General features: G+C 61.6%; 53 protein-coding genes, 1 tRNA gene and 1 pseudogene (2 of these 55 only partly in view). 27 read left to right on the top strand and 28 right to left on the bottom strand.

The window, feature by feature from the left end:
• Positions 1-265, top strand: the 3' portion of a protein-coding gene (gene phnN, locus A9971_RS21635) for a phosphonate metabolism protein/1,5-bisphosphokinase (PRPP-forming) PhnN (protein ID WP_015636675.1). It extends 317 nt beyond the left edge of the window; the window shows 265 of its 582 coding nt (coding positions 318-582); the start codon falls outside the window, past its left edge; its stop codon occupies positions 263-265.
• Here the strand turns inward: phnN and A9971_RS21630 are convergent.
• Both A9971_RS21630 and A9971_RS21625 read right to left on the bottom strand, forming a co-directional pair.
• On the bottom strand, positions 240-419 hold the full coding sequence (locus A9971_RS21630; RefSeq protein ID WP_041119533.1) for a PA3371 family protein: 180 nt from the start codon (positions 417-419) through the stop codon (positions 240-242). The genes phnN and A9971_RS21630 overlap by 26 nt on opposite strands.
• A 23-nt stretch (positions 420-442) precedes the next feature.
• Complete coding sequence (locus A9971_RS21625; RefSeq protein WP_065365406.1) at positions 443-682, bottom strand: hypothetical protein; 240 nt, start codon at positions 680-682, stop codon at positions 443-445.
• A 293-nt stretch (positions 683-975) separates the two neighbouring features.
• Here A9971_RS21625 and A9971_RS21620 point away from each other — a divergent pair.
• A tRNA-Arg gene (locus tag A9971_RS21620) sits at positions 976-1,052 on the top strand.
• A gap of 317 nt (positions 1,053-1,369) precedes the next feature.
• A complete protein-coding gene (locus tag A9971_RS21615; RefSeq protein WP_172682023.1) occupies positions 1,370-1,930 on the top strand; it encodes a hypothetical protein in 561 nt (186 codons plus the stop codon).
• 98 nt (positions 1,931-2,028) lie between these two features.
• Here A9971_RS21615 and A9971_RS21610 read toward each other — a convergent pair.
• From A9971_RS21610 to A9971_RS21595, 4 genes and pseudogenes are all read right to left on the bottom strand, one after another.
• Positions 2,029-2,556, bottom strand: a pseudogene (locus A9971_RS21610) (integrase arm-type DNA-binding domain-containing protein); the annotation flags it as partial.
• 456 nt (positions 2,557-3,012) lie between these two features.
• A complete protein-coding gene (locus A9971_RS21605) occupies positions 3,013-3,546 on the bottom strand; it encodes a DUF1266 domain-containing protein (protein ID WP_253278804.1) in 534 nt (177 codons plus the stop codon).
• Between the two features lie 133 nt (positions 3,547-3,679).
• The gene (locus tag A9971_RS21600; RefSeq protein WP_182999982.1) at positions 3,680-4,921 is read right to left on the bottom strand and encodes a hypothetical protein; all 1,242 of its coding nucleotides are present in this window, start codon (positions 4,919-4,921) and stop codon (positions 3,680-3,682) included.
• Entirely contained in the window at positions 4,912-7,236 is a 2,325-nt protein-coding gene (locus A9971_RS21595) for a hypothetical protein (protein ID WP_015636671.1), read from the bottom strand. The genes A9971_RS21600 and A9971_RS21595 overlap by 10 nt, the downstream gene beginning before the upstream one ends.
• Before the next feature lie 538 nt (positions 7,237-7,774).
• Here A9971_RS21595 and A9971_RS21590 point away from each other — a divergent pair.
• Together A9971_RS21590 and A9971_RS21585 are read left to right on the top strand one after the other, a co-directional pair.
• Positions 7,775-9,379, top strand: coding sequence for a tetratricopeptide repeat-containing response regulator (locus A9971_RS21590; protein ID WP_015636670.1), 1,605 nt, complete (start codon positions 7,775-7,777; stop codon positions 9,377-9,379).
• Positions 9,376-10,065 carry a sensor histidine kinase KdpD gene (locus A9971_RS21585; RefSeq protein WP_011062753.1) on the top strand — a complete coding sequence of 230 codons (690 nt, stop codon included), beginning with the start codon at positions 9,376-9,378 and terminating at the stop codon, positions 10,063-10,065. Before A9971_RS21590 ends, A9971_RS21585 begins: the two co-directional genes overlap by 4 nt.
• Here the strand turns inward: A9971_RS21585 and A9971_RS21580 are convergent.
• The gene (locus A9971_RS21580; RefSeq protein ID WP_015636669.1) at positions 10,053-10,997 is read right to left on the bottom strand and encodes a LysR family transcriptional regulator; all 945 of its coding nucleotides are present in this window, start codon (positions 10,995-10,997) and stop codon (positions 10,053-10,055) included. The two genes, A9971_RS21585 and A9971_RS21580, sit on opposite strands and share 13 nt — an antisense overlap.
• 319 nt (positions 10,998-11,316) lie before the next feature.
• Between A9971_RS21580 and A9971_RS21575 the strand changes: the two genes are divergently transcribed.
• Together A9971_RS21575 and A9971_RS21570 are read left to right on the top strand one after the other, a co-directional pair.
• Positions 11,317-12,558, top strand: a complete 1,242-nt coding sequence (locus A9971_RS21575) for a glutamine synthetase family protein (protein ID WP_169892267.1) — start codon at positions 11,317-11,319, stop codon at positions 12,556-12,558.
• Positions 12,559-12,630: 72 nt separating this feature from the next.
• Positions 12,631-14,004: an MFS transporter gene (locus A9971_RS21570; RefSeq protein WP_019092800.1), complete on the top strand. Its 1,374-nt coding sequence runs from the start codon at positions 12,631-12,633 to the stop codon at positions 14,002-14,004.
• Between the two features lie 59 nt (positions 14,005-14,063).
• Here A9971_RS21570 and A9971_RS21565 read toward each other — a convergent pair whose 3' ends face one another.
• From A9971_RS21565 to flgA, 4 genes are all read right to left on the bottom strand, one after another.
• Positions 14,064-14,810: a flagellar brake protein gene (locus A9971_RS21565; RefSeq protein ID WP_011062749.1), complete on the bottom strand. Its 747-nt coding sequence runs from the start codon at positions 14,808-14,810 to the stop codon at positions 14,064-14,066.
• A 96-nt stretch (positions 14,811-14,906) separates the two neighbouring features.
• The gene (locus A9971_RS21560; RefSeq protein ID WP_011062748.1) at positions 14,907-15,374 is read right to left on the bottom strand and encodes a flagella synthesis protein FlgN; all 468 of its coding nucleotides are present in this window, start codon (positions 15,372-15,374) and stop codon (positions 14,907-14,909) included.
• Positions 15,375-15,422: 48 nt separating this feature from the next.
• Positions 15,423-15,740, bottom strand: coding sequence for a flagellar biosynthesis anti-sigma factor FlgM (flgM, locus tag A9971_RS21555; protein WP_011062747.1), 318 nt, complete (start codon positions 15,738-15,740; stop codon positions 15,423-15,425).
• 151 nt (positions 15,741-15,891) lie between these two features.
• A complete protein-coding gene (gene flgA / locus A9971_RS21550) occupies positions 15,892-16,653 on the bottom strand; it encodes a flagellar basal body P-ring formation chaperone FlgA (protein WP_011062746.1) in 762 nt (253 codons plus the stop codon).
• Positions 16,654-16,728: 75 nt separating this feature from the next.
• Here flgA and A9971_RS21545 point away from each other — a divergent pair, with 75 nt between their 5' ends.
• The 6 genes from A9971_RS21545 to flgE all read left to right on the top strand — a co-directional run bounded on the left by A9971_RS21545 (position 16,729) and on the right by flgE (position 21,755).
• Positions 16,729-17,661, top strand: a complete 933-nt coding sequence (locus A9971_RS21545; RefSeq protein ID WP_011062745.1) for a chemotaxis protein CheV — start codon at positions 16,729-16,731, stop codon at positions 17,659-17,661.
• 43 nt (positions 17,662-17,704) lie between these two features.
• Positions 17,705-18,532, top strand: a complete 828-nt coding sequence (gene cheR / locus A9971_RS21540) for a protein-glutamate O-methyltransferase CheR (protein WP_182999981.1) — start codon at positions 17,705-17,707, stop codon at positions 18,530-18,532.
• Between the two features lie 251 nt (positions 18,533-18,783).
• Entirely contained in the window at positions 18,784-19,191 is a 408-nt protein-coding gene (gene flgB, locus A9971_RS21535) for a flagellar basal body rod protein FlgB (protein ID WP_011062743.1), read from the top strand.
• Positions 19,192-19,194: 3 nt separating this feature from the next.
• On the top strand, positions 19,195-19,638 hold the full coding sequence (flgC, locus tag A9971_RS21530) for a flagellar basal body rod protein FlgC (RefSeq protein ID WP_011062742.1): 444 nt from the start codon (positions 19,195-19,197) through the stop codon (positions 19,636-19,638).
• 15 nt (positions 19,639-19,653) lie between these two features.
• Positions 19,654-20,382, top strand: a complete 729-nt coding sequence (gene flgD / locus A9971_RS21525) for a flagellar hook assembly protein FlgD (protein WP_011062741.1) — start codon at positions 19,654-19,656, stop codon at positions 20,380-20,382.
• 29 nt (positions 20,383-20,411) lie between these two features.
• On the top strand, positions 20,412-21,755 hold the full coding sequence (gene flgE / locus A9971_RS21520; protein ID WP_077934636.1) for a flagellar hook protein FlgE: 1,344 nt from the start codon (positions 20,412-20,414) through the stop codon (positions 21,753-21,755).
• Between the two features lie 264 nt (positions 21,756-22,019).
• Here flgE and A9971_RS21515 read toward each other — a convergent pair whose 3' ends face one another.
• Positions 22,020-24,911 (bottom strand): ribonucleoside-diphosphate reductase subunit alpha, encoded by a 2,892-nt coding sequence (locus A9971_RS21515; RefSeq protein WP_011062739.1) that lies wholly within the window; start codon positions 24,909-24,911, stop codon positions 22,020-22,022.
• A gap of 786 nt (positions 24,912-25,697) precedes the next feature.
• Between A9971_RS21515 and A9971_RS21510 the strand changes: the two genes are divergently transcribed.
• Positions 25,698-26,420, top strand: a complete 723-nt coding sequence (locus tag A9971_RS21510) for a response regulator (RefSeq protein ID WP_011062738.1) — start codon at positions 25,698-25,700, stop codon at positions 26,418-26,420.
• Positions 26,417-28,027 (top strand): ATP-binding protein, encoded by a 1,611-nt coding sequence (locus A9971_RS21505; RefSeq protein ID WP_011062737.1) that lies wholly within the window; start codon positions 26,417-26,419, stop codon positions 28,025-28,027. The genes A9971_RS21510 and A9971_RS21505 overlap by 4 nt, the downstream gene beginning before the upstream one ends.
• A gap of 13 nt (positions 28,028-28,040) precedes the next feature.
• On the opposite strand, the gene A9971_RS21500 is transcribed toward A9971_RS21505, so the two are convergent.
• Positions 28,041-28,766, bottom strand: coding sequence for a 4'-phosphopantetheinyl transferase (locus A9971_RS21500; protein ID WP_182999980.1), 726 nt, complete (start codon positions 28,764-28,766; stop codon positions 28,041-28,043).
• A 93-nt stretch (positions 28,767-28,859) separates the two neighbouring features.
• Positions 28,860-29,651 carry a dienelactone hydrolase family protein gene (locus A9971_RS21495; RefSeq protein WP_125063077.1) on the bottom strand — a complete coding sequence of 264 codons (792 nt, stop codon included), beginning with the start codon at positions 29,649-29,651 and terminating at the stop codon, positions 28,860-28,862.
• 145 nt (positions 29,652-29,796) lie between these two features.
• Here A9971_RS21495 and A9971_RS21490 point away from each other — a divergent pair, with 145 nt between their 5' ends.
• From A9971_RS21490 to A9971_RS21480, 3 genes are all read left to right on the top strand, one after another.
• Positions 29,797-30,399, top strand: coding sequence for an outer membrane beta-barrel protein (locus A9971_RS21490; protein ID WP_011062734.1), 603 nt, complete (start codon positions 29,797-29,799; stop codon positions 30,397-30,399).
• Between the two features lie 119 nt (positions 30,400-30,518).
• A complete protein-coding gene (locus tag A9971_RS21485; protein WP_011062733.1) occupies positions 30,519-31,196 on the top strand; it encodes a response regulator in 678 nt (225 codons plus the stop codon).
• A complete protein-coding gene (locus tag A9971_RS21480; RefSeq protein WP_011062732.1) occupies positions 31,193-32,539 on the top strand; it encodes an ATP-binding protein in 1,347 nt (448 codons plus the stop codon). The genes A9971_RS21485 and A9971_RS21480 overlap by 4 nt, the downstream gene beginning before the upstream one ends.
• Before the next feature lie 4 nt (positions 32,540-32,543).
• On the opposite strand, the gene A9971_RS21475 is transcribed toward A9971_RS21480, so the two are convergent.
• Complete coding sequence (locus A9971_RS21475; RefSeq protein ID WP_041752486.1) at positions 32,544-33,542, bottom strand: AraC family transcriptional regulator; 999 nt, start codon at positions 33,540-33,542, stop codon at positions 32,544-32,546.
• Positions 33,543-33,875: 333 nt separating this feature from the next.
• Here A9971_RS21475 and A9971_RS21470 point away from each other — a divergent pair, with 333 nt between their 5' ends.
• Both A9971_RS21470 and A9971_RS21465 read left to right on the top strand, forming a co-directional pair.
• The gene (locus tag A9971_RS21470; RefSeq protein ID WP_011062730.1) at positions 33,876-35,207 is read left to right on the top strand and encodes a dicarboxylate/amino acid:cation symporter; all 1,332 of its coding nucleotides are present in this window, start codon (positions 33,876-33,878) and stop codon (positions 35,205-35,207) included.
• 147 nt (positions 35,208-35,354) lie between these two features.
• A complete protein-coding gene (locus tag A9971_RS21465; RefSeq protein ID WP_019094596.1) occupies positions 35,355-36,536 on the top strand; it encodes a CaiB/BaiF CoA-transferase family protein in 1,182 nt (393 codons plus the stop codon).
• Positions 36,537-36,569: 33 nt separating this feature from the next.
• Here A9971_RS21465 and A9971_RS21460 read toward each other — a convergent pair whose 3' ends face one another.
• A complete protein-coding gene (locus A9971_RS21460; protein WP_011062728.1) occupies positions 36,570-37,064 on the bottom strand; it encodes a SprT family zinc-dependent metalloprotease in 495 nt (164 codons plus the stop codon).
• A gap of 151 nt (positions 37,065-37,215) precedes the next feature.
• Positions 37,216-37,818, bottom strand: coding sequence for a Yip1 family protein (locus A9971_RS21455; RefSeq protein WP_011062727.1), 603 nt, complete (start codon positions 37,816-37,818; stop codon positions 37,216-37,218).
• Between the two features lie 291 nt (positions 37,819-38,109).
• Here A9971_RS21455 and ttcA point away from each other — a divergent pair, with 291 nt between their 5' ends.
• Positions 38,110-38,934 (top strand): tRNA 2-thiocytidine(32) synthetase TtcA, encoded by an 825-nt coding sequence (gene ttcA / locus A9971_RS21450; protein ID WP_011062726.1) that lies wholly within the window; start codon positions 38,110-38,112, stop codon positions 38,932-38,934.
• Positions 38,935-38,978: 44 nt separating this feature from the next.
• On the opposite strand, the gene A9971_RS21445 is transcribed toward ttcA, so the two are convergent.
• From A9971_RS21445 to arsC, 7 genes are all read right to left on the bottom strand, one after another.
• Entirely contained in the window at positions 38,979-40,514 is a 1,536-nt protein-coding gene (locus A9971_RS21445) for a glycosyltransferase family 39 protein (protein WP_182999979.1), read from the bottom strand.
• A gap of 113 nt (positions 40,515-40,627) precedes the next feature.
• A complete protein-coding gene (arnT, locus tag A9971_RS21440; RefSeq protein WP_065365413.1) occupies positions 40,628-42,379 on the bottom strand; it encodes a lipid IV(A) 4-amino-4-deoxy-L-arabinosyltransferase in 1,752 nt (583 codons plus the stop codon).
• A 244-nt stretch (positions 42,380-42,623) separates the two neighbouring features.
• Positions 42,624-43,289 (bottom strand): histidine phosphatase family protein, encoded by a 666-nt coding sequence (locus A9971_RS21435; protein WP_310889332.1) that lies wholly within the window; start codon positions 43,287-43,289, stop codon positions 42,624-42,626.
• A gap of 453 nt (positions 43,290-43,742) precedes the next feature.
• Positions 43,743-44,414, bottom strand: coding sequence for a DNA-3-methyladenine glycosylase I (locus A9971_RS21430; RefSeq protein WP_011062722.1), 672 nt, complete (start codon positions 44,412-44,414; stop codon positions 43,743-43,745).
• A gap of 103 nt (positions 44,415-44,517) precedes the next feature.
• Positions 44,518-44,940 carry a DUF2069 domain-containing protein gene (locus A9971_RS21425; protein ID WP_077934632.1) on the bottom strand — a complete coding sequence of 141 codons (423 nt, stop codon included), beginning with the start codon at positions 44,938-44,940 and terminating at the stop codon, positions 44,518-44,520.
• Positions 44,933-45,538 (bottom strand): NAD(P)H:quinone oxidoreductase, encoded by a 606-nt coding sequence (wrbA, locus tag A9971_RS21420; protein ID WP_041752480.1) that lies wholly within the window; start codon positions 45,536-45,538, stop codon positions 44,933-44,935. The genes A9971_RS21425 and wrbA overlap by 8 nt, the downstream gene beginning before the upstream one ends.
• The gene (gene arsC / locus A9971_RS21415; protein ID WP_182999977.1) at positions 45,535-45,888 is read right to left on the bottom strand and encodes an arsenate reductase (glutaredoxin); all 354 of its coding nucleotides are present in this window, start codon (positions 45,886-45,888) and stop codon (positions 45,535-45,537) included. The genes wrbA and arsC overlap by 4 nt, the downstream gene beginning before the upstream one ends.
• Before the next feature lie 139 nt (positions 45,889-46,027).
• Here arsC and A9971_RS21410 point away from each other — a divergent pair, with 139 nt between their 5' ends.
• Positions 46,028-46,492, top strand: a complete 465-nt coding sequence (locus A9971_RS21410) for a TlpA disulfide reductase family protein (protein ID WP_011062718.1) — start codon at positions 46,028-46,030, stop codon at positions 46,490-46,492.
• Between the two features lie 143 nt (positions 46,493-46,635).
• Here A9971_RS21410 and A9971_RS21405 read toward each other — a convergent pair whose 3' ends face one another.
• The 4 genes from A9971_RS21405 to A9971_RS21390 form a co-directional block, all read right to left on the bottom strand.
• Positions 46,636-47,040 carry an META domain-containing protein gene (locus A9971_RS21405; RefSeq protein ID WP_011062717.1) on the bottom strand — a complete coding sequence of 135 codons (405 nt, stop codon included), beginning with the start codon at positions 47,038-47,040 and terminating at the stop codon, positions 46,636-46,638.
• A complete protein-coding gene (locus A9971_RS21400) occupies positions 47,037-47,474 on the bottom strand; it encodes a hypothetical protein (protein ID WP_182999976.1) in 438 nt (145 codons plus the stop codon). The genes A9971_RS21405 and A9971_RS21400 overlap by 4 nt, the downstream gene beginning before the upstream one ends.
• Before the next feature lie 90 nt (positions 47,475-47,564).
• Positions 47,565-48,554 carry a 2-hydroxyacid dehydrogenase gene (locus tag A9971_RS21395; protein ID WP_103289443.1) on the bottom strand — a complete coding sequence of 330 codons (990 nt, stop codon included), beginning with the start codon at positions 48,552-48,554 and terminating at the stop codon, positions 47,565-47,567.
• 63 nt (positions 48,555-48,617) lie between these two features.
• Positions 48,618-51,371, bottom strand: a complete 2,754-nt coding sequence (locus tag A9971_RS21390) for a response regulator (protein WP_011062714.1) — start codon at positions 51,369-51,371, stop codon at positions 48,618-48,620.
• A 219-nt stretch (positions 51,372-51,590) separates the two neighbouring features.
• On the opposite strand from A9971_RS21390, the gene A9971_RS21385 reads away from it, so the two are divergent.
• From A9971_RS21385 to relA, 5 genes are all read left to right on the top strand, one after another.
• Complete coding sequence (locus A9971_RS21385) at positions 51,591-52,313, top strand: response regulator transcription factor (RefSeq protein WP_011062713.1); 723 nt, start codon at positions 51,591-51,593, stop codon at positions 52,311-52,313.
• Positions 52,300-53,655 (top strand): sensor histidine kinase, encoded by a 1,356-nt coding sequence (locus A9971_RS21380; RefSeq protein ID WP_011062712.1) that lies wholly within the window; start codon positions 52,300-52,302, stop codon positions 53,653-53,655. Before A9971_RS21385 ends, A9971_RS21380 begins: the two co-directional genes overlap by 14 nt.
• A gap of 117 nt (positions 53,656-53,772) precedes the next feature.
• Positions 53,773-54,675: a cysteine synthase CysM gene (gene cysM, locus A9971_RS21375; protein WP_011062711.1), complete on the top strand. Its 903-nt coding sequence runs from the start codon at positions 53,773-53,775 to the stop codon at positions 54,673-54,675.
• Positions 54,675-56,027: a 23S rRNA (uracil(1939)-C(5))-methyltransferase RlmD gene (gene rlmD, locus A9971_RS21370; RefSeq protein WP_182999974.1), complete on the top strand. Its 1,353-nt coding sequence runs from the start codon at positions 54,675-54,677 to the stop codon at positions 56,025-56,027. Before cysM ends, rlmD begins: the two co-directional genes overlap by 1 nt.
• A 122-nt stretch (positions 56,028-56,149) precedes the next feature.
• Positions 56,150-56,265 carry the start of a GTP diphosphokinase gene (gene relA, locus A9971_RS21365; RefSeq protein ID WP_065365418.1) on the top strand. The gene runs 2,128 nt beyond the window's last position, so the window shows 116 of its 2,244 coding nt (coding positions 1-116); its start codon is at positions 56,150-56,152; its stop codon lies off the right edge, out of view.

Raw genomic sequence — 56,265 nt, 5'->3', positions numbered from 1 at the left:
GCGAGCTCGGTATCCCGATCTGATTCCGATAGTTCTGACGGTTGATAACGAAGTATTACGCCGTCGCTTGCTGCGTCGGGCCAGGGAAAGCCTGCCGGAGATAGAAGAGCGCCTGCAGCGTAATGAACAGTTTGCCCATGCCGGCTGGCTGGATGAGGAGGGAGTGGTTCGCCTGGATAATTCTGCCGAATTACAGGTTACCTTGAGGCGCCTCTTAGGCATATTGCAAGAGCACGGTATCAGCGCAATACAGGGTCGAACTTGATCTTGCGGCCAGCCAGCAGTGCCAGCAGGAACAGGCCGAACAGTGAGCCGCTGATGATCAGTGGCGCGCTGCCCAGAGGTTCTTCAGGCAGGAACACAGCGGCAATGGCGCTGAGTAGCGTCAGAACAAGCAGGCTTTTGGCAGCGGTGGACATAAATGGCTCCTGTAGTCTCGGTCTCAAAATACCCAGCGTTCAGTGGGTGCGGCGCCTGGCTGTTGCGAGGCTTTTCCCTGGGTAACCCGGGTCACTGAGCCAGGCTCAATCTGGGTGTTCATGACTGCCAGCTGGGGTGCCAGGCGTTGCTGGTAATGGGCGAAGGATGACCCGCCAGGGGCAGCGTCATCTGCAGGTTGAAAGTGAAAGGCCGCCAATACGGCAATGGCAATCGCATTCAAGAGCAACAGAGCGCTATTCATGGGCGGCATCTCCTCAGTGTTTATCCACTAATTAAGCAGCCTGCGTGCCAAGAGTTTACCTGGCGATAAAGTCTTTAAAAACAATATGTTGAGCTGATTTTTAAAGTCTCTTGAATTGCATTTTGCAATGATGGCTTTTTGCAGTGATGCAATTTGCACGACGCGGCATCGAAGCTGCGGTGCGAGCTTGATGCTTCCTGCAAAAAGCCCTATGGATCACATGACAAATGCAGCCTTGGCCGTTAACATGCACGCCGTCCTCCGCGCCGTGCCGCAATGGCGCTCGCTGTTTTGTCTCAGTAGCTCAATTGGATAGAGCATCCCCCTCCTAAGGGGAAGGTTGGCAGTTCGAACCTGCCCTGGGACACCATACAAATCAATACTTTCAGCGACTTTCCTCTCTACTCAAAAGTCACCATGGGTGCAGGGTGGGTGCAATGGCACTCAGTCCTTTGCGAAATTACGAGCAACGCCAGCCTCGGAAATTGCAAGGTGATCTGACGCAGGAAGCCCGTGTAGCTCTCCCACATAACGCATAAACTCCCGAAACTGCTCTTTTGCTTTGTATGCCCAAGCCTTGTTCAGCTGGGCATACTCAAAAAAGCCGTTTAGCCCCGGACATTTTCGATATAGTGGCTCATAGCTACCAATTGGCTTGGGGGCTCAGGTTTTATTGAGGTTTAGGATTTGTTAAAGCGCAATTTGTTAGTTCCAGCCGTCTCCTTGATCGTTACTGCCTTTCTCGCTGGATGCTCTTCACATCAGGGTGCGACTCCAGCAAAGCCGGTTAAAAAGCCTGTTGTTCTGATTGCGGACGAACACAATTCAAAGGTCATTTTCAAAGCGGTCAGTATTGAATCGCCTGTGACGTTTCAGATTGGGAAGCCGGGAAGTCTGAGCAGCGTAGGTGCTGTATACAACGATGCTCAAGAACGGCAGATGCCGGCGTTTGCTAGGGGGCTATATAAAGGGCTCGCTCGGGGGATGCATGGTGCTAGGCCGAGCCGAGAGATTTTGGTGCCAGCAGGTCAGGTGACGGAGGTTGAAGGTGAAGCAACTTGGCGAAACAACATTGGAACGACTTATCGGATAGAAAAATGCGGCCCTTTGTCTCGCACCTTTCTCGCGCAGCCGAATAAGACATATCTGGTTGAGTTCGATTTGCAGAATTTCTCGGTCTGCACCCAGAAGATTTTCGATATCTCCCAGAAAGGGCAGAAAGATCTGATCTCACCTGCCGCTCATTAGTCGCTGGAGTTGCTTTACCGCGTACCGGTGTTAGTGCTTGGTAGGTGTTTTCATCTTGCGTCTCTCACATTGCTGCTACATCTGATCTTCGGCGTAGATTCAACGGCTCTGCTGAAGACGCCACTGATGGAGCCCATTTTGCGATTGACCGTCGACGGCTTGTTGCCTGACTGCATCCATCCTGTACGGATCTGGTCCAGGTCACGGCCGGTGATTGCGTCGAGGCGCTGTGACATGATCGTGTCGAAGTTGCAGCTCAGGGTGTGCTGGGTCTTCTCGTGGCCTTTGTGGTGAGTCTTGAACCACGGCATATAGGTGTCTTCGATGAACTCCCGTAGAGAGGGTAGGGCGGTTCCTCTGCGCTTTTGGGTAACGGCAAGTGGTTCGCCAAGCGCTCGAGCTTCTGCGAGATACTGAGTTGCCTCGGTCCTGGCTTGGTCTAGGGTGAGAATGCCTACTCGCCCCAGTGTCTTCTTGCGGCCGCGGGCCCAGGACACAACGTACGATTTCGCGCCGGCCGCAGTCACCCGAACGAATAGGCCCGTGACGGTGGTGTCGTGAACCTCATATTCGCTGCCAGTGACCTGCAGCGAGGTAAGCAGTTTTGCCGTTAGCTTCTCTTTCAATTTGTTCCCATGGGTGCATGGTGGGTGCAAAAAGAACTATACGGCGTCGTTTTTACGGACACAACCGGACGCGAAGCCCAATAAACACTGGGTTTGGCCAAGCGGGCTGGCAGCTCTAATGACCCTCCTAAGGGGAAGGTTGGCAGTTCGAACCTGCCCTGGGACACCATATAATTCGTATCTTTCTGGGCTGATCCCTGCGCGGTTGATCTGTTCTTGGACCCCGGAGCGAAAGAATAAAGAAAAGCCCCACCGGGCGATCCTCGGGCGGGGCTTTTTTGATTTCGTCTATCCGAGGGGCACGTTAAACAACGGGCTCTTTTTCTTGTATTGGTGACAGCCTGACCAGCGTGGGGCTACGTGCTTGTGCACAGGGCCACAGTGAGTGTTTTTGATGGCCTGCAAGGATTCACGTTGTTTTGCTGATCTGGCTGCTTGTCACCAGGGCCAGAAATGTCAATCCGCTACCGGACAGAGCGCCGGCAATCCCTTCCAGTCAACGCTTGCCCACACTCCGCTGCCGGGTGCAAGCAACTGGCTCAGCTTCGCTTCATTGAATGAAGTTCCCAGCGAATCGGCCCTGAATGCGGCTATCCATTGCTGGCGGCCCAGCATGAAGGCCTTGCCGAAGTCTTCCCAATCGTTGAAGCAGTCCTGGGCCCGCTGGGCGTTGAGCAGCATGATGCGCCACCCTGTTTCAGGTTCGAGCCAGCTCATCAACATGGCGCAACGGACAAAAAATGCGCTGCGCACGCAGGCGAAGGCCATGGCTGCTCGCGGGTCGTCGCTGGGATTCAGGCCATGCAGGTCAATACGAAACCACTGGCGCTCCAGGGTGCCATTGAGGTGGGCGCAGACTTCGTCGTCGGTGGCGTTGCTGCGAAAACCGATCTGGTGCAGCAACGAGGCCCGCAGGGTGCTTTTCGCCTGATCCATGAAGTGGGTGGTATCGGGGTCGTAGAAACCGGTCATTCCGGTGGCATCGACCATGGGTTGTGCCAGTGTTAGTGCCCAACGCTTACGTGGTGTGAATACCACTAGGGATGTTCCCGACGGGCGGCGAAAGTGACGCCAGCCCAGCCAGGCGCCGAATAGCACGACAATTACCGTCATCATCTGCGTATTACCTGCTTCTGTTTTGCCATGTGCTGATTTCTTCGGCCAGGGATGGGGACATATCTGACCAGGGCACGCCTTCGGTCCGATACTGCGGGTCCTCGGCCTGACGTGGTGGCAAGGGGGTTTTCTTGAAGATGTGACGGGTGGCGTACTTGACGGTCGGCGCCTGGGGCGCGACCTCCAGCAGCAGGTCGGACTGGCGTGCCGCGACCAGCCACTCGACCATGGCCGAAGGGGCTTCCAGCCGTCGGAACAACTGTGGGTAACGGGCCACCAGACGGGTCTGGGTTTGAGGATCACTGACTTCTTCGATACGCAGCCAACCCGCCTCGGTACGCACTATGCCGATGGCAATGCAGTCGGCCGGGGTCTGTTGGTCGGTACCCAGGGTGTTGAGAAAGCGCAGCAGGTCGTGGAAATAACGTTCGACGGGCGGGCGGTTCTGCTTGCCTTTGACCTGCTCCACCGTCAGTGCACCGTCGTCCTGGATGATCAGGCTGACGGTGATGTGGGGTTGGCCTTGAGCATCGCGCAGGCTGACCACGCGCATGCTCTGCTGTTCCACCGCTTCGGCGTAACGCTCTCCGTAGCCGCCGGTCAGGGCCCGACGGTCGGCGAACTGCCCGAGGCAATGGCGCATCACGTAGCTTTCAAAAGCCATCTCGGCCCGCAACAGCGGGCTTTGCGGGCGCAGTTCGACCCAGGTGTGCTCGGCACAGGTAAGGGTCACGGTCAGGGCTTGGGCAGAGCTCTGGCGCCATCCCTGATCGACCCGGGCCGCCATTTGTGCATGCTCCCTTTCCCACAATGCCAGCGCTTGCGGGCAAGTGATGCGATCCAGCTTGCCCTCAAGAGCCGTGCCTTTGCGTGAGGTCAGGAACTCCACCAGTTGGGCTTCCTGGTGCAGCAGCTGCGGCTCCTGCGGGTCGATCCAGACCAGGGGCGCCAGGGCTTTGGCGGGGTCTTCGGATTGCGCCTTGGCAGCGCGCTCGAAATAGCCGTTCACCCAGGCCGGCACCGAGTCGCTACCCAGGGCCGTACAGGCGTCATCCAGGGACTGGATGCGTCGTGCCGGTTCGAAGTTGCCTACCAGATGGCGATAGAAGTGGTTCAACAGCCAACCCTGCACTGCTTGCTCGTCCCTGCGCTGCTGGCTGCGCTGGGTGATACCGCGTTTCTGTTCATCGGCATTGAGCAGGTTGCGCGGGGCGTAGCTGGGGCTGCGCTTGTCGGCGCTTACTTCCATATCTGCCACCAGTTTTTCTTGCCAGCCGGTTGAGCCGGGGCTTGCAGCTCGCTCAGAATTTGCTCGATCCGGGCACGGCACCGGATGTCGTAGTCATCGTCCGGGGCACACAGGGCCAGGGTGCGTGCGCAGTAGTCAATGGCTTCGGCGGCGCGCCCCCGGGCCTTGAGGAAGTCCACCGAGGCGGACATGACCGAGACCTCGTTCAGGGACAGTACCGCCGGCTGGTAACGCTGCCAGAGGCTGTCGGCGTTGTCCGGATGGGCATGGGCCAGGTAGCGTGCGACCTGGATCCGGGCAAACAGCGCCGAGCTGTCCAGTTGCTGATCGCTGACGCCTTGCTCTTCCTGCCACTTGAGCAGGCGTTCGAGCCAGATGAGGATCTCATTGTCGCGATCGAGCTTGTACAGGGCGTACGCCACCGAGGCTACGTATTCATCCGGGTTGTGGCGGCTGTAGCCGAACTCGGCCGAATAATGCCAAAGCTGTTCCGCAGCATCGATAATGCCGGGCAGATCCTCCAGGCTGATACGCGCACTGAGCAGCCCATTGTAGTGTTCGGCGAACGGGCTGGCGGCGATGCCCCGTGTATGCAGTTCGATGGCGTCTTCGTAGCGAATCGGGTTGTAGTAGCGGTAGTTGATCGCCAGGTTGTTGCAGAGCATGGAATACAGGTGCGCGCAGGCATCGTACGGGTGGCCGCTGCCGCTGGCGAAATAGCGCTCCATATGGGCCTGGCCCTGCTCGTAGGCATCTCTCTGGGCTTCGCGCAGCAACGAATAGGCCTGGTCCCGGGCGTCCGGGGGCAGTTTGTCGGCTTCTGCTTCGGCCAGGTCTTCAATGCCCAGTGCGTAGTTGTAGGCGTGCTTGCCGCAGGACAGGACGGGCTTGGGCGCTTTGAGTGCCTCGATAATCCCTTGGCTGTTGATCCGAGCGGCAAACAGCGAAAACGCACTGCGGTTGTCTTGCATGCGGCCTGCCTGGATGGCGTTTTGCAGCAGGCTGGCTTCAGTGGCCGCATCGATCAGGCCGTGCTCAGCGTCGTGCACGGCTGCCAGGCGGGTGATCCAGGGGTGATCGGGCGCCCGACGCACCGCTTCTGCACGAGCTTCGGTATACAGCGCGTCGCCAGCTTGCAGGTCCTCCATGGCCAGGGAGAGGGCGGCCAGCAGTGGCGTGGCAGGCTTGCTGGTTTCGAGGCTGGGCAGCGCTTGCAGGAAGCTCTGCAGCACTTCCTCGGTGATACAGGCACGCATCACGCAAATCGGCCACCAGGCACTGTGCTCATCAGGGTCTTGCAGGCGATCGAGTACCAGGCGGGCGGTGGCAGGCCATAGCTCGGTTTGCCGGTCATAGACATCGATGAATGCGCGAAATCCGGCTTCGTCGATGCGGCCAGCTTCCATCAGCCAGGGCAATTCGTATTCGATGAAGTTGTTGCCTCCGTCGGAATCCAGGCTCAGGGCCGCGGCATTGCAGATCTTCAGGGCGCCGGCCAGGTCGCCCTGGGCGTGCAGGGCGCGGGCCGCCAAGCGTGCAGTGCGCACTTCCCATTCGCGGCGCTGGGGCTGGGAGCGGCCAGCGGTCAGTTGCGCGATGGGTTGCTCGAACAGTGCCAGGCGCAGCGGAATGATCTCGATCAGCGAGTTGCCCAACCACAGCCAGTCGCCTTCATCGATATCCTGGTCCGGGCCGGCGGTACGTACGGCGTTGACCGCCTCCAGGGCTGCACTGCGGGCCTCTTCATTGCGGTCGTGGTAGGCCAGGACTCGGGCGCGGCGCTGATACTGATCGGCGGCATCCCAGGCACGCAGGGCCGCGCGGGCAGGGTTGCCCAAGGTCAGGGCGTAGCGCACTTCGATGGTTTTCAGTGCTATTTCACAACTAGCGCGTTCCAGATCGTCGAAGATCCGATAGCGGCGGTAATGCTCGACATTGAAATCCAGGGTTTGCGTGGCCATCTGTTCGAGCTGTCCGAGCACTTCGATCAGGGTTGGCTCGTCATCGAGGTAGTTGGCGACCCGCAGGCGCAGGATAGCCAGGTTCATCATCAGCTCGGCGCGGGCCGGCTCTGGGGCGGCTTGTACAAGAGCGTCGCCATCCTGATCGATGACGGCCCGGGCTGCCGCTGAATTACCGGCCTGCATCCACAGGGTGTGCAGGCGATCGATGGACGCCAGGGAGTCGGCCTGCAGCGGTTGTGCCTGCAACTGAGCCAGCAGGGCATCGGTTTCCTGTTCTTGCTGTTGCGCCTCCAGGCGGTCCATGAACTGTTCCAGTTCAATGCCGGTTATCGCACTGCTGTTATGCGCCATCGTTAACTCCATTTGATAATGACCTGCGCATCACGTGATGCACTGCCTGGCAGACCGGCATTTCCTCGTCGTTGGTGCCGCCGTGGGGTGTCATGCCGATCCTTCGACACCCGGGTCGCAAGCCTGCGACGCTTGCGACTGATGGACCCTTTATTGCGCGGCAGACCCTCTGCAATGCAGGGGCATTTCCGGCCAGAAACGATCGAGGCTGTGAGGCGCAGCACGCTATCAGGTGATGTTTCAGAATCCAAGGTTTGAGCGTGCAAACAGGCCTCTTTTACGGCTGAGTACACGGGCTGGTCGAGACTTGTGTAATCCGCGGTGAAATGCCGCCCGTCGGCTATAAGGGAATGCGTAATCCGGCCGATAACCTCAGTGGACAATTGTGTTCCCAAGTGGCGGCCTGGATCACAGGCCGACCGGAAAGTGCTTGATAGCCCGTGGCCAGCAGCTATTATCTGCGCGCCAAAAACAGGCTGCGAAGCCGGGTGGGTCCTGCTGTCTTTGGATTGATCTTCTTACTTGCCTGGAATCTTCGATGCTGGCGTACCACCAAAAGAGCTTTTTGATCGTCGATGATTTCTCGGACTTCCGCAGTTCGGTGCGTTCGATGCTGCGTGAGCTGGGCGTCAAGGATGTAGACACCGCCGACACTGGCGAGCAGGCCCTGCGCATGTGCGCGCAGAAGCGCTACGACTTCATCCTCCAGGACTATCACCTGGGCGACGGCAAGAAAAACGGCCAGCAGGTGCTCGAAGACCTGATGCTGGAAAAGCTCATCAGCCATGAGAGCGTGTTCCTCATGGTCACCGCCGAGAGCAGCCAGGCCATGGTGCTCAGTGCCCTGGAGCATGAGCCCGATGCCTACCTGACCAAGCCTTTCAACCGCTCCGGTCTGGCCCAGCGCCTGGAGCGCCTGCAGCAGCGCAAGACGTTGCTCAAACCCATTCTCCAGGCCCTTGACCGGGGCAAGCCGGTGGAGGTGCTCAACGCCTGCATCGCCCTGTGCAAGCAGGACCCGCGTTACGCGCCGTTATGCTTGCGCTACCGCGCCGATGCCCTGCGCGACATGCATCAGAACGAGGCCCTGGAGCGCCTGTACAACAGCATCCTGGCGGACCGGCCGCTGCCCTGGGCTTACGTCGGGCTGGGGCGCCTGCTGTTCAAGCGCGGGCAGGTTGGCGAGGCCAAGGCGGTTTATGAAAAGGCCTTGAAGGCCTTTCCGATGATGCCGGGCCTCTACGACGGGCTGGCAGAGGTGCTGGTAGCCGAAGGCGATACCCAGCGGGCCCAGAACGTGCTGGAAGAGGCGGTGCGCCTTTCTCCCCTGGCCGTGCGGCGCCAGGCATTGCTGGGCAAGCTGGCCATGGCCAACGAAGACTTTGACAGCGCCTCCCGGGCTTATCGCCAGGCGGTGTCCCAGGGCGCGCAGTCGCGTTTCAAGGACCCGGAAAGCAACCTCGGGCTGGCCCATGCCCTGATCAGCAAGGGCAGCGAGAGGGGCCTGGACACGCGCACCCGGCTGGAAATCAACCAGACCCTGAGTGCCGTGGCCAAGGAGAATCCCACTGACCCGGGCCTGCAGATTCGCGCGCGGCTGATGAAGGCCACGAGTCTGTTGCTCAATGATGCCGAGACCGCGGAAAAACTCACCGAGCAGGCGCTGCTGCGCCTGGACGGCATGGAGCAGTTCATGAGCCCTGAAGCGGCGCTGCTGGTGGCCAAGCAACTGCAGATGCTGGGGCAGGCCAGTGCCGGTGCTTCGATGCTCAAGAACTGTGCGGAGATCTATGGTGACGATCCGAAGGTCATGCAGAACATCGCCAAGCTGACCGACGACCCGACTATCCTCAGTTCTTCCAATGCCGCCGCCGATATCAACCGTCAGGGCGTGCGCAGCTACAAGGGCGGCAACCTCGCGGAAGCGCGGGAGTTGTTCCGCAAGGCCCTGGCCATGCAACCGAAGAACATCAGTATTGCCCTGAACATGGCCCAGTCGCTGCTGCACGGCGCCGACGCCAATCCGGACGCGGCACTCCTGGAAGAATGCCGGGCGTGCCTTAAATTGGTGGGCATGATGCCCGATACCGACGCGCGTTATCCGCGCTATCAGAAGCTGCGAAGCAAGGCGTTTGGCCAATGATCGAAAAGCAACAGGCGCTCGACTTTTCCACGGTGATCGCCTCCACCGTACATGACATGAAGAACTCCCTGGCCATGCTGATGCAGGCTCACGCCCAGTGGCTGGCGCGCTTGCCCGAGCAGCAGAATGCGCCAGAGCAGGGGGTGATCGACTATCAGTTCGCCCACCTCAACGGCATGCTGGTGCAACTGCTGGGGCTGTACAAGCTGGGGATCAACCAGCTGCCGTTGCAGCCGGCCTACCACGAACTGGATGACTTCATCGAAGCGCAACTGGTGAGCCACCAGGACGTGTTCAAGAGCCGTGGCATTTCCGCCGCCTATGAAGTCGATCCGCTGAGCCCCCTGGGGTTCTTCGATCGTGAGCTGATCGCCTCGGTATTGGCCAATTGCATCAACAATTCCATTCGCCATGCACGTCATGCCCTGCTGATCAGCGTCAGTGATGAGGAAGGGCAGGTGGTGCTGTCCATCAACGACGATGGCGAAGGCTATCCCCAAGGGATGATCGAGCGTCAGGCCGACTATGTGCAGGGCATCAATCAAAGCAGCGGCAGCACCGGGCTGGGCCTGTACTTTGCCGGGCGCATTGCCGAATTGCATCAGCGCAATGGCGTGTGCGGCCACACTCGGATCAGCAACGGCGGCCCATTGGGCGGCGGGTTGTTCAAGCTCTACTTGCCCTGAGCCGCGAGTGGTTGAAGGTGTGCCTCGCCCAGTTGCCGCCCGGCCAGGGCCAGGCATTCCAGAAAGGTTGCCAGTGCGACCTTGGGTTCCTGGCCCTGGCGGGTGATGCAGTGAAAGTGCGAGCGGTAGGCCAGGCGCTCGGGTAGCAAGGCGCGCAGTTGGCCCTTGGCCACCCAGGCCGCCGCATAGTGGCTGGGCAGGTAACCCAGGTAGGTGCCGGAGAAAATCAGCGTGGCGATGGCCTCCATGGCGTAGGCGCTGACGCTCTGGTTGAAGTGCAGGTCATGGGGGCGCTGGTGCTCCGCCATGTAGCCCCGGCTCACATAATCGGCGGCGCAGATCTCTTCCAGGGTCAGTGTTTCGTCGGTGCGCGGGAACAGTGGATGGCCATTGGCGCAGTAGAGGTTCTGTTCCTCCTCGAACAGGTGCTGATAGTGCAACCCCGACAGTTGATGGTGGAAAGCGCCGATGGCCAGGTGCAGGCGTTCGTCGAGCACGGCCTGTTCCAGTTCGTCGGGGCGCATCAGGTGCAGGTTCGGCCGTACCTGGGGCAGGCGCCGGCGCAGATGGCCCAGGGCCAGGGACAGGGGGGCATAGGGCAGGCTGATCAGGCTGTCGACACTGCCGATCTGCAACTGCTCGCGGGTGATGGGGCCGAGGCGGTTGGCGTGCTGGCGAAAGCGCTCGATGTCGGCGAACAGCAACTGTGCTGCCTCGAACAGCTCCTGGCCCTGATCGGTCAGCTGAAATCCGCTGCTGCCGCGCCTGCACAGGGAGTAGCCCAGGCGCTCCTCAAGGTCCCGGACCACCACGCTCAGTCGCGACAGGCTGGTGTTGAGCCGTGCCTGGGCTGCGGTGAACCCGCCGGCATCAACGATGGCGCAGAACACCCGCAGCATCCGCAAATCAATATCGGCAAGGCTTCCCAGCATGGGCGCTCCCTCAAGTTGGCGTAGGCGACGTGCCGAGCCTACTCCCTTGTCCTGATTGATGGACACCATGGACCTGTAACAAGGCTGGCGGCCTGCTTGCCCCGCCAGTGGGGGCAGGGCCGGGGATTTTACTCGCGCCTGCTTGAAATCCTGAACGGGTGGTGCGTATTTTGTACGGGTCGCCGTTCGCGGCTCGTATAACAACAAGGATTGAGTCATGACAACCGATGGCCACAGTTCACTCGCCGAGCGATTGACGGGCATTGATGAGATCGAATGTGTCACCGCGGATCTGAATGGCGTGCCGCGGGGCAAGGTAATGACCGCCGAGGGGTTCCTCGAAGGGCGGCGCTTGCAGATGGCGCGGGGGGTGCTGCTGCAATGCATCATGGGCGGTTATCCGCCAGCACGTTTCTACGGCAGCGACGACGGCGACCTGGCGCTCAATGCCGACCCCCGGCAGATCCACCGCCTGCCCTGGAGCGAAACGCCCAGAGCGCTGGCTATCTGTGACGCCGATGAGCTCAGCGGCGAGAGTTCGCGGCTCTCCACTCGTGGGCAGCTCAAGCAGGTAATCGCCCGTTATGCCGCCCTGGGCCTGGCGCCGGTGGTGGCCACCGAGCTCGAGTTCTTCGTGTTCGCGGCCAATGACGATCCAGCGCAGCCCTTCCGGCCGCCGGTCGGCCTGGATGGGCGCCGGGAGGAAGGCTATTCGGCGTTCAGCGTGAGTTCCAACAATGGTCTGCGGCCATTCTTCAAGGAGGTCTACGAAGGCATGGCCGCCCTGGGCCTGCCCCGCGATACCTTCATGCACGAGATGGGCGTCAGCCAGTTCGAAATCAACCTGTTGCACGGTGACCCGCTGTTGTTGGCGGACCAGACCTTCCTGTTCAAGCACCTGCTCAAGGAGGTGGCGCTCAAGCACGGCCTGATCGTGGTCTGCATGGCCAAGCCCTTGGCTCACACGCCGGGCAGCTCGATGCATATACACCAGAGCCTGGTGGAGATGGGTAACGGCCGTAACGTTTTCAGTGACGACGCCGGGCAACCTACGGCGATGTTCCGGCATTTCATTGGCGGCCTGCAGGCCGGCCTCGCCGACTTCACCGCCTTGTTCGCCCCCAATGTGAACTCCTATCAGCGCTTGTGTCATCCTTACGCTTCGCCGAACAATGCGTGCTGGTCCCACGACAACCGGGCCGCTGGCCTGCGGATTCCGGCCAGTTCACCGGTGGCGCGACGGGTGGAAAACCGTCTGCCGGGGGCGGACGCCAATCCTTATCTGGCGATCGCCGCGAGCCTGGCAGCAGGTTTGCATGGCATCGAGAATGAGTTGGAGCCAACCGCTGCCATCCAGGGTGAGTTCGAAGTGCCGGACAATCTTTCGTTGCCCTGTACCTTGCATGCGGCCTTGGAGCGTCTGAAACGTAGCCAGTTGGCCAGGGAACTGTTCGGCAACGAGTTCATCGAAGGCTACATCGCTTCGAAGACCATGGAGTTGACCAGTTTCTTTGATGAAATTACTCCCTGGGAACGGCGTGTGTTAGCGGCCCAGGCATAACCGAACCGTCGCTGGTCGGGCCCTGGTTTGCCGGGGCTCGGTACCTCATTCAAGGAGCCGCTCGGAACGCCGATGCGCCAAATCTGGAAATCCTTTCGAGCGCTTTATTTCGCGTCGCTGATGATGCTGATCGGCTCTGGCCTGCTCAGCACTTATCTGGCCCTGCGCCTGGCCGCCGATCATGTCGACGGGCTGTGGGTGGGGGCCTTGATGGCGGCCAACTATTTCGGCCTGGTTTTGGGGGGCAAGCTGGGGCACCGACTGATTGCCCGGGTCGGGCATATCCGTGCCTACGCCACCTGTGCCGGGATTGTCGGCGCGGCGGTGCTGGGCCACGGCCTGGTGGACTGGTTGCCGGCCTGGCTGGTGCTGCGGATGATCGTGGGCCTGGGGATGATGTGCCAGTACATGGTCATCGAAAGCTGGCTCAATGAGCAGGCCGACGCCAAACAGCGCGGGCTGGTGTTCAGCGGCTACATGATTGCCTCTTACCTGGGCCTGGTGCTGGGGCAGTTGATACTGGTCATGCACCCGGCCCTGGGCCTGGAGCTGCTGATGCTGGTGGCGCTGTGCTTTGCCCTGTGCCTGGTGCCGGTGGCCATGACCCGGCGCATTCACCCGGCACCCTTGCGCCCTGCACCCATGGAGCCGCGCTTCTTTATCAAGCGTGTACCGCAATCGCTGAGCACGGTACTGGGTTCGGGGCTGATCGTCGGTTCGTTCTACGGCCTGGCGCCGCTCTATGCCTCGCAACAGGGCTTGAGCACCGAGCAGGTGGGTCTGTTCATGGGTAGCTGCATTTTTGCCGGGCTGGTGGTGCAGTGGCCGCTGGGCTGGCTGTCCGACCGCTATGACCGGGCGCTGCTGATCCGCTGTTTTGCCTTGTTCTTGGCGGTGGTGGCCTTGCCCCTGGCGATCCTGCCTTCGGTGCCGCTGGAGGTCCTGTTTGTTCTGGGCTTCCTGTGCTCCCTGGTGCAGTTCTGTCTCTATCCACTGGCGGTGGCGTTCTCCAATGACCATGTGGAAGGGGATCGACGGGTCTCGCTGACGGCGATGCTGCTGGTGACCTATGGCGTGGGTGCGAGTATTGGTCCTTTGGCGGCAGGGGTGCTGATGAAGTTGTTCGGTAGCCAAATGCTCTACGCCTTCTTCAGTTTCTTTGCCCTGGTGCTGGTCTGGCGGATTCGGCCGAAGGCCGTGACCAATCTGCATCAGGTCGACGATGCGCCACTGCATCACGTGGCGATGCCGGACAGCATGTCCAGTTCACCGTTGGTGGCGGCTCTGGACCCGCGGGTTGACGAACAGGTGGTTCAGGACCAGATGCAGAGCGCGCCCGCGCCGGAAGCTGCGCCTGATGAACCTGCAGCGGATACCCCGCAGGCTGCGGATGAACCGCCTGCCGAGGAATGCGCCCGGGAACACCTCAGCGGGGCCAGGCCTTAGGCGCAAAAAAAACGGGCAGTTGCCGCAAGGCACTGCCCGTTTTCATTGATGCCTTTGAATCAGAGGTCGTCTTTATCGAAGCGCCGCGCTTCACGCTGCAGTTGATAGACGAAGCGTTCGACCTGGCGCTGTACCAGGCCGCTCATGTTGTGGAAGCGTACGCCGGCAAAGGTGGTGTCGATACGTTCTTCGTGGTGCAGGTAACGCAGTTCCACCGGGGCCGTCATGCTGCCGAAGGGCAGGGCGGCGATAAAGCGCTCGTAAACCTGGCCCAGTTGCAGGCGTGAGGAAATATCGCCGTCGAAACGTAATTTGCAGCCGGTGGCGGAAATGTCCAGCAGCTTGCCGCTGAGGGGTGATTTGAGTTTTTCGCCGCTCAGTTCGATGTCTACCAGTTGTGCCAGCTTCAGGGCGGCACGAAAGGCGTTGCGGCGCTGGTGGTAGACCACTTCGTCCGGCAGGGTGGTGCGGTAGCAGCGGCCGCCGTTGGATTCGTCGAGGGTGGGCAAGCCGTTGCTTTCCCAGGCGATACGTACGCCTTCATGAAAGCCTTCAACGCGAAACGGTTCGCCTGCGAGCAGGAAGCGTTCACCGTCGCGGGGGATCATTTCGTCGAGGGCGATCATGTTGCTATCGCGGTCCACTTCCACCAGATAGCTTTGGAAGCGCTGGCTACGCTCGTGGAAAGTGATGATCAGCGGGTCATGGCTCTCTTGCAGCAACCGCAGGTTGGAAGAGATCTCCAACGCAGTGGTGAGCACCTTGGGTGGCTGCGGAGTATCTTCCGCATTTGAGGCGTTGAACACGGTTCATCAATCTCCAGACAAAATACAACTACACGCAGGAGCCAGCATTTTGCCAGCATGTTTCACGGCTTGGTAGCGCGCGCTCATTTTTTGGGTTTAAGCCTGACTGAGTGGGCGTGGCTTCGCAAGCATTGAGGTAGAGCCGCGGGCGTCGTATAGGGCAGGAGGTTCGCCACCATTGAGGATTTTCAGCTGGTTGGCGGTGGTGGCCTGTTGGATCTGGATCGAGCGACCATTGAGCTCGTTGGCAGCTTGGCACTCGGCAAGCAATTGGGTCAGGACATTGCTCTGTTCGAGCAATTGCGCGCCCAGGCTGGAGTGGCTGGCCAGTTGCTCGAGCCCCTCGCGGTTGGTCGGCAGGTTCAGGCTGGCAAGAATTTGCGTGCGCTTACGGCCATGCTGTTCCAGCAAGATGACCAAGGCTTGCTTCTGCGCCAGGATATCTTCCAGCAGCGGCATGTCGCGGCCGTGGAGGGCGATAGACTCGGCGCGTAGCAGCTCCAGCAAGTGTTGCGCTGGAGCAAGGTCATCGTTGATCAATTGCAGTAGGTTGGTGTCGTGCATGGCTGGCCTTGGGGATTAAGCGTCCAAAAGCCTGGCGCAAGCCTGGGGCTAGCGCTGGGCTTCGAAGTTAAGCAGTTTGCTGGCTACGCGGTTGCTGTCGACCTTATAGCTGCCATCGGCAATCGCTTGCTTCAACTCGGCCACCCGGGCTTTGTCGACGGCAGGCTGATCACGCAGCTTGTCAGTGACTTTCTGCAACTGTTGAGCCTCATTGCTCAGGTGTACCGATTCCCCGCTTTTGCTGGTCTCGGCGGCGGTTGTCAGCGGCGTGGATTTGCCGGCATCACCGGTTTCCTTGCTGGTGCTGGTACGCGTACTGCCTGTCAGTGAAGGGGAGCTGTTTAAACGGCTGAAGTCGATGACCATGATGAAGTAAACCTCTGGGTATTTGGACGCTTGCCATGTTTTCGGCCATACCCTGAAAAACTTTAGGCTTGATTGTCGACAAACCAGGTCAGGTATCTGCGACCCTTTATCGGCCACAGTTTAGGGAACGCACGGCTTGAGCGCCAGCTATCTACATGGCCACTTCCACTTGCCCTGGCGCCGTGATGCGGGCCTTGATCACTCGTTGCGAATTGAGATTCTTGACCCGGATCTGTTCGCTCATGCCGCCGTTGGACAGCGCCTCGCCCGGCATCCGTACATTCAACGTGCCGCTGCGTGCCGATATCACCACTTGATCGCCCTTGCGCACGACTTCCGCCTGCTCCAGATGGGCCAGGGTAACGAGCTGGTCGGCGACCATTGGTCGGACAAGTTTCTGACCAATGGCTTGGTCCACTGAGGTGAGGTAGCCCTGATTGTTCTGGCTGATGTCCCGTTCGCGCAGCACCACGTCTTCCGGTTCGATGATGCCGGCGCGCTTGAGCGGGCGTGCAGTGGTGACCACCTCACGAAACAGCTTGACCTGCGCCGGCACGAATACCGTCCATGGCGAGGCGCCTTCGCAGCGCACTTTGACGGTGACCCGCCCCAGCGGTTGGGCCGGGCTTTCCAGGTTGGCTGTCAATTCCTTGTCGCAATTGGGCATGCGCATGCGCGGGTCCAGCTGGTTGACCTGGATTTCATAGCGACCTTCCGTTTGACTGGTGGCCAGGTAGTCTTCTACCGTGAATTCAAGAAACCCTTGAGTGACGCCGATAAGAAGATCAGGCAGGGTGACCGAATCAGCAACGGCAGGGTTGCCGGGGTTTAAAATGCACAAAGCCGACAGCCCGCACAGCAAAGTGCGGTAGCGGGATGTCAGGCGTCGGAAAAATGTCGTTTTGGCGTTCATAACAGTTAAAAAGCAAGCGCCGTGCCGTTTAGCAATGAGCGTGCGTCGGATCTTAAAGCTTTGGGGAGTCTGGGCATGGCTGGTGTAATGGATTCGGTGAACCAGCGCACGCAATTGGTTGGGCAGAATCGACTAGAGTTGTTGCTGTTCCGTCTGGACGGTGGGCAGCTCTACGGGATCAACGTATTCAAGGTTCGCGAGGTGCTGCAATGCCCTAAGCTGACCCTGATGCCCAAATCCAGTCCTGTGGTGTGCGGTGTCGCGAATATACGAGGGGCAACCATTCCGATCCTGGATCTGGCAATGGCTACGGGTTCTGGTGGCCTGCAGGACCAGAGCAATCCGTTCGTCATCATCACTGAGTACAACACCAAGACCCAGGGTTTCCTGGTGCGCTCGGTGGAGCGCATCGTCAACATGAACTGGGAAGAGATCCATCCGCCGCCCAAGGGGACCGGACGCGATCACTACCTGACGGCGGTCACTCGGGTGGACAACCAGTTGGTGGAAATCATCGACGTGGAGAAGATCCTGGCGGAAGTCGCGCCGACCTCGGAGGCGATCTCGGCAGGAGTGGTGGATGTCGAAACCCAGCACAAGGCTGTTTCCCTGCGGGTGCTGACCGTCGATGACTCGTCGGTGGCACGCAAGCAGGTCACCCGTTGCCTGCAAACCGTAGGTGTCGAGGTAGTGGCATTGAATGATGGCCGGCAAGCGCTGGATTACTTGCGCAAACTGGTGGACGAGGGCAAGAAGCCGGAAGAGGAATTCCTCATGATGATTTCCGACATCGAGATGCCCGAAATGGACGGTTACACCCTCACGGCCGAGATACGTAATGATCCACGCATGCAAAAGCTGCATATCATCCTGCATACTTCGTTGTCAGGGGTGTTCAATCAGGCGATGGTGAAGAAGGTCGGTGCCGATGACTTCCTTGCCAAGTTCCGCCCTGATGACCTGGCATCCCGGGTAGTCGACCGGATCAAAGCAGCAGATCACAGCTAAGGGCACTCGCCCTGGCGGACATAAGATTTAAGAGGCGGCAGCATTGTCTACGGGTAATTTGGATTTTGAACAGTTCCGGGTCTTCCTGGAAAAAGCCTGTGGTATTTTGCTCGGGGAAAATAAGCAATATCTAGTCTCGAGCCGTCTCAACAAACTGATGGAGCAGCAAGGGATAAAAACCTTGGGTGAGCTGGTCCAGCGGATTCAGACCCAGCCCCGCAGTGGTTTGCGCGAGATGGTCGTGGATGCCATGACGACCAACGAAACCTTGTGGTTTCGCGACACCTACCCATTCGAGGTGTTGAAGAACAAGGTGCTTCCCGAAGCCATCAAGGCCAGTCCCAACCAGCGCTTGCGCATCTGGTCTGCGGCCTGTTCGTCGGGGCAGGAGCCCTACTCGCTGTCGATGTCCATCGATGAGTTCGAGCGTAGCAACATGGGGCAGTTGAAGATGGGGGTGCAGATCGTTGCCACTGATCTGTCCGGGACCATGCTCAACAACTGCAAGACCGGTGAATATGACAGCCTGGCAATTGGGCGTGGCCTGTCGGCCGAGCGCCTGCAGCGTTACTTCGACCCCAAGGGGTCGGGGCGCTGGGTGGTCAAGGCGCCGATCAAGAGCCGCGTGGAGTTCCGCTCGTTCAACCTGCTGGACAGCTACGCCAGTCTCGGCAAGTTCGACATCGTGTTTTGTCGCAATGTGTTGATCTACTTCTCGGCGGAGGTCAAGAAGGACATCCTGATGCGCATTCACAGCACCCTGAAGCCTGGCGGCTACCTGTTCCTGGGGGCTTCCGAAGCCCTCAATGGGCTGCCGGATCATTACCAGATGGTGCAATGCAGTCCGGGCATCATCTACCAGGCCAAGTAGCCAGCAGATCGTCGTACCGAAAAAGGAGGCCATTGGGCCTCCTTTTTTGTGCCTGCAATTATCTGGCGCGCCGGCTGAAAGCGGCAGGGTGGTTGCCGCTTTGCCGGTGTTTCGCGGAAATCCGTTGCCGCTTTTCTGGCATTGCCGCCTTGCCGTCGCCGGCAAACCCTTGAAATACGGGGTTTGATGACTTGGCACGCAGCTTGCTATATCCGAGTTACGAAAAATCAGGTCACCCAAAGGTTTCCGCCATGAGCATCAGCTTCGATAAAGCGCTCGGTATCCACGAACAGGCCCTTGGCTTTCGCGCCAAGCGTGCCGAAGTTCTGGCCAACAACATCGCCAACGCCGATACCCCGAACTACAAGGCTCGGGACCTGGACTTCTCTGCCGTGCTTGCCGAGCAGAATCAGAAGGCCCAGAACGGTACCTTCGCGTTGAACATGACCAACAACCGGCATATCGAAGCCCAGGGCTTGAGCAGTGGTGATGAATCGCTGCTGTATCGCACCCCGATGCAACCTTCGATCGACCAGAACACCGTGGACGCCCAGCTGGAGCAATCGAGCTACGCGCAGAACTCGGTGGATTTCCAGGCCAGCTTCACGCTGCTCAACAGCAAATTCAAAGGGCTGGTAGCAGCCCTGCGCGGAGAGTAATCCATGTCCCTCGCCAGTGTTTTCAATATTGCCGGTAGTGGCATGAGCGCCCAGACCACCCGTCTGAACACCGTCGCCAGTAACATCGCCAACGCCGAGAGCGTCTCGTCGAGCATCGACCAGACCTACCGCGCTCGTCACCCGGTGTTTGCCACCATGTTCCAGGGTGCGCAAAGCGGCGGCAGCGACTCGCTGTTCCAGAACCAGGACGCTGCCGGCCAGGGCGTGCAGGTACTGGGTGTGGTCGAAGACCAGAGCAACCTCGAAGCTCGTTACGAGCCGAACCATCCCGCCGCTGATGCCAAGGGTTATGTCTACTACCCCAACGTCAACGTGGTGGAAGAAATGGCCGACATGATTTCTGCCAGTCGTTCGTTCCAGACCAACGCTGAAATGATGAACACCGCCAAAACCATGATGCAGAAGGTCCTGACCCTGGGTCAGTGATAAGGGGCGAAGACCATGAGCGTTACTGATACCACCAACGCCCCATCCCTCAAGGATATCCTGGCGAATTCGTCGAAAACGACGAGCAATACCAGCGCCGACGGCCTGGCCGCGGCGACCAACAGCGCCACCGGCAAACAGAGCCTGGGCAAGGACGCATTCCTCAAGCTGCTGGTAACCCAGCTGAACAACCAGAACCCGCTGGATCCGCAGGACAACAGTGCTTTCGTTGCCCAGTTGGCGCAGTTCTCCACCCTGGAAGGCATCACCACCCTCAACTCCTCGGTGAATGCGATCACGGGTAACTACAAGTCTTCCCAGGCCTTGCAGGCTTCGTCCCTGGTGGGGCGCTCGGTCATCGTGCAGACCGGCACTACCCAGGTCGACACCAGCAAGAGCATGACCGGCTCGGTCACCGTGCCATCCAGCGTGAACTCGGTCACCGTGACCGTCACCGACAAGGACGGCAATACCGTCAAGACCATCGACATGGGCAGCCAGAAGGCCGGCAACGCCAGCTTTGTCTGGGATGGCACCAAGACTGACGGCACCAAGGCGGATCCGGGCAACTACACCTTCAAGGCCAGCACCACCATCGATGGCAAGGGCACTGATCTGATCACCTACCTGCCGGCCACGGTCAATAGCGTGACCATCAGCCAGACCGGCGGCGAGTTGATGTTGAACCTCGCCGGCATGAGCAGCCCGATTGCCCTGTCCAAAGTACAAACCATTGGTATCTAGAGCCGACTAACCGGCACAAGGAGTGGAATATGTCTTTCAATATCGGCCTTAGCGGTCTCTACGCTGCCAACAAACAGCTGGACGTTACCGGCAACAACATCGCCAACGTCGCTACCACCGGCTTCAAATCCTCCCGTGCGGAGTTCGCCGACGTCTATTCGGCCACCAAGCTGGGCAGCGGCACCCAGGTGATTGGTAACGGTGTGCGCCTGGCCAACGTTTCCCAGCAGTTCACCAACGGTGATATCAACAACACCGGTAATGTGCTGGACATGGGCATCCAGGGCCAGGGCTTCTTCGTGCTGAGCACCAACGGCTCCCTGACCTACACCCGTGCCGGTACCTTCAAGACCGACAAGGAAGGCTACATCACCAACAGTGACGGCACTGCCCGCCTGCAAGGTTATGCGGTCGATGCCAACGGCAAGATCATCAACGGTGTGCTGACCGACCTGCGGATCGATACTTCGAACCTGGCGCCAAAGCCAACCGACTCGATCTCCTCGACGATCAACCTGAACTCCGATTCGACGCCGATCGATGTGGGTGCGACCACTCCGGCCTATGTGTTCAATCCGACCGACAACACCACCTACACCAAGCAGTTCAGCACGCCTGTGTATGACACCCAGGGCAACAAGCACGTCATGGATCAGTACATGATCAAGACGCCGAACGCCAATGAGTGGCAAACCTACACGCTGATTGATGGTCGCAACCCGGACGGTACTGCATTCACCATGGCCAACCAGTCGCCGATCACCATGAAGTTCGACTCGTCGGGCAAGCTCAGCAGCATGACCCCGCCAACTGCGCCTGGGACCACGCCGTATACCATTACCGGTAACAGCATTGTCATGTCGGCTGCGGCCTGGACCCCGGGTACCGTCACTAACGGCGTGTTCACTCCCAATGGCGCCAAGCCTGCACCTAACGGTGTCAGCATCGACATGACCAAAACCGGTTCGGTGTTTGGCGAAAGCACCCGCTCGGTGATCGCGCAGAACGGCTACTCCACTGGCCAGATCAGCAGCCTGACCATCGATGGCACCGGTGTGATGCTGGCCAACTTCAGCAACGAGCAGACCAAGCCGATCGGTCAGATCTCCCTGGCCAGCTTCACCAACGAGCAGGGCCTGCAGCCGGTAGGCGGCACTCAGTGGAAAGAGACCTACTCGTCCGGTATTCCAGGTTATGACGCGCCGAAGACTGGCACCCTGGGGGCGATTCAGTCCAACTCCCTGGAAGAGTCCAACGTCAACCTGACCAACGAACTGGTAAACCTGATCAAGGCCCAGAGCAACTATCAGGCGAACGCCAAGACCATCTCCACCCAGAGCACCATCATGCAGACCATCATCCAGATGACCTGATGCTGGTTGGCTGAAACGCTTTACGAAAAGCCCCTCCTCGAGGGGCTTTTTTGTGCCTGTTCGATAGTGTTGTTCGCTCTGCAAGAACCGCTGCCGCAGGGGCTGGCTTGCCAGCGAAGGCGCTCTCGGTGCAGTGCAAGGCTTCGGGCCTCTTCGCTGGCAAGCAGGCTCCTGCAGCTTTGTTGCGGGCAAAAGAAAACCCCCGATAAACCGGAGGTCTATCGGGGGTTGGGGCAGGTGCCCGCAGGCACCTGTCGGCTCAGCTTATTGGCAAGCTTCGCAATCCGGCTCGTCGATGGCGCAAGCCTTAGGTACAGGAGCTGGGCCGGCTGGAGCCGCGAGGACCGAGTCGTCACCGTGGTTGCCGCCGCTGGAAACAGCGTTCAGCTTGCCGGTGTTGATGGTGGACTTCTCGGTGCTGGTGGCGGCCAGGGCGCGGAGGTAGTAGGTGGTTTTCAGGCCACGGTACCAAGCCATGCGGTAGGTCACGTCCAGCTTCTTGCCCGAAGCGCCGGCGATGTACAGGTTCAGCGACTGAGCCTGGTCGATCCACTTCTGGCGACGGCTGGCGGCGTCGACGATCCACTTGGTTTCCACTTCGAAGGCAGTCGCGTAGAGCTCCTTGAGCTCCTGCGGGATGCGCTCGATCTGCTGTACCGAACCGTCGTAGTACTTCAGGTCGTTGATCATGACCGAGTCCCACAGACCGCGAGCCTTCAGGTCGCGAACCAGGTACGGGTTGATCACGGTGAATTCGCCCGACAGGTTGGATTTCACATAGAGGTTCTGATAGGTCGGTTCGATCGACTGCGACACGCCGGTGATGTTGGCGATAGTGGCGGTCGGTGCGATGGCCATGATGTTGGAGTTACGAATGCCTTTCTGTACACGGGCGCGAACCGGTGCCCAGTCCAGGGATTCGTTGAGGTCCACATCGATGTACTTCTGGCCACGGGCTTCGATCAGGATCTGTTGCGAATCCAGCGGCAGGATGCCCTTGGACCACAGCGAACCCTGGAAGGTCTCGTAGGCGCCGCGCTCGTCGGCCAGGTCGCAGGAAGCCTGGATTGCGTAGTAGCTGACCGCTTCCATGGACTTGTCGGCGAACTCGACGGCTGCGTCGGAACCGTAGGCGATGTGCTGCAGGTACAGCGCATCCTGGAAGCCCATGATGCCCAGGCCGACCGGACGGTGCTTGAAGTTGGAGTTCTTCGCTTGCGGCACCGAGTAGTAGTTGATGTCGATCACGTTGTCGAGCATGCGCACGGCAGTGTTCACGGTGCGTTGCAGCTTGGCGGTATCCAGCTTGCCGTCGACGATGTGGTTCGGCAGGTTGATCGAGCCCAGGTTGCAGACTGCGATCTCGTCCTTGTTGGTGTTCAGGGTGATCTCGGTGCACAGGTTCGAGCTGTGGACCACGCCCACGTGCTGCTGCGGGCTGCGCAGGTTGCACGGGTCCTTGAAGGTCAGCCATGGGTGGCCGGTCTCGAAGAGCATGGACAGCATCTTGCGCCACAGGTCTTTGGCCTGGACGGTCTTGAACAGCTTGATCTTGTTGTACTCGGTCAGGGCTTCGTAGTACTCGTAGCGCTCTTCGAAGGCCTTGCCGGTCAGGTCGTGCAGATCAGGCACTTCCGATGGCGAGAACAGGGTCCACTTGCCGTCGTCGAAGACGCGCTTCATGAACAGGTCGGGGATCCAGTTGGCGGTGTTCATGTCGTGGGTACGACGGCGGTCATCACCGGTGTTCTTGCGCAGCTCGATGAACTCTTCGATGTCCATGTGCCAGGTTTCCAGGTAGGCACAGACAGCGCCCTTGCGCTTGCCACCCTGGTTCACGGCTACCGCGGTGTCATTGACCACTTTCAGGAAAGGCACGACGCCCTGGGATTTGCCATTGGTGCCCTTGATATAGGAGCCCAGTGCGCGTACCGGAGTCCAGTCGTTGCCCAGGCCGCCGGCGAATTTCGACAGCATGGCGTTGTCGTGGATGGCGCCGTAGATGCCCGACAGGTCGTCCGGAACGGTGGTCAGGTAGCAGCTCGACAGCTGTGGACGCAGGGTGCCGGCGTTGAACAGGGTCGGGGTCGAAGCCATGTAGTCGAAGGACGACAACAGGTTGTAGAACTCGATGGCGCGGTCTTCACGCTGTTTCTCTTCGATTGCAAGGCCCATGGCCACGCGCATGAAGAAGATCTGTGGCAGTTCGAAACGCACGCCATCCTTGTGGATGAAGTAGCGGTCGTACAGGGTCTGCAGGCCCAGGTAGGTGAACTGCTGGTCGCGCTCGTGGTTGATCGCCTTACCGAGTTTTTCCAGATCGAACTCGGCCAGTACCGGGTTCAGCAATTCGAACTCGATACCCTTGGCGACGTAAGCCGGCAGCGCCTTGGCGTACAGCTCGGCCATTTCGTGGTGGGTGGCGCTTTCGGCTACTTCGAGGAAGCCCAGGCCTTCGGCACGCAGGGTGTCCATCAGCAGGCGGGCAGTCACGAACGAGTAGTTCGGCTCGCGCTCGACCAGGGTGCGGGCAGTCATCACCAGGGCGGTGTTGACGTCTTTGAGTGCCACGCCGTCGTAGAGGTTCTTCAGGGTTTCGCGCTGGATCAGGTCGCCGTCGACTTCTTCCAGGCCTTCGCAGGCTTCGCTGACGATGGTGTTCAGGCGGCCCATGTCCAGGGGCGCGAAGCTGCCATCGGTGCGGGTGATGCGGATCGAAGGGTGGGCTTGTACCGGCTCTTCGCTGGTGGAGCGGGTGGCCCGTTCCTTGGCTCGGGAGTCACGGTAGATCACGTAGTCGCGGGCGACTTTCTGCTCGCCGGCGCGCATCAGGGCCAGTTCGACCTGGTCCTGGATCTCTTCGATGTGGATGGTGCCGCCCGAAGGCATGCGACGCTTGAAGGTTGCGGTGACCTGTTCGGTCAGGCGCGCCACGGTGTCGTGGATTCGCGACGAGGCAGCGGCGGTGCCGCCTTCAACTGCGAGGAACGCTTTGGTGATCGCGACGGTGATCTTGTCATCGGTATAAGGAACGACAGTGCCGTTACGCTTGATCACGCGCAATTGGCCAGGTGCGGTAGCAGACAGATCCTGAGTGGAATCGGCGGCCTGCGGCGCATTGGCCTGCGAGTTCTCGCGAGTTGTGTCGGTTTGCATGGGTGTCTCCACGTTCTCTATGTTTGTTTGGGCACCGTTTGGGTGCCCACCGTTCCGTCCTGAAGCACTACAGCCGGCAGAGGCCGGGCATAACGACTTCGGGACAGTTCAGGAAGGGGGCTATAGGCGCCGCTTCCATGCCGAAGTCATGGGTGCCGAGCCGGGGCTCGGCACCTTATTCCTGGTGGGTGACAGTCTTGTTGCTGCAACACCCGTACCGCTTTCTCCTGGACAGGGTGGAAAACGATGCCATCCGCACGCGCGGTCTTGGTCTTCTGAAACAGCGATTGGTTCCACCAAACGGGGCAAGAAAAGGGCTTGAGTTTCTTGGCTGAATTGTGTTTGGTTTTTTGCGCAAAACCCTAGATATAGGGATTTTTAGCCGCCGGGCTACAAGATAATGCGTTTGGGGGGCTGATTGCAACGTACTGCCTGTGGATAAGGTTGTGCGTAAATTGTGTATGGACTGGGTAAAACTCACGCAGCCCGCAGTCCCAGTGGATGGAACCGTTTGTCACTGTTTTTTACCGTCGAAAATTGCCTTGGGCGGATTTTTGCGGGCGCGAACCCTATCACAAAAAAACGCCCTGACCGAGTCGTTTTAGCCGCTTGTGTCGGCGCCTGTGCCGGTTGCTACAATCGGCAGCGATCGGCTGGGGTTTCCCGGCCTTTCCCATGGCAAACCAGCCACCTTTCCCAGAGCGTGTTATCCGCCTTTTTCATGACAGAAAGACGGGGGCTTTCCTGCTCAAGGTGGACTGGCAATAGAACAAGAAGAGGTCGTGCGTGGAACAGGAAGCCTGGCAGGTACTGATTGTCGAGGATGACCAGCGTCTGGCTGAGTTGACCCGTGAATATCTCGAAAGCAATGGCCTGCAGGTGGCGATCGAGGGCAACGGTGCCCGGGCCGCGGCCAGGATCATTGCCGAGCAGCCGGATCTGGTGATCCTCGACCTGATGCTGCCCGGTGAAGACGGCCTGAGCATCTGCCGCAAGGTTCGGGATCGTTATGACGGAGTGATCCTCATGCTCACCGCCCGTACCGATGACATGGACCAGATCATGGGCCTGGACCTGGGTGCCGACGACTATGTCTGCAAGCCGGTGCGCCCGCGGTTGCTGCTGGCGCGCATCCAGGCCCTGCTGCGCCGTAGCGAAGCGCCGGAGCCGGCGGTGGAGAAAACCCGCCGCCTGCAGTTCGGCCCGCTGGTGGTGGACAATGCCCTGCGCGAGGCCTGGCTGAGCGATGCCGGGATCGAATTGACCAGTGCCGAGTTCGACCTGCTGTGGCTGCTGGTGGCCAATGCCGGGCGGATCCTGTCCCGGGAAGAAATCTTCACCGCCCTGCGCGGCATCGGCTATGACGGCCAGGACCGCTCCATCGATGTTCGGATCTCGCGCATCCGCCCGAAGATCGGTGACGATCCGGAGCACCCGCGGCTGATCAAGACCATTCGCAGCAAGGGTTACCTGTTCGTCCCCGAAGCCGCCGCCGACATGCGCTCGTGAACTCGATCTTCCTGCGGATCTACGGCGGTATGTGCGCCGCGCTGATCCTCGTGGCGTTGCTTGGGGTCCTGGCCCTGCATCTGTTGAACCAGGTGCGCAGCGAGCAGTACCGCGAGCGGCTGGCCCACGGCACTTTTTCGCTGATGGCGGACAACCTGCAGCCGATGAGCGAGATCGAGCGTCGCCGGGCGCTGGCGGTGTGGGAGCGCTTGCTGGGCATTCCCCTGAGTCTCAAGACCTTCAGCCAGACCGACCTGGACAGTAGCCAGCGCGGTCGGGTGCTGCGCGGCCAGGCGCTGGTGGAGCAGACCGGCCCCTTCGCCGCCCGGGTCTATCGCCTGGTCAGCGAGAAGGAACAGCTGCTGCTCAGTGCCGAGGTCCAGCAGATCAGCGAGCAGTTGGCCCGGGCCACTATCTACCTGCTGGCGGATGAGCTGGTGCGTTATCCGGTGGCAGAGCAACCCCAGCGCCTGGCTGCACTCAAGGAAGCCAAGGGGTTTGGCTTCGATATGCAGTTGTCGACTCTGGACGCCGCAGACATGGACGAGGATCAGCGGCGCCGGGTGGCGGAGGGCGACACGGTGATGGCCCTGGGCAAGGGTGGCGATTCGATCCGGGTCTTCGCCGGCCTGGTGGGCACGCCCTGGGTGCTGGAGATCGGTCCGCTGTATCAGATGAATCCCTATCCGCCGCAATGGCTGGTGCTGATTGCCGTGCTGGGCCTGAGCCTGATCGGCCTGATCGTCTATCTATTGGTGCGCCAGCTGGAGCGGCGCCTCAGCGGCCTGGAGTCGGCGGCCACGCGGATCGCCAAGGGCAGCCTGGAAACCCGCGTGCCGGCCCGTGGCGCGGACTCGGTGGGGCGCCTGGCGGCGGCCTTCAATGGCATGGCCGAGCACTTGCAGCGCCTGCTGGCGATTCAGCGCGAGCTGGTACGTGCGGTGTCCCATGAGTTGCGCACACCCGTGGCGCGGCTGCGTTTCGGCCTGGAGATGATTGCTTCGGCGAGCACCGATCAGGCCCGGCAGAAGTACCTGGACGGCATGGACAACGACATTCAGGACCTCGACCGGCTGGTGGACGAAATGCTGACCTACGCCCGTCTGGAGCAGGGCTCGCCGGCCCTGAATTTCCAGCGTATCGACCTGGATGCGCTGATCAACCAGGTGATCAGCGAACTGGCGCCGTTGCGGGCCAATCTCAAGGTCCGGCGTGGCCTGTGCCTGTCTGCCGCCGAGTGTGACGGTGCGTGGGTCGAGGCCGAGCCGCGCTACCTGCACCGGGCCTTGCAGAACCTGGTGGGCAACGCCATGCGTCATGCCGAGTCCCAGGTGACGGTCAGCTATCAGGTAGGGCAGTTGCGCTGCCGGGTGGATGTGGAAGATGACGGTCCCGGCGTGCCGGAGCATGCCTGGGAAAAGATCTTCACCCCATTCCTGCGCCTGGATGACAGCCGCACCCGGGCTTCCGGCGGGCATGGGCTGGGGCTGTCGATTGTGCGGCGGATCATCCATTGGCACGAGGGCCGCGCCCTGATCAGCAAGAGCAAGAACCTGGGCGGTGCCTGCTTCAGCCTGAGCTGGCCACGGCATCAGGAACCCCGCTGAGGGCGGCCCCGGTTCAGGCCTTGATGGCCACCAGGCTCAGCAGGTGATCGTCTTGCACGGCGAACTGCCCTTGCAGTTCGCGGCCGTGCTGCCATTCCCCGGACAGATCGGTCAGCAGGCGCATCCGCACCGGCCCTTCGGCAGACCATTCCAGGACTTCGGCGTGTTCGAAATAGAAGCGTTTGTGCACCAGCGGGTACAGGGCCTTGAACAGGCTTTCCTTGATCGAGAAGGTCAGGGTTACCGCCAGTGCATGCAGCTCGGCCGGCAACTGGTCGCGGCGCTGCAGTTCGGCCGGGGTCAGGATCTGCTCCGCCAGTTTGGCCGCACGTTCTGCACTGAGCAGGTGTTCCAGGTCCATTCCCAGGCCACGCCAGTGTCGTTTGTCGGCGACGATGGCCGCGGCGCGTCCGCTGCTGTGGGTGATCGAACCGCAGATGTGTTCGGGCCAGATTGGCGCTCGGTCATCGCCAATGGGCGGTACCCAGTCCAGTCGTTGCAGTTGCTGCAAGGCGGCTCGGGCACACAGGCGTCCAGCGAGAAATTCGGCCTGACGCTTGGCCACCGAACGCTGGATGCTCGGTGGTGCCTCAATGCCGCTGCGCTGAAAATCATCCGCGGCAAGTTGCCCGGGATCGAACCGGGTACTCAGCCAGAGGGCTTGGGGCAGGACGTTCGGCAGCGGCCAGGCAGCGTCCAGAGGGGTGCAGCAAGCGGGGAGGGAGGGGAGAGCATTCATGGCCGCTAGTGTGCCGGGTTGCTGCGTTTGAGGGTAGTCGGGTGAAGCGCAAAGGGTTGCCGCAGCGCACTGACGGCAACCCAGGTACGGCGGCTAGCCAAACAGTTTTTTGAAGAATGCCTGCATGTCAGCCCAGGAACGCTCATCGGCGGCCTTGTTGTAGCCGATGTCCGGCCCGCCGTGTTCGCCATGGCTCAGGCGGTCGGCATCGGGGTTGCTGAAGCCGTGCTTGGCTCCCTCCAGGCTGACGAAGCGGTAGTCGGCGCCGGCCTTGTCCATTTCCGCTTTGAAGGTGGTGACGTTGTCCGCCGTCACCATGCTGTCCTGGGCCCCATGTTCCACCAGGATCTTGGCCTTGACGCTGCCGGGGGTAGCCGGTGTGGCGGTGGCCAGGGCACCGTGGAAACTCACCACGCCGGCCAGGGGCAGGCCCTGGCGCGCGGCGTCGAGGACAATCTTGCCGCCAAAGCAGTAGCCGATGGCAGCGAGTTTCTGCGGATCGGTCTGCGGTTGCTGTTTCAACAGCTCAAGGCCGGCGTTGAAACGTGCACTGGCAGCGGCACTGTCCTTCAGCGCGGCCTGCATGAAGGCCATGGCGTCCGCCGGGTGTTCGGTGTGCTTGCCCTGGCCGTACATGTCGATGGCCAGGGCACTGTAGCCAAGGGCGGCAAGGTCCCGGGCCCGGCGCTTGGCGTAGTCGTTGAGGCCCCACCATTCATGCACCACCACGATGCCCGGGCGCGGGCCCTGTAGGGCGTCGTCGTAGGCGTAGTAGCCGATCAACTGAGTGCCGTCGGTACTGCGATAGGGAATTTCCTGAGTCTTGATGGCGGCCTGGCTGAGGCCGCCGAGGGTTAACAGGACCAATGCGACGAGCATGCGCATGAGGGGAACTCCGGTTGAAAAGATGTCAGCACAGCCTAGTCGATCTGGTTCAGGCGAGGTTAAGGGTGTGTTCAGGGGGAGTTCAGGGCGGGCTGTTTACTCTAGCCCCGTACCCAAAAAGCCAATAGCGCAAAGGAAACTTCCTATGACTTCATTGAAAAAGCTGTTCCTGGCCTTTACCGTCTTCGGCGCCAGCGCCGCCGCCCAAGCCGCTGACAGCAACTTTGTTGGGTTGTCCTTCGGCCAGACCAGCGACAAGATCAACAAGTCCAGCCAGCTCAACAGCAACCTGGGCCATCCGAACGCCGATGGCGTGATCGGCAAGGACAACACCTGGGGTGTACGCGCCGGTCAACAGAATGACCAGGGTCGCTACTACGCTACCTACGATTATGTGTCTGGCTCCCACAACGGCATTAAACTGCGCCAGCAGAATCTGCTGGGCAGCTACGATATGTTCCTGCCGGTGACCAGCAGCACCAAACTCTTTGGCGGCGGCACGGCCGGCCTGACCAAGCTGACTCAGGAGTCTCCGGGCTTCAGCCGTGACAGCGACATTGGTTACGCGGTGGGCGTACAGGCCGGCGTCCTGCAACAGGTTTCACAGAACACCTCGGTGGAGCTCGGCTACCGTTACCTGCGCAGCAATGCCGGGACCGAGATGAGCGAGCGCGGTGGCAGCAAGCAGGGTTCGCTGAGCCTTACCAGCAGCGCCCAGACCTATCTGTCGGCCAACTACGCTTTCTGATAAGCGGCCTGGCCTGGACCGCGCCGGATCGTGCCTTGGGCACGGTCCGGCGTTGGCGCATTAATCATCAGGGCGCAGGGGCGCCCCTGGAGATGTCGAATTTTGCCTGGGAGAGCGTTATGAAGTTGCTGGTCGTCGAAGATGAGGCGCTGTTGCGTCATCATTTGCAAACCCGGCTCACCGACAGCGGTCATGTCGTCGAGTCCGTGGCCAACGCCGAGGAGGCGCTGTATCAGACCGAGCAGTTCAACCACGATCTGGCGGTGATCGACCTGGGCCTGCCCGGCATGGGCGGGCTGGACCTGATCCGCCAGTTGCGCAACCGTGGCAAGACGTTCCCGATCCTCATCCTCACGGCCCGTGGCAACTGGCAGGACAAGGTCGAGGGCCTGGCGGCCGGTGCGGACGACTATGTGGTCAAGCCATTCCAGTTCGAAGAGCTGGATGCGCGCCTGAATGCGCTGCTGCGGCGCTCCAGTGGCTTCACCCAGTCCACCATCATTGCCGGGCCGCTGCTGCTGGACCTGAACCGTAAGCAGGCCTCCCTGGATGAGCAGCCCCTGGCCCTGACGGCCTATGAGTACCGGATTCTCGAATACCTGATGCGTCATCATCAGCAAGTGGTGGCCAAGGACCGGCTCATGGAGCAGTTGTACCCGGACGACGACGAGCGCGATCCGAATGTCATCGAAGTGCTGGTGGGCCGCTTGCGGCGCAAGCTTGAGGGGCCGTCGGGCTTCAAGCCGATCGATACGGTGCGTGGCCTGGGCTACCTGTTCAACGAGCGTTGCCGATGATTCGATCGCTGCGCCTGCGCCTGATGCTGGCCGCCACGACTCTGGCGGTGCTGTTCATGCTGGCCCTGCTGCCAGCCATGCAGGGGGCGTTCAGCCTGGCGTTGCAGGACTCTATCGAGCAGCGCCTGGCTTCCGATGTCACCACCCTGATCAGTGCGGCGCGGATCGAGAACAACCGCCTGCAGATGCCGGCGCAATTGCCCGACGAGCGCTTCAACCTCGCCGACAGCCGCCTGCTGGGCTATATCTACGACCGCGAAGGGCACCTGGTCTGGCGCTCGCGGGCGACCCAGGAAGAGAACATCAACTACCGGCCGCGGTACGACGGGCGTGGCAATGAGTTCGCCAGGATCCGCGAAGCCAACGGCCAGGAGTTCTTCGTCTACGACGTCGAGATCAAGCTGCTGGGGGGCAAGAGCGCGGCCTTCAGTATTGTCGCGCTGCAGCCGGTGCGTGAGTACCAGCAAACCCTGGAAGGCGTTCGGGAAAACCTCTACCTGGGGTTCGGCGCGGCCTTGCTGGTGCTCCTGGCACTGCTCTGGCTCGGCCTGACCTGGGGGTTGCAAGCCTTGCGACGCTTGAGCCAGGAGCTGGACCAGATCGAAAGCGGCACCCGCCAGAGCCTCAGTGAGGAGCACCCGCGCGAGCTGTTGCGCCTGACGGGCTCGTTGAACCGCCTGCTGCAAAGCGAGCGTGAGCAGCGCAGCCGCTATCGTGACTCCCTGGATGACCTGGCCCACAGCCTGAAAACCCCGTTGACGGTGTTGCAGGGCGTGAGCGAGGACATGGCGCAACGGCCCCAGGATCGTGAGCAGGCCTGGGTGCTGCAGGCGCAGATCGAGCGCATGAGCCAGCAGATCAGTTACCAGTTGCAGCGCGCCAGCCTGCGCAAGAGCGGCCTGGTGCGCCACCAGGTGCGGCTGCGGCCGGTGCTGCAAAGCCTCTGCGACACCCTGGACAAGGTCTATCGCGACAAGCAGGTACGGGTGTCCTTCGACTTGCCGGAACGCTGCTACCTGCCGATCGAGCACGGCGCGTTGCTGGAGTTGCTCGGCAACCTGCTGGAGAACGCTTATCGCCTGTGCTTGAGCTCAGTGCGCATCAGCGTGCGCGAGACCCTGGAAGGCTCCGAGTTGTGTGTGGAAGACGACGGCCCCGGCGTGCCACCCGATCAGCGGGCGCGGATTCTGCAGCGCGGTGAGCGACTGGATCGCCAGCACCCGGGGCAGGGCATCGGCCTGGCGGTGGTCAAGGACATCATCGAGAGCTACGGCGCGCAACTGACCCTGGGGGATTCGGCCCTGGGGGGGGCGGCCTTCCGGATTCACTTTCCGGCCCTGTAGGGGGCTACTGTTCCCGGGCGCGGTAGGCGCCCGGGGTCAGGCCGGTCCATTTCTTGAACGCCCGGTGAAAGGCCGAGGGCTCGGAAAAACCCAGTTGTTCGGCGATCTGTTGCAATGACAGGTCGGCCCGGCCGAGGTGGTAGATGGCAATGTCGCGGCGCAGCTCATCCTTCAGCTCCTGAAAGCTCGAACCTTCTTCGCGTAGATGCCGGCGCAGGGTCTGCGGGCTGACGTGCAGGTGCTGGGCGACGCTTTCCAGGTCGGGCCAGTGCTCGCGGTCGCGACTGAGCAGGCGGCGCAGCTGGCTGCTGAGGCTGTCGCCTTCATCCGGGCGCGACAACAGGTCGGCGGGAGAGCGTTCGAGGAAGTGCTTGAGGGTGCGTTCGTCCTGCAGCAGCGGCATGCCCAGGTAGCGACTGTGGAACAGCAGGCTGCTGCGCTCCTGGGTGAATTGCAGCGGGCAAGGGAAAAGCAGGTCGTATTCCGCGCCGTGATCGGGCTTGGGGTAGCTGAAGCAGGCCTGCTCCAGGCGGATGCGCTGGCCGATCAACCAACTGCCGAGGCGATGCCAGATCACCAGCAGGCTCTCGCTGAGAAAGTGCTCGGGATCCCATAGCTCGGAATCATCCAGGCTCAGCCGGGCCATTTCTCCTTCACGCGTCAGACTCAGACGCGGGGCTTCCGGAAACAGGCTATAAAATAATAAGCCGCGATTGAGTGCTTTTTCCAAGGTACGGCAGTGGATCAGCGCGTGGCACATCATGGCGAAGGTCCCGCGCTTGCTGGGGCCATGGCCGAACCCGAGGTACTCGTCATCCAGCTCCAGCCACAGTTGCTGCAATAGACGGGTGAATTGCTCGGGGGCGATACGGGCCTTGGGTTGGTTCAGCAGTTCGGGGCTGATGCCCAACTGATGCAGCAGGGGCGCGTAGTCATAGCCGTGCCGGCGTGCTCCGCCCAGGGCGGCACGGGCAAAGTGGCTGGCGATGGTGCGTTCGCGCATGCAGGCAGGTCCGTCCATTGAGTGGCGGATCTTAGCCAGCCCCCAGGAAGGGAACAAGGCGGATATCCGCCAAATTGTAGGACGAGAGAGGGTGAGTGGGCGGAAATCCGCCAGCTTCAGCCTGCGCAACGGATGCAAGGATCAGCCCGCACCCCTGATGTCTAAAGGCCTGCAAGGCTTTTTCACAAGGTGGCACGGGCTTTGCGATAGAGCCGGAAGATCTGCCAGCACGCAGCTCGACACAACAAATCCCTCCAGCGCAGGAGGGTTCGCACTTTAGGCACCGCATGCATCGACGGAAAGTGCATGCCGGGGCTCTTGAGGAAACTTGCAATGACGACTCGTCAGCCACTGTACAAATCCCTGTATTTCCAGGTGATCGTTGCCATCGCCATCGGCATCCTGCTCGGCCACTTCTACCCTCAGACCGGCGTGGCTCTCAAGCCCCTGGGTGACGGCTTCATCAAACTGATCAAGATGGTCATCGCTCCGATCATTTTCTGTACCGTGGTGAGTGGTATCGCCGGCATGCAGAACATGAAGTCGGTGGGCAAGACCGGCGGCTATGCGCTGCTGTACTTCGAAATCGTCTCCACCATCGCCCTGCTGATCGGCCTGATCGTGGTCAACGTGGTGCAGCCGGGGGCCGGCATGCACATCGACGCTTCGACCCTGGACGCCTCGAAAGTTGCAGCCTACGTGACTGCCGGTAATGACCAGAGCATCGTCGGCTTCATCCTCAACATCATCCCGGCCACCATCGTCGGCGCCTTCGCCAATGGCGATATCCTGCAGGTGCTGATGTTCTCCGTGGTGTTCGGTTTCGCCCTGCATCGCCTGGGTGCCTACGGCAAGCCGGTGCTGGATTTCATCGACCGTTTCGCCCATGTGATGTTCAACATCATCAACATGATCATGAAGCTCGCGCCCCTGGGTGCGCTGGGCGCCATGGCGTTCACCATTGGTGCCTACGGTGTGGGTTCCCTGGTGCAACTGGGTCAACTGATGATCTGCTTCTACATCACCTGCGTGGTGTTCGTGCTGGTGGTCCTGGGGGCAATCTGCCGCGCCCACGGCTTCAGCGTGATCAAGCTGATCCGCTACATCCGTGAAGAACTGCTGATCGTGCTGGGGACTTCCTCCTCGGAATCGGCCCTGCCGCGCATGCTGATCAAGATGGAACGCCTGGGCGCCAAGAAGTCGGTGGTCGGCCTGGTGATCCCTACCGGTTATTCGTTCAACCTCGACGGTACTTCGATCTACCTGACCATGGCTGCGGTGTTCATCGCCCAGGCCACTGATACCCACATGGACATCACTCACCAGATCACCCTGCTGCTGGTGCTGCTGCTGTCTTCCAAAGGCGCTGCCGGTGTGACGGGCAGTGGCTTCATCGTCCTGGCCGCGACCCTGTCGGCCGTGGGTCACCTGCCGGTGGCCGGCCTGGCGCTGATCCTGGGTATCGACCGCTTCATGTCCGAAGCTCGCGCCCTGACCAACCTGGTGGGCAACGCCGTGGCTACCGTAGTGGTTGCCAAGTGGGTCAAGGAGCTGGACGAAGACAAGCTGCAATCCGAGCTGGCTTCCGGTGGCCGGCCGATTACCGACACCCGTGAAACCGATGACCTGGGTGTGGCCGAAGGCCCGGCACCGAGCATCAAGTAAGCCTTGAGCTATATAAGGAACCCGCTTCGGCGGGTTTTTTATTGCCTGGCGATTGAGCGCAACGGTCAGCCGGGCTGACTGTTGCGGTGATTGTTGCGGGCGTCGCGGCTGCCTACTCTGTGGGCTGCCGATCAAGAGGAGAGGGCTATGCAAGGGCCGTTGGCGTCACTCAAGGTACTGGATTTCTCCACCCTGCTGCCGGGGCCCTTCGCCTCGTTGCTGCTGGCGGACATGGGCGCCGAGGTCCTGCGCATCGAGTCGCCGACCCGCATGGATCTGTTGCGGGTGTTGCCGCCCCACGATGCCGGGGTTTCCGCCAGCCACGCTTATCTCAACCGCAACAAGCGCAGCCTGGCCCTGGACCTCAAGCGTCCCGAAGCGCTGGAGGTGGTGCGGCAACTGGTGCAGGACTACGACATTGTTCTCGAACAGTTCCGCCCGGGCGTGATGGAGCGCCTGGGGCTGGGTTACCAGGCCTTGAAGGCGATCAACCCGCGGCTGATCTACGTCTCCATTACCGGCTATGGCCAGACCGGCCCCTACCGGGACCGCGCCGGGCATGACATCAACTACCTGGCCCTGGCCGGGCTGGCCAGCCAGACCGGCCGCCGCGATCAGGGACCATTACCCCTGGGCATCCAGGCCGCGGATATCGCCGGGGGCTCGCTGCATGGGGTGATCGGCCTGTTGGCAGCGGTGATCGCGCGCCAGCACAGCGGCCAGGGACAGTACCTGGACGTGAGCATGACCGACTGCGTGTTCAGCCTGAACGCCATGGCCGGTGCCGGCTACCTGGCCTGTGGGGTCGAGCCCGGAATGGAGCAGCAGGTGCTCAATGGTGGCAGCTTTTATGACTACTACCGCAGCCGGGACGGGCGCTGGCTGTCGGTGGGCAGTCTGGAACCGGTGTTCATGCAGCAGTTGTGTCAGGCCCTGGGCCGCCCGGAACTGGCGGCCCAGGGCCTGTCTCCCTTGCCCGAACAGCAACAGGCACTGAAGCAGGCCTTGCAGGTCGAATTCGAGAAACACGATTTCGCCGAGTTGTGCCAGCTGTTCGCTGGTTTCGATGCCTGCGTCGAGCCGGTGCTGAGCCTGGGCGAGGCCCTGGAGCATCCGCAGTTGCAGGCCAGGCAACTGGTCAGCCAGGTGCCCCGTGAAGACGGCAGCCGGCAGGCGCAGATGGCCTGCCCGTTGAAGTTTTCCGAGGGGCTGCCAGAGCCGCGGCATATTGGCGCCAGGTTGGGGGCGCATTCCGATCAGGTGCTGGAGGAACTGGGCTACAGCGCCGAGCGCATCGAGGCACTGCGGCGCGAGCGGGTCATCGCGTAGCTGCGGGTTTGCCGAGGCAGTGCCTTAAAACTGTCACTCGACCCTGGTTTCCCCGCTGTAGACCAGGGTTTGCCGACAACGCCGGCACAGATAGCGACGCCCCTGGGCCACCAGTTTGTGGCGTTGGGCGGAGAACGGGAAATCGCTCTCGGCGCAGGGGCAGCGGTAGATATAGCGGGTCACGCTGCGACGCTTGACGTCGTAGGTATGACAACGATTGGGCGGCAGTTCGTACACCCCGCGCATGATCAGTTGCCACTCTTCACCGTGGGGCTGGATACGTTCGCCAAACAGTTGGTGGGCGATCAGGTGTGCCACTTCGTGGGCCACGGTCTGCTTGAGGAAGTCCTCGGTGTTTTCCCGGTACAGCTGCGGGTTGAAGCGCAGCAGGTTCTCGTGCAAATGGGCGACACCGGCTTTCTGGCCACGCAACTTGAGGCTGACCACCGGGCGTTTGAAAGGACGTTTGAAAAAGGATTCAGCGAGTTGGAAACAATCTTCGACGCGGGTATTGAGTTGCTCGGGCATGCTTAACGGCTCTCCAGAGGGAGTGAGTATGCCGCAAACAGGGGGGATTCCGAATCGCCCAGGCGCCGAATGGTCATCCACCCCGCGCCCATAAGAAGGCCGCCTTGCGGCGGCCTGTGCTGGCAGACAGAGGATTATTATTGGTGCGGCGTCAGTTGGTGTACACGGGGCCGACGCCCAGGCCCCAGACAATCACGGTGAAGGCCATGATCGCGACCAGTACCACCAGGCCTACTGCCAGCACTGAGCTGGAAAACAGGAACCCCTCGTCAGACGGGATATTCATGAAGGTCGGCAGCCCGACATACAGCAGGTAGACCGTGTAGCAGATGGCGGCAGTGCCGACGATCATGCCCAGCCACATGTGCGGGTACAGCGCCGCCAGGCCACCGACGAACAGCGGTGTGGCGGTGTAGGTGGCAAAGGCCACGCAGCGTGCCAGGCTTGGGCTGGCATCATAGGTCCGGGCCATCCAGTGGATGAACGCGCCCATCACCGCCACGCCGCCGAGCATGGCCAGGTACGACATGATGGTCATCCACAGGGCGCTTTCCATGGTCAACATCACCGGCGCGCGATTGCCGATGACCCAGCCGACCTGGGTGGTGCCGATAAAAGCCGAAATGGCGGGGATTGCCGCGAGGATCAGCGTATGGGTGAGGTACATGTGGCTGATGCTTTCCTCGGCATCGCCACGGATGTCTCGCCATTCCTGATCGGGGTGGGTGAAGAGTCCTACGACATGATGAATCATGGTCAGTCACTCCTTTATTGTTGCCATCGCCCCCCAACGGAGCGCTTACAGCCAAGTGGCACAGTCAGTATAGGTCTATATGTGCATGCGACCTTATGTCGCAGTATAGGGAGGAGTTTTCCGCAGATGTGCGCACCTTTAGAGCAAATTGCGCTGTAAACCCCCGGGCTAATCGCTGCTGCATCTGTCATTGCGGCCCCGGCATCGCTGCTCTGCGGCGCTTTCACGGGGCTGGGGTTTTTGCGTAAAATGTCCGGCTTTTCGTCACATACCTCGCGGATTTCAAGAGCCATGGGCACTCTTACGGTCAACCAGAACAAACTGCAGAAACGTCTTCGCCGCCAGGCGGGCGAGGCGGTCGCCGATTTCAACATGATCGAAGAGGGCGACAAGGTCATGGTCTGCCTGTCCGGCGGCAAGGACAGCTACACCATGCTCGACGTGCTGCTGCACCTGCAGAAGGTGGCGCCGATCAAGTTCGAGATCGTCGCGGTGAACATGGACCAGAAACAGCCAGGCTTTCCCGAGCACGTGCTGCCGGCCTACCTCAAGGAACTGGGGATCGAGTACCACATTGTCGAGAAGGACACCTATTCGGTGGTCAAGGAGCTGATCCCGGAAGGCAAGACCACCTGCTCGCTGTGCTCGCGCCTGCGTCGCGGCACCCTGTACACCTTCGCCGACGAAATCGGCGCCACCAAGATGGCCTTGGGTCACCACCGCGACGATATCGTCGAGACCTTCTTCCTCAACATGTTCTACAACGGTTCGCTCAAGGCCATGCCGCCCAAGCTGCTGGCCGATGACGGGCGCAACGTGGTAATCCGCCCGCTGGCCTATTGCAGCGAGAAGGACATCCAGGCCTATTCCGACCTCAAGCAGTTCCCGATCATCCCGTGCAACCTCTGCGGTTCCCAGGAGAACCTGCAACGCCAGGTGGTCAAGGAGATGCTTCAGGAATGGGAGCGCAAGACTCCAGGGCGTACCGAAAGCATCTTCCGCGGCCTGCAGAACGTGATCCCCTCGCAACTGGCGGACCGCAATCTGTTCGACTTCACCAGCCTGCGCATCGACGACAGCGCCACGCCGCGTTTCGTCAATGTGGTGAACCTCTGATCCGATCCTGGTGAATCCGTGCTGCGCTTGCGCAGCACGGTCATTCAGCTCCCCGGCATGCGGGGAATGAAGGCCACGCTGCCTTGTGCCGGTTTCTTGGCCAGGCGCTCACCGTTGGTCGGGATGGTGCGGACCAGTTGATGATCTTCGCCCAGATACCCCAGCATCAGCGGTTCATCGTGCTTCTGCTGGACGAAGATCAGGGTGCGCTGCGGGTCCCAGTGCTGGCCACTGGTCTTGTCCAGCCAGGCCATGAAGTCCGCGCTGCTGCCGTTACGCGGGAAATCCGCGGTTTCTGCCACGTAGTAGAAGGGTGCGCCCTGGTTCTGCAGGTACATCGGCAGTTTGTTATCGATTTCCACCATGACCATCCGCCATTGATTCCAGGGAGCGATCCGGCTCGCGGCGGCCCGGGTATCGGCGCTGAACTGCATCACCCCCCCGCCGCTGTTGCTCCAGGGGTAGGCAACCCCCAGCACCAGCAGCATGACCAGGGCCGCATAGGAGAAGCCGAGGGGCCAGCCACGGGAAATGGGTTTGCCGGCGGCCTGGCGTAGCTGCAGCCGACGGTTGAGCCACCAGGCACCGAGCAACTGAGCGAAGGGTACCAGGGGCAGAACGTAATAGCTGCGCCGGCTGCCACTGGCGGTGAAGAACAGGAACAGCAGCCCCAGGGCCCACACCAGCCAGCGTTCATTGGGTTGCAACTGGCGCCAGTGCCGGGCCGCCAGCCATAGGCCGAGGATCCAGCAGGGCGCCCAGGGCAAGGTATAGGCCGGCAGGTAGATCAGGTAGGTGTAGATCGGCCCGACATGGTCGAAGGGGTTGAAGAAACGCACCACATTCTCGCGAAACACCAGGCTCAGGCCGCTTTCCCCGTAGCTGGGAGCGCCGTACAGGTGCGAGAGAACGAAGGGCACCATGTAGAACAGCGCGGCGATGCTCAAGGCCAGTAACAGGCGCAGGTTCAGGTGGCGTTTCCAGCGCCCCTGGCTCAGCAGGTGTGGCAACAGGATCAGCCCCGGCAGGACGAAGCCGATCAGCCCCTTGAGCAGCGAGGTCGCCGCCAGTATCAGGAAGAACACCGTATAGCGGCCCAGGCGGGTATCTTCCGGGCCGCGCCAGTACCACCACACTGCAGCCAATACGCCACAGACGGTCAGGACGTCGGCCGTGGCCACCCGCGCCCAGAAGGCGAAATAGAAGGTGGTGGCCAGCATCCAGCCGGCGATCAGCCCAGTGCCTTTGTGGAACAGCCGTTCGCCGATCAGGTAAACCAGCCAGATGCTCAGCCATGCGGCGATCACCGAGGACAGGCGCAGCGACCAGTGCCCCAGGCCCCCCATCAGCCAGGCGCTGGCGGTAATCAGCCAGTAGGAGGGCAGGGGCTTGTCGTAGTAGGGAGCGCCCTTGAGGTAAGGGTCGAAATAGTCGCCACTCTGCAACATCTGCAAGGCGATGTTGGCCCAGCGGGTCTCCGGCCCCCAGAGTTCACGGGAGCCCAGGCCCAGCAGCAGGATCAAGGCAGACACGCCGAGCAGCAGGGCCAGGGCCCCGCGTTCGCTGCGAAACAGATTCATAGATGGATTTCCAGAGCAGCGGTGGGAAAAGTCGCAGCCATCCAGGGCATCGAAGCGTGAAGAAAAGCCAGCGCCAACCGTGGTCGGCGCTGTCGTTACAAGGGTACCCAGGGTCAGGGTTGGCTTTGTGGCAGGATCAGGACCAGCATATTGCCTTCCTCATAGCGCTTGCCTCCGGGCGGCAGCAGCGCCACTTCCTCGCTTTCCACCACGTCCTTGACCCGCATCACCACACCCACCGAACCCTGTTTGCGGGCCTCGCTGACCCACTGCCCGACCTCGGCCATGCTTACCTTGCGCTGCGCCGAATCAGCATAAGCCAGGCCATATTTCAATTCGCCCTCGGTGTTGTACAGCGTCACCTCCGGGCGTTGCAGGCGCCAGGCCAGGGCCGAGGCGGCGCCCAGGTCATTGCTCAGCAGCGTCTTGGTCTGCCTGAGCTCCTCGATATGTTCCTTGATGAACTGGTCCGGCATCTGGTTATGCACGATGAACCCCGGCATGCCCGCCGGCAGCAGGGCCACCAGCAACCAGATGCCCAGGGCCGGGGCCGCCCAGTACTGCAGCGGCCGGGCGGCCGGCAGCAGGTTGGCGATGATCCAGCCCATCAGCATGATGAACACCAGGGACAGGCCGAGCATCTCGTTGTGGCCGTAGACCGGCCGGGTGAGCTGGATGTACAGCAGCGCCACCATGGCCGCCACGCCGATCAGCAGGTTGAGCAGGCTGTTGATGCGGATGCTCCGGCCCTGGCTGGCGTTGATACGGTCGATCAGGGCGCTGCCCATGAGCACGGCCAGCGGCAGCAGGCACGGCATGATGTAGGTTGGCAGCTTGCCGCGGCTCAGGCTGAAGAACGCCAGGGGCAGCAGGAACCACAGCAGCAGGAAACCGGTCGGGGCCTGACGCTTGTCTTTCCAGGCTTGCATGAATGTGCCCGGCAACAGGGCTGCCCAGGGCAGGCTGGAGGCCACCAGCAGCGGCAGGTAGAACCACCAGGGGCGGGTATGTTGGGCGTTGTCGGCGGCGAAGCGGCGAATGTGCTCGTGCCAGAAGAAGAAGCGCCAGAAGTCGGGCTCGTGGGCGTGAATGCTCAGTACCCAGGGCAGGCTGATGCCGATCGCTACCAGCACGGCCACCAGCCCGTAGCGCAGCAGTTCGCCCAGACGGCGTTGCCAGATCATGTAGGGCAGGGCGATGAGTACGGGCAACAGCCAGGCCAGGAAACCCTTGGTCATGAAGCCCATGCCACAGGCGACGCCCAGCCCGGCCCATGCCAGCAGGCGTTCGCGAGTGCTCCGGCCGTCCAGGGCGAACCACAGGGCTACCAGGCTCAGGTTGACCCACAAGGTGAACTGCGGATCAAGGTTGGAGTACCCAGCTTGCCCGGCAATCAGGCCGAAGCTCATATAAAGCAGGGCGGCGGCGAAGCTCTTGCGCGGGTCGTTCCACATGCGGCGGGTGATCAGGTAGGCCAGCAGTACGCTCAGGCCGGTACTCAGGGCCGAGGCAATGCGCACGCCGAACAGGTTGTCGCCAAAGACCGCCTGGCCGATGGCGATCAACCAATAGCCGGCGATGGGCTTCTCGAAGTAGCGGATGCCCATGAAGTGTGGCGCCACCCAGTCGCCACTGAGCAGCATTTCCTGGCTGATCTGGGCGTAGCGGGTCTCGTCGGGAATCCACAGGCCGTGGCTGGTCAGAGGTAGCAGGTAGAACAGGCCGAAGGCCACGAGCAACAGAGGAAGTGCCCAGCGCTGGAGAGTGCTGGTTGTACTTGCGCCGAGGGTAAAGCCGGACGGCGGGGCGCTTGTTCCATAAGCGGGAGGCGGCGAAGTGCGGTGCATTTGTATCCTCGAAGTCATTGGCCGATAGCGATTTCGTTATTTGCTGGGGGGTGCTGACAAAGCGTCAATTTTGTGGAACTGCTGGCTTTCCCAAGTTCGCGAAGTTTCAGCGGGCAGCCTTCATTTGTTTGAGAAGTTTTTTCATAAATGCGGCTGTCCGTTTCTTATTAGTACAGAAACTTGTTAAGTCAATTAATTAGCCGGCAAGTGTGTCGCTTCCCCTAATAAAGTCTGTTGGCATGTTGTTAAAAATAGTTACAAGTTACTCAAGAGGTTGATCAAGTACGTGCTTCCAGCTGCCCGCATCCAGGGTTCCCAGTACTTGCATGTGGCCTTGCAGATCCAGGGTGATAAACAGCGAGCTGGTGTATTCGCTGGCCAGGGCGTGCGGGTAGCCCAGCTGGCGTTCCAGGCTGCTGATGCAGTCGCTGTGGGTTATCAGGATCAGATTGCGCTTGAGTGATTTATGCGCCTTGATCGTCTGCTGGAAATGCTCGTCACAGGTGGCCAGCCAGTCCTGGGTCTGCGCCGCACCGTTGAACATGAATTCCGTCGTTTGCCGGGTACGGGTTGCGGGGCTGCTGATGACATCAGTGGCGGCCATGCCCAGGGTGCGAAAGGCTCGTCCCAGGTCGCTGGCGCTGTGGCTTCCGAGCTGGGTAATGCCATCGGCGGGCCCCAGGCAGGGGTTGGCGGAGCGGTCACAACGCTCGGCATGGCGGACCAGGACTATCACTTCGCCCCCTTGCCAGTGACGGTAGATGTTGGCCTGCTGCATCTGGTTGCCGACCCCCAGGTCGCGAGGCGTGACGGGCCACAGGACAAAGCCGCTGACCAGGATTGCCAGGGCCGCCGCACAGACGCCGCCGACGATTCGCCAGGTTCGGGGGGGCTTGTTGCCAGTGCCGGATTCAGCGGTGTTGAGCACGTGGTGTACCTGAGTAGGTTTTTGCCGAGTGTTGGTTGTTCGGGTTGGAACTGGTGCGCTGAAGACGAACGACATGCAGCCACTGGAGCCCGCACTGCAACTGGGGGCCAATTTAGGTCGGGCCAGGTGGGCGAAGAGTGAAAGCAATGTGAAAAAAACGAATGGGCGACGGCAGTTCTTTTAAAGCCGGACAGCCTTTGTTCAGGTTGTTGGCCCGAACGCTGCTTTGTTATCCGGTTATGCACGTCAGATGGCTTCGGGAGGTTATTCCCGGAGTTTCGTTTTTATCGTTGAGGCAAGTGCGAGGCTAACTTTAGCCGATAAAAAACAGCGGATGAAAAATCCTCGCGTTTAGTTCAGCTTATTGTCAGCTTGGGCTGGAGGGCGGGCATGAGAAGGGAGGTTTTCCTGCCCGTTGTTTCGGGCAGGAAGTGATGCCGGGGAGCGGGCGGCTCAGTGATTGACGGTGTAGGCCAGCATTGCCGACAGCTGGCACAGTGGTCGGCCGCTCTCCTGCTGCCATTGGTTGAATACTTCCTGCACCAGGGCCTGGTCGCGTTTGCTGCTGGGCACCTTGTCGATGATGTTCTGGGCATTGAGGGCCGCGACCACGTCCCAGGTGGGGATAAAGGTGTCCTTGCCCACCATGCGCAGGAAGCGCGGGGCAGACAGCCCGCCCATCTGGTTGCCATGTTTGGCCAGGTACTGCCAGAGCCCGGTGATGTCCTGCACCGGCCAGTCGGCGATGAAGGCGCCAAAGCTGCCGTGCTGCTTTTGCACATCGAGGATCATCTGCGCGTTGCGCGGCACGCTCTTGAGCTTGCCCAAGTGGCGGATGATCCGCGTGTCCTGCATCAGCCGCTCCAGGTGCTCGGCGCCCATCAGCACCACCTTGTCCGGATCGAAGCCGAAAAACACCTGCTCGAACGCCGGCCATTTGGCGTCCACCAGGCTGTGTTTGAGCCCGGCGCGGAAAACCCGCAGGGCCAGGGTCGAGAGGTAGCGGTCGGCGCTCAATGCGCGCAGGTAGTCGTCGCTGGCCGGGGTGGGCAACTGGGCTTCCAGGGCCGCAGCGGAACCGAAGCGGTTGAGACAGTATTCATTCAGCCATTTGTAATCGTGCATGCCTGCTCCGGGACGATCGGGAGGGTCGGAAAGTCTGTTGACCAAGGTTGGGGCCTTTGGCGGCATTACAAGTTCCCCGGGGGCCGGGGAACCTGGAGCGGACTCAGGCCGGGCTGGCGCCTTCGCCCGCGAGCCGGCGATTAAGCTGGAAGCGCCAGCGCACGTAGAGCAGCGCCGAAGTGAACACGGCCAGGCTGGCGAACATCTCCAGCAGGCCGAACATTTGGCGGTTCGGATCGTAGGCCGCCAGGGCGCCCTTGATGAAGTACAGGTTGACCACGAAGCACATCCACGAATGGCCACGGGCACTGCCGCTGAGCATGCCGGGGGCCATCAGCAGCAGCGGCACCAGCTCGATCAGCAGGATGACCCAGGGGCGGGCACCGTGCAGATCGGCCACCAGCAGGTAATACCCGCAAAGCAGCCCCACCAGGCCGAAGAAGCAGACCAGGCTGAGGATTCGCATCAGGCGGACCCGGGGCTCCAGCCATTCCACCGGGGGCAGGATCTTCGGCTTCTTAGCCACGGCCGTTCTCCAGTCGCAGGGCGGTTTTCGCCAGACGCAGGCCCAGGGCTCGGCACAGGGCAATCTCGTGTTCGTCCAGTGGGCTCTTGCCATCTGCTCCGGCATGGTGGCTGGCGCCATACGGGGTGCCGCCACCGCGGGTTTCCAGCAGGGCCGACTCGCTGTAGGGCAGGCCGGTGATCAGCATGCCGTGATGCAGCAATGGCAGCATCATCGATAGCAGGGTGGCTTCCTGGCCGCCATGCAGGCTGGCGGTCGAGGTGAACACGCCGGCAGGCTTGCCCACCAAGGCACCGGTCAGCCAGAGGTTGCTGGTACCGTCGAGAAAATACTTCAGCGGCGCTGCCATGTTGCCGAAGCGGGTCGGGCTGCCCAGGGCCAGGCCTGAGCAGTGCTTCAGATCGTCGAGGCTGGCGTACAGGGCGCCGCTGTCGGGGATGTCCGGGGTGACCGCCTCGCATTCTGCGGAGATCGCCGGGACAGTGCGCAGACGAGCCTCCAGGCCGGCCTGCTCGACGCCGCGGGCGATCTGCCGGGCCATCTCGTTGGTCGAGCCGTTGCGGCTGTAGTACAGGACCAGGATATAGGGCGCGCTCAAGGCAGGATCTCCAGCACGTTCTCCGGCGGCCGGCCAATGATGGCCTTGTCGCCGGCTTCGAGAATCGGCCGCTCCATGAGTTTCGGGTGCTGGGCAATGGCGGCGACCAGTTGCTCTTCGCTGAGGCTCGGGTCGGCCAGGTTGAGGGTCTTGTACTCGTCCTCGCCGGTGCGCAATAGCTGGCGCGCGCTGAGGCCGAGCTTGGCCAGAAGGCTGCGCAACTGGGCGGCATCCAGTGGGGTTTCCAGGTAGCGGACCACGGTCGGGGCCAGGCCGCGTTGTTCCAGAAGTTCCAGCGCACCGCGGGATTTCGAGCAGCGCGGGTTGTGATAAAGCGTCAGATCGTTCATGTGCGGGTCGCATCTTGCGTAAGGTGGCGGCTATTCTACCCGCGCGATGGGCACTCCTGAACCTTGGGAGTCGTTAGGTCGCAGCGACCCTGGGTCGACGGCTATTTTTCAAGACATCTTTCAAGACAGGAAACAGCGCATGGCAAGGCAATTGGCGGCGGTATTGGCGATCATCACAACCCTGCTGCTGGGCGGTTGTGGCAATGACTACGGGGTCGACCAGTATGGCCAGAAAGTCGCCGCCGAGCGTATCGACAAGCAGTGGCTGGTGCTCAACTACTGGGCCGAGTGGTGCGGGCCTTGCCGTACCGAGATCCCGGAACTCAATGCCCTGAACGAGCAGCTCAAGGGGCAGTCGGCATCGGTGATGGGGGTCAACTTCGACAATGTGCAGGGTGAAGAGCTAAAGAGCGCCAGCGAGAAGCTGGGGATCAAGTTCACCGTGCTGGCACGGAACCCCGCGGAGCTCTTCGATCTGCCACGCAGCGAGGCGCTGCCGGTGACCTACATCATCGACGACAAGGGCAAGGTACGTGAGCAGATGATGGGCGAGCAGACTGCAGCCGGCGTGCTGGCGAAACTGCAGGCCTTGCGCGGGCATTGAGGGCGCGAGGATCTGGAGCCGCTGCCGCGCAGTGCGAGCGCCCTCAAGTGACGCGGGGGGGCTGAAACTCGCCAGAGATTCATCCAGGAACATCCTGGAGTCCCGTTCGCAGCCTCGCGGGCTCGGCAGCGGCTAGCGCACTATCAGCCTTCTTCCAGCCACCAGCGCAACGGCTTGCCCTCGGCAGGCCAGAACCGCACCTGTTCGATCGGCGAGATGTCCCAGCGCTCAACGGTTTCCAGCGCCTGAAGGAAGCGCCGCTCCTGCTCCATTAACGCCGGTGCACAGAGTTTGCGGGTGCTGCCGACCTTGCCGAAGCTGAGTTTTTCGCCGTCCAGGGTGTAGGGCGCGAACCAGTGGTTGCAGCCGCCATTGCCATAGGCCCGACCGTCCTCGCCGAGGGTGATGGTCAGGTGGCTGTAATCGATCAGCGGACGCTCGCCAATCCATTCCAGGACGTAACTGCGGTCCTGCTGCAGCTTCAGCGGCTCGGCGGCGCAGCCCAGCAGGCCGGCCCCCAGCGCCGCAGCCAGCATCAGGCGTTTCATTGGCCGGCCTGCTGGCATTTCGGGCAGCGGTGATGCTCACCCTCGCTACGCCAGCCGAGCTCAGCAATGCGCGCGCTGGCGGCAGGCTTCTGGGCCTTGCTGCCCAGCTTGGCATCCACTGCGAACTCGAAGTCCAGGGTGGCGTCGCAGCTGTCGCAATTGACCTGCCACTGGTGGATCGCCAGTTCGCCGAATATCGGGCCACGCGCCACGGCGACCCACTGGCCGACGGGGTTGATCAAGTGGCGCACGGTGTCCACGGTCAGGCGCATGGAGAGATCCTTGCTGCCCTTGAGGGTGACCAGAAGCACGTCGTCGGTACGGATCGAGCCACCGTTGCCGGTGACTTGATAGCGGCCGGGCACCAGGGCACGGCATTCGATCAGGGTGTGTTGCGGGTTCATCAGGTTGTAGCGGAAATCGTGTTCGACCATGGGTCCTCCAAATCTGCCGCGTATGCTAGCACGGGCCCCTGCGGCGCAGGTTGCGGGCAGGTGACCTTCGATCAGCCCGTGGCGTGGATTTCAGCCGTGGACCCGGTTCTGCGGCTGGCCAGTTGCCCAGCTGGCGATGTTGTGCAAGGTGGTCTCGGCGATGGCCGCCAGGGCTTCGCGGGTCAGGAACGCCTGGTGCGCAGTGACTATCACGTTGGGAAAGGTCAGCAGCCGCGCCAGCACGTCATCCTGCAGGGGTAGATCGGAGCGGTCCTCGAAGAACAGTTGCGCCTCTTCTTCATAGACATCCAGCCCCAGGTAGCCCAGTTGGCCACTCTTGAGCGCCTCGATCAGCGCCGGGGTGTCCACCAGGCCGCCACGCCCGGTGTTGATCAGCATTGCTCCCGGTTGCATGTGGGCCAGGCTCTGCTGGTTGATCAGGTAACGACTGTCCTCGGTCAGCGGGCAGTGCAGGCTGATGATCTGCGACTGGGCCAGCAGCTCAGGCAGGTCCAGGTAACGGGCACCGAGGGCTTCTACAGCGGGATTGGGGAAGGGGTCGTACGCCAGCAACTGGCAGCCGAAGCCGGCCATGATCCGGGCGAAGGTCGCGCCGATCTGGCCGGTGCCGACAATGCCCACGGTCTTGCCCACCAGGTCGAAGCCGGTCAGGCCGTGCAGGGTGAAGTCGCCTTCGCGAGTGCGGTTGTAGGCCCGGTGCAGGCGGCGGTTGAGCGCCAGGATCAGGGCCACGGCATGTTCGGCGACCGCATGGGGGGAATAGGCCGGGACCCGTACCACATCCAGCCCCAGGCGCTGGGCCGCGCTCAGGTCGACGTGGTTGTAACCGGCCGAGCGCAGAGCGATCAGGCGGGTGCCACCGGCAGCCAGCTGTTCCAGTACCGGGGCACTGAGGTCGTCGTTGATAAAGGCACAGACCACTTCATGGCGTTCAGCCAGGGCGGCGGTATCCAGGCTCAGGCGGGCGGCCTGGAATTGCAGTTCGATGCCTGCTGGCAGTTGAGCGCCGAGGAAACTCTCGCGGTCGTAGTTCTGGCTGCTGAAAAGAATCGTACGCATGGCTGCATCCTTGTTCGGGGCGCCCAGCATGGCGGCTGGGCGCCGGGCAGGTCTTGCCCTGGGTCAGGCGTTGGTCCGCGCTTCGGCAGCCAGGCGGCCGATGGCGTGGTCCAGTTCATCCAGGGCGGCAAAGGCTTTGGCATCTTCCTGCTTGAGCAGGGTCTCGCTGCGCTGGCAGGCGGCGCGCAATTGCGGCACACCGCAGTAGCGGGTGGCACCGTGCAGTCGGTGGACCCGTTCGATCAGGGCGTTCTGGTCATTGGCGGCCCGCGCTGCCTTGATGGCTTCGCGGTCGGCGTCCAGGGACGCCAGCAACATGGCCAACATGTCCGCCGCCAGATCGGCCTTGCCGGCGGCCAGGCGCAGGCCTTCGTCCTGATCCAGTACCTGCAGTTCCAGCCCCAGTTCCGGGCGCTCGCTGGCCCGCTCCGGCCCCTGGTTGCGCAGGGCCAGGCCGGTCCATTTCAGCACCACCTGGGCCAGTTGGCGCTCACTGATGGGCTTGGTCAGGTAGTCGTCCATGCCGCTTTGCAGCAGGGCGCGCTTCTCGTTGGCCATGGCGTGGGCGGTAAGGGCGACGATGGGCAGCGGCGTACCGTGTCGCTCGCTTTCCCACTGGCGGATCGCCTCGGTACTCTGCCGGCCGTCCATGCCGGGCATCTGCACGTCCATCATTACCAGGTCGAAGGGTTCGGTCTGGATCGCGTTCAGCGCGGCGTAACCGTTGTCCACCGCCAGCACCTTGGCGCCCATGTCCTCCAGCAGGGTCTGGATCAGCAGCAGGTTGGCCGGGTTGTCATCGACACACAGCACTCGCGGCGCGCGGCTGGAAAGGGTTTCCTCCGGTTCGCTGCGAGCCCGGCGCGGGGTCACCAGGTCGGACAGGGCCCGGCGCAGCTTGCGGGTGCACGCGGGCTTGGCCTGCAACTGGCTGTGAGGGTTGGGCACCGACAGATGGAACAATGTCTGTTCGGTGGTCGGGCACAGTACCAGGACCTTGCAGCCCAGGTGTTCGAGGTCCCAGATATGCTGGCTCAGGCGTTCCGGCGACATGTCGTTGGTGGTGATGCCCAATACCGCCAGGTCGATGGCCTGTTCGCTCTGGTGCACGCCGGTAATGCCGTTGGTCAGGGCCTCCAGGGTATTGAACGGGGTCACCTCCAGGCCGCAGTCCTCCAACTGGTGTTGCAAGGCCTGGCGCGCCAGCTCGTGGTTTTCCAGTACCGCCACGCGCCGCCCCAGCAGCGGCGGGCCGGGCAGGTCCTCGGCGTCGTCGCGGGTTTTCGGCAGGTTGAGGCTGATCCAGAACTCCGAACCTTCGCCCGGGGTGCTGTCGACACCGATCTCGCCGCCCATCTGTTCGATCAGGCGCTTGGAAATCACCAGCCCAAGCCCCGTGCCGCCGGGTTGCCGCGACAGCGAGTTGTCAGCCTGGCTGAAGGCCTGGAACAGGGCGCGCACATCCTGGTTCGACAGGCCGATACCGGTGTCCTGGATGCTGATGCGCAGTTGCACGCTGTCTTCGTGTTCTTCTTCCAGCATGGCCCGGGCGACGATAGTGCCTTCGCGGGTGAACTTGATGGCGTTGCTCACCAGGTTGGTAAGAATCTGCTTGAGCCGCAGCGGGTCGCCCACCAGCGACAGCGGCGTATCGCGATAGACCAGGCTCACCAGTTCCAGCTGCTTGGCGTGGGCGGCCGGGGCGAGGATGGTCAGGGTGTCTTGCAGCAAGTCCCGCAGGTTGAACGGGATGCTGTCGAGCACCAGTTTGCCGGCTTCGATTTTCGAGAAGTCGAGGATCTCGTTGATGATGCCCAACAGGCTGTCGGCGGATTTCTCGATGGTGCCCAGATAGTCCAGCTGGCGTGGTGTCAGCTCGCTTTTCTGCAACAGGTGGGTGAAGCCGAGAATGCCGTTGAGCGGTGTACGGATTTCATGGCTCATGTTGGCCAGGAATTCCGACTTGATCCGACTGGCCTCCAGGGCCTCCTTGCGCGCCAGGTCCAGCTCGATGTTCTGGATCTCGATGGTTTCCAGGTTCTGGCGCACGTCTTCGGTGGCCTGGTCGATGCTGTGCTGCAATTCTTCCTGGGCATTCTGCAGGGTGCTGGCCATGCGGTTGATGCCCGAGGCCAGCTCATCCAGCTCCTGGCTGCCCAGGGGTGGCAGGCGGGTTTCCAGGTTGCCGTCCTTGAGTTGCGCCACGGCCTGCTTGATCTGGGTCAGCGGGTTGTTGATGGTGCGGCCCATGCGCACTGCCAGTAGGGCGGTGCCGGCCAGCCCGGCGGCAATCAACAGCAGGCTGGCGAACAGGCTGCGGTAGCCGCGCAGCAGCATGCCACTGTGGGACAGCTCCAGTTCCACCCAGCCCAGCAGGCGGTCGGACTCATCGGGAATCAGGTCGCCGGCCAGGTTACGGTGCCGGCCGAAGACCGGCAGTTGATAGCGGGTCGCGTCGCTGCCGGAGCGTTGCATCATGTGGCTGCTGTTACCGGCGGGAGGCGGGTTGAGCATGCTGGGGCCGGCGTGGGCTAGCAGGCTGCGATCCGGGGCAAGGAGCGATACGGCGCGCACGTCTTGCTGTTCCAGCGCCTGGGTGGCAATGCGCTCGAGCATCTGGGTGTTGTGGTTGCCCATGGCCGGGGCCACCAGGGAGGCCAGTTGTTCCGCGATCATCTCGCCACGCTGCAGGAGCTGGGTCTGCAGGTCCGAGAGCTGCATCCAGGTGAAGTAGCCGCCCAGCACCAAAGCCATCAGGCTGGTTGGCAACAAGGTCAGCAACAGTACGCGGCCTTTGATTCCCAGTTTCTTGAGCACGCAACTCTCCTGCTTCCACGCTGTTTTGAAAGGTCTACGGGCACGTCCGTGATGCGCCACCTGCGCAGTGTAACGATTTGCCGGGGGCTGATCTTGGCAAATTGCGCCAGGGCGGCCGTCGCCTGAAATGCCTGAAGCCGGGCTGCGACCAAGGCACTGGTTGCCGCGATCCGGGCAATCTTGAATAATCGCCCAACTGAGAATCACTTGCAGAAGTCAATGACTCCCGTATCTGTTGAGCCACCACGTATTCTGACCATTGAAGATGACCCGGTGCTGGGTGCCTATGTGCGCGAGCAACTGGAGCATTGTGGCTTTGCCGTGACCTGGTGCCAGAACGGCCCGGAAGGGCTGGGCATTGCCCGGCGCCGACCTTTCGATGTGGTGCTGCTGGATATCCTGTTGCCCGGAATGGATGGCCTGGAAGTGCTCACGCACTTTCGCCAGAGCCATTCCACGCCGGTGCTGCTGATGTCCGCCCTGGGAGCGGAAGCCGACCGAATCAGCGGTTTCCGCCTGGGGGCCGACGATTACCTGCCCAAGCCATTCAGCATGGCCGAGCTGCGTGTGCGCATCGAGGCCATCCTGCGCCGGGTCGCCCTGGACCGGCGACCGATGCCGCCGGTACCCGTCAGCCTGGCCCAGAGCCTGCGCTTCGACGATGAGCGCAGCGACGTGTTCTTTGCCGAGCAATGGGCCGGCCTGACCCGCAGTGAATACCGCCTGCTGGATACCTTGCACCGCAATGGCGACGAGGTGTTGAGCAAGGCCTTCCTTTATCAGCATGTACTGCAACGCGGTTATGCGGCCCACGACCGCAGCCTGGACATGCATGTCAGCCAGATCCGCCGCAAGCTCAAGGCGCTGGGCTACAGCGAGCGTGAGCTGCGAACCGTGTGGGGCAAGGGTTATGTGCTGAGCGCCTTAGATGAACTGGTCTGATCTGCCGGGGCGGCATTCGCTGTTCTGGAAGCTGGCGTGCCTGTTGGTAGCTTTCTGCCTGTTGATGATCTGGCTGAGCTGGTCCTGGGGGCGTTATGTGGAGCAGAAGAACCTCTACCTCTCCGATGAGGCCAGAGCCACCTTGGGCAGCTACGCCCGCGAGGCCGAGCAGGCCTGGAAGGGCGGCCAGAGTGCCGGTGTCGATGCCTGGATCCAGCAGATCGCCAGCCGCGAGAAAACCTGGATCGGCGTGATTGGCAGTGACCTGCAATCCCTGAGCAGCTACCCGTTGACGCCGGCGGAGGCCCAGCGTCTGACCTTCCTGCGCGGTGCCGACTGGCCGGTGAGCCGGCACGCCCGGGGCCTGCCGTGGCTGAAAGTACCCTTTCCCGAGGATCCGTCCCTGGGCAGCCTGGTGATCGAGTTGCCGCAACGTTTCATGCCGGGGCGCTACCGGGTGTTCTGGCAGGTGATCACCAATGGGGTGATTCCCGGGCTATTCACCTTGTTGCTGTGTGTCGGCCTGTATCGCTTGCTAGTGGTGCCGCTGAACCAGTTGCGCGAGCAGGCCAACGCCTGGCGGGCGGAGCAGTTGAACGTGCGGCTGTCCAGTGAAACCACCCAGCGTCGGGACGAGCTGGGCGAACTGGGACGGGCGTTCGATCAGATGTCCGAACGTCTGCAGAGTACCGTGGCGGTGCAGCAGCAGTTGTTGCGGGACCTGTCCCACGAGTTGCGCACCCCCCTGAGCCGCCTGCGCGTGGCCTGCGATGGCGAGCGTGATCTTGCCGCGCTGCGCGAGCGCTTGGCGCGGGAGGTCGACGGCATGCAGCGCCTGGTGGAGGACAGCCTGCAACTGGCCTGGCTGGACACCGAGCGTGCGCCACTGCCGCAAGAGCAGATCCAGGTCCAGGCGTTGTGGGAGATGCTCAGCGAAAATGCCTGCTTCGAGAGTGGCTGGTCCGCGCAGCAGCTGCGTTGCGAGCTGGAGGCCGATTGCTGGGTTCGCGGGCACCTCAATACCCTGGCCCAGGCCCTGGAAAACATCCTGCGCAACGCTATTCGGCATTCTCCGGCCGGAGCACGGGTCAGCCTCGGAGGCCAGCGCGACGGCAAGTACTGGCACCTGTGGCTGGATGACGAAGGGCCGGGGGTGGCTGAAGAGGATCTGGAAAGGATCTTCGCCCCCTTCACTCGTCTGGATGGGTCGCGACCGGGGGATGGCGGTTTCGGCCTGGGCCTGAGCATCGCCCGCAATGCCGTAGGGCGTCAGGGTGGGCAGTTGTGGGCGCAGAACCTGGCCCAGGGCTTGCGCATCCACGTGCGCCTGCTGGCGGCCTGAGGCTTGCCCTGGGCTGCCTTATTCCAATAAGCCATAAGGCTCGCACTTTGCGTGATATGGCGCTCGGTCGTTTGCCGGTATGATAGGCGCCCCCGCAGTCTGGATTGCGAATACGCCATGACCTTGCAGTACCCAACCATCGCCGATTGCGTCGGCAACACCCCCCTGGTCCGCCTGCAGCGCCTGCCCGGCGCCACCAGCAATACCCTGCTGCTAAAGCTCGAGGGCAACAACCCGGCGGGTTCGGTCAAGGACCGTCCGGCACTGTCGATGATCACCCGCGCCGAGTTGCGCGGGCAGATCCAGGCCGGCGATACCCTGATCGAAGCGACCTCGGGCAATACCGGCATCGCCCTGGCCATGGCTGCGGCGATCAAGGGCTACAAGATGATCCTGATCATGCCCGACAACTCCAGCGCCGAGCGCAAGGCGGCCATGACCGCCTACGGCGCCGAGCTGATTCTGGTCAGCCAGGAAGAAGGCATGGAAGGCGCCCGTGACCTGGCCGAGCGGATGCAGGCCGAAGGCCGCGGCAAGGTGCTCGACCAGTTCGCCAACGGCGACAACCCTGAGGCCCACTACAGCGGCACGGGCCCGGAAATCTGGCGCCAGACCCAGGGCAGCATTACTCACTTCATCAGCTCGATGGGCACCACCGGCACCATCATGGGCACCTCGCGTTACCTGAAGGAGCAGAACCCGGCGGTGCAGATCGTCGGTCTGCAGCCGATGGAAGGCTCGGCCATTCCCGGCATTCGCCGCTGGCCCGAGCAATACCTGCCGAAGATCTACCAGGCCAGTCGGGTCGACCGGATCGTCGACATGGCCCAGAGCGAGGCCGAAGACGTGACTCGGCGCCTGGCCCGTGAAGAAGGGATCTTCTGTGGCGTCTCTTCCGGCGGTGCGGTGGCAGCGATGCTGCGCCTGTCCCGGGAAGTGGAAAACGCGGTCATGGTCGCGATCATCTGCGACCGTGGCGATCGTTACCTGTCGACCGGCATTTTCGATGCGCCCAATTGATGGCTAAGCACGATAGAGGCCTGCGCTTCCAGCCGGCGGGCGGTAGCCGGGCGCCGCAGATTCCAGTGGGCAAGAAACAGCGTTTGACGATTCAGCGTCTGGCCAACGACGGCCGTGGCATTGCCTTTGTCGAAGGGCGTACCTGGTTTGTCAGCGGTGCCCTGGCCGGTGAAGAAGTCGAAGCTCGGGTGTTGGGCAGCCACGGCAAAGTGGTGGAGGCCCGTGCCGAGCGCATCTTCAACGCCAGTGATCTGCGTCGCCCGGCGGCCTGTGCCCATGCCGGGCGTTGCGGCGGTTGCAGTGTCCAGCATTTGCCCCATGACGAACAGCTTGCCCTGAAACAGCGCATGCTCGCCGAGCAGTTGTCCAAGGTCGCGGGTGTCGAGCCCGAGGCCTGGGCCGCCCCCTTGAGCGGTCCCGAGTTCGGCTATCGGCGCCGCGCCCGGGTGGCGGTGCGCTGGGACGCCAAGGGCAAGCAACTTGAGGTGGGTTTTCGCGCTGCCGGTAGCCAGGACATTGTCGCCATCGACGATTGCCCGGTGCTGGTACAGGCCTTGCAACCTGTCATGAACCGTTTGCCCGCCATGCTGCGACGCTTGAGCAAGCCTCAGGCATTGGGGCATGTGGAGTTGTTCAGCGGTTCGGCCCTGGCGGTGCTTTTGCGCCACATGGCGCCGTTGTCCGACAGCGACCTGACGATCCTCAAGGACTTCTGCGATTTCCATCAGGCGCAATTGTGGCTGCACGGTGAAGGCGAGCCGCAACCCTTTGATCCATCGCAGGCTCTGGGCTACCGCCTGGAGACCTGGGACCTGCACCTGGCGTATCGGCCGGGTGACTTCGTCCAGGTCAATGCGGGAGTCAATGAAGCGATGGTCGCCCAGGCCCTGGAGTGGCTGGCGCCGCAATCTGATGAGCGGGTGCTGGACCTGTTTTGCGGCCTGGGCAACTTCGCGTTGCCGCTGGCCCGGCAAGTGCGGGAAGTGGTGGCAGTGGAAGGCGTGGCGACCATGGTGGCGCGCGCCGCGGAGAATGCCGCCAGCAACAATTTGCATAACACGCGCTTTTTTCAAGCCGATTTATCCCAACCTCTGAGCGCTGCCGAGTGGGCTGATGAAGGCTTTTCTGCGGTACTCTTGGACCCACCCCGCGACGGTGCTTTCGAGGTGGTCCGCCAGTTGGCGACCCTGGGTGCCAAGCGGTTGGTGTACGTGTCATGCAATCCGGCAACTTTGGCTCGTGACACGGTCGAACTGATCAAGCAGGGCTATAGATTAAAACGTGCCGGGATCCTCGATATGTTTCCTCAGACGGCGCATGTCGAGGCCATGGCGTTATTTGAAGCGAGCTAGGATGGCTTGTCTAATCCGACTGGTCTTTCGGGAGTGGCGCGCTGGCCCTGCGAGCCGCACCCGAGCGTTGAAGGTCAGCGATTTGACGCATTGAATGTGCGTCGTAGGGAAGGTAAAGCAAGATGGTACAGGTGAGAGCGCACCAGCCGATCAACACCGACGGCAGTATCAATCTCGAGGCATGGCTCGATCATACGGTCAGCGTCGACATGGCACTGGACCGTGAAGCCTTGAAAGA

It is taken from the genome of Pseudomonas sp. UME65 (assembly GCF_014170225.1).
GTDB lineage: Bacteria > Pseudomonadota > Gammaproteobacteria > Pseudomonadales > Pseudomonadaceae > Aquipseudomonas > Aquipseudomonas protegens.
The sequence above is the reverse complement of the archived record's forward strand: the minus strand, read 5'-3'. Positions and strand labels throughout refer to the sequence as shown.

Excerpts from the sequence above, each read along its gene's own strand:
- A9971_RS21630 (WP_041119533.1), bottom strand. The coding sequence starts at position 419 with ATGTCCACCGCTGCCAAAAGCCTGCTTGTTCTGACGCTACTCAGCGCC.
- A9971_RS21625 (WP_065365406.1), bottom strand. The coding sequence starts at position 682 with ATGAATAGCGCTCTGTTGCTCTTGAATGCGATTGCCATTGCCGTATTG.
- A9971_RS21605 (WP_253278804.1), bottom strand. The coding sequence starts at position 3,546 with ATGGTCGATGCCACCGGAATGACCGGTTTCTACGACCCCGATACCACC.
- A9971_RS21600 (WP_182999982.1), bottom strand. The coding sequence starts at position 4,921 with ATGGAAGTAAGCGCCGACAAGCGCAGCCCCAGCTACGCCCCGCGCAAC.
- A9971_RS21595 (WP_015636671.1), bottom strand. The coding sequence starts at position 7,236 with ATGGCGCATAACAGCAGTGCGATAACCGGCATTGAACTGGAACAGTTC.
- A9971_RS21590 (WP_015636670.1), top strand. The coding sequence starts at position 7,775 with ATGCTGGCGTACCACCAAAAGAGCTTTTTGATCGTCGATGATTTCTCG.
- A9971_RS21585 (WP_011062753.1), top strand. The coding sequence starts at position 9,376 with ATGATCGAAAAGCAACAGGCGCTCGACTTTTCCACGGTGATCGCCTCC.
- A9971_RS21580 (WP_015636669.1), bottom strand. The coding sequence starts at position 10,997 with ATGCTGGGAAGCCTTGCCGATATTGATTTGCGGATGCTGCGGGTGTTC.
- A9971_RS21575 (WP_169892267.1), top strand. The coding sequence starts at position 11,317 with ATGACCGCCGAGGGGTTCCTCGAAGGGCGGCGCTTGCAGATGGCGCGG.
- A9971_RS21570 (WP_019092800.1), top strand. The coding sequence starts at position 12,631 with ATGCGCCAAATCTGGAAATCCTTTCGAGCGCTTTATTTCGCGTCGCTG.
- A9971_RS21560 (WP_011062748.1), bottom strand. The coding sequence starts at position 15,374 with ATGCACGACACCAACCTACTGCAATTGATCAACGATGACCTTGCTCCA.
- flgM (WP_011062747.1), bottom strand. The coding sequence starts at position 15,740 with ATGGTCATCGACTTCAGCCGTTTAAACAGCTCCCCTTCACTGACAGGC.
- flgA (WP_011062746.1), bottom strand. The coding sequence starts at position 16,653 with ATGAACGCCAAAACGACATTTTTCCGACGCCTGACATCCCGCTACCGC.
- A9971_RS21545 (WP_011062745.1), top strand. The coding sequence starts at position 16,729 with ATGGCTGGTGTAATGGATTCGGTGAACCAGCGCACGCAATTGGTTGGG.
- flgB (WP_011062743.1), top strand. The coding sequence starts at position 18,784 with ATGAGCATCAGCTTCGATAAAGCGCTCGGTATCCACGAACAGGCCCTT.
- flgC (WP_011062742.1), top strand. The coding sequence starts at position 19,195 with ATGTCCCTCGCCAGTGTTTTCAATATTGCCGGTAGTGGCATGAGCGCC.
- flgD (WP_011062741.1), top strand. The coding sequence starts at position 19,654 with ATGAGCGTTACTGATACCACCAACGCCCCATCCCTCAAGGATATCCTG.
- flgE (WP_077934636.1), top strand. The coding sequence starts at position 20,412 with ATGTCTTTCAATATCGGCCTTAGCGGTCTCTACGCTGCCAACAAACAG.
- A9971_RS21515 (WP_011062739.1), bottom strand. The coding sequence starts at position 24,911 with ATGCAAACCGACACAACTCGCGAGAACTCGCAGGCCAATGCGCCGCAG.
- A9971_RS21500 (WP_182999980.1), bottom strand. The coding sequence starts at position 28,766 with ATGAATGCTCTCCCCTCCCTCCCCGCTTGCTGCACCCCTCTGGACGCT.
- A9971_RS21495 (WP_125063077.1), bottom strand. The coding sequence starts at position 29,651 with ATGCGCATGCTCGTCGCATTGGTCCTGTTAACCCTCGGCGGCCTCAGC.
- A9971_RS21490 (WP_011062734.1), top strand. The coding sequence starts at position 29,797 with ATGACTTCATTGAAAAAGCTGTTCCTGGCCTTTACCGTCTTCGGCGCC.
- A9971_RS21485 (WP_011062733.1), top strand. The coding sequence starts at position 30,519 with ATGAAGTTGCTGGTCGTCGAAGATGAGGCGCTGTTGCGTCATCATTTG.
- A9971_RS21480 (WP_011062732.1), top strand. The coding sequence starts at position 31,193 with ATGATTCGATCGCTGCGCCTGCGCCTGATGCTGGCCGCCACGACTCTG.
- A9971_RS21475 (WP_041752486.1), bottom strand. The coding sequence starts at position 33,542 with ATGCGCGAACGCACCATCGCCAGCCACTTTGCCCGTGCCGCCCTGGGC.
- A9971_RS21470 (WP_011062730.1), top strand. The coding sequence starts at position 33,876 with ATGACGACTCGTCAGCCACTGTACAAATCCCTGTATTTCCAGGTGATC.
- A9971_RS21465 (WP_019094596.1), top strand. The coding sequence starts at position 35,355 with ATGCAAGGGCCGTTGGCGTCACTCAAGGTACTGGATTTCTCCACCCTG.
- A9971_RS21460 (WP_011062728.1), bottom strand. The coding sequence starts at position 37,064 with ATGCCCGAGCAACTCAATACCCGCGTCGAAGATTGTTTCCAACTCGCT.
- A9971_RS21455 (WP_011062727.1), bottom strand. The coding sequence starts at position 37,818 with ATGATTCATCATGTCGTAGGACTCTTCACCCACCCCGATCAGGAATGG.
- ttcA (WP_011062726.1), top strand. The coding sequence starts at position 38,110 with ATGGGCACTCTTACGGTCAACCAGAACAAACTGCAGAAACGTCTTCGC.
- A9971_RS21445 (WP_182999979.1), bottom strand. The coding sequence starts at position 40,514 with ATGAATCTGTTTCGCAGCGAACGCGGGGCCCTGGCCCTGCTGCTCGGC.
- arnT (WP_065365413.1), bottom strand. The coding sequence starts at position 42,379 with ATGACTTCGAGGATACAAATGCACCGCACTTCGCCGCCTCCCGCTTAT.
- A9971_RS21430 (WP_011062722.1), bottom strand. The coding sequence starts at position 44,414 with ATGCACGATTACAAATGGCTGAATGAATACTGTCTCAACCGCTTCGGT.
- arsC (WP_182999977.1), bottom strand. The coding sequence starts at position 45,888 with ATGAACGATCTGACGCTTTATCACAACCCGCGCTGCTCGAAATCCCGC.
- A9971_RS21410 (WP_011062718.1), top strand. The coding sequence starts at position 46,028 with ATGGCAAGGCAATTGGCGGCGGTATTGGCGATCATCACAACCCTGCTG.
- A9971_RS21405 (WP_011062717.1), bottom strand. The coding sequence starts at position 47,040 with ATGAAACGCCTGATGCTGGCTGCGGCGCTGGGGGCCGGCCTGCTGGGC.
- A9971_RS21400 (WP_182999976.1), bottom strand. The coding sequence starts at position 47,474 with ATGGTCGAACACGATTTCCGCTACAACCTGATGAACCCGCAACACACC.
- A9971_RS21395 (WP_103289443.1), bottom strand. The coding sequence starts at position 48,554 with ATGCGTACGATTCTTTTCAGCAGCCAGAACTACGACCGCGAGAGTTTC.
- A9971_RS21385 (WP_011062713.1), top strand. The coding sequence starts at position 51,591 with ATGACTCCCGTATCTGTTGAGCCACCACGTATTCTGACCATTGAAGAT.
- A9971_RS21380 (WP_011062712.1), top strand. The coding sequence starts at position 52,300 with ATGAACTGGTCTGATCTGCCGGGGCGGCATTCGCTGTTCTGGAAGCTG.
- cysM (WP_011062711.1), top strand. The coding sequence starts at position 53,773 with ATGACCTTGCAGTACCCAACCATCGCCGATTGCGTCGGCAACACCCCC.
- rlmD (WP_182999974.1), top strand. The coding sequence starts at position 54,675 with ATGGCTAAGCACGATAGAGGCCTGCGCTTCCAGCCGGCGGGCGGTAGC.